Here is a 57,671-nt window from a genome sequence, read left to right as displayed (position 1 = left end):
TGTATGATGAATCACTCTCTCTGTAATAAAGTTAAACTATTAAAAATATTGTTATTAAGCGCGGCAATTTCTTCTCTTGTTGCATGTGGCAGTGATGAGCAAAACCTAACAACCGCCACTGATGAAAGTACAAGTTCAAGCAGTGACAGTACAACAGCAACAAGTGGCACCAGCTCAACCGAGCAAGTGCTATGTGAATACAGTTACAATGAATATAACGACTCAACATCAGTGCAAACCACCAGCTCTGCTGATTGGGCATGCACAGGTACAACACGCGATGTAGTTGCTAATGGCATTCCAGATCATGATGTGGGCACGTTTCCAAACCCCGACAATCCAAACACCATTTCTGAGCAAACTGTGAGTGAGAGCTTTACGTTAACGCCTGAACAAAGCGATACCGCAACCTTAATGGGCGGCCCTCGAGGCGTGTTAGGCATAGTACTAAATGGCGTTAAAATTGATGCTGGTACCGGCGGCAGTTGTGATGACTCTGGCGATAATTGCTCGCTTGGCGATAACAGTGGCAACTGGAGTATTGAAGCACTAAGCCAAGATACCTTTAGTTTTGGTACTGACGATAACAACGCACACGTACAGCCCGATGGCACATATCATTATCATGGCATGCCTGAGGGATTTATCTCCCTTAGAGGCGGCAACAGCTCAACAATGACTCTAATTGCATGGGCGGCTGATGGGTTTCCTATTTATGCGCGTTATGGCTATAGCACCGCGGATGATGCAAGTTCGTCACTTAAAGTGATGACAGGTAGCTACCAACATATTAGTACTGTAAGCGATAACCGCCCTTCTACCGATATTTATCCACTGGGAACTTTTGCACAAGATTGGGAATATGTAGCTGGCTCTGGAGATTTAGATGAGTGTAACGGGCGCTTTGGTGTTACCCCTGAATTTCCACAAGGCATATACCATTATTATGCAACCGATACTTATCCGTTTTTTCAACGCTGTGTTAAAGGCGAGCTATAAATTTACTTATAGGCAAAGTGAGCATGATGAAATTACATAAAAAAGCACTTGTTGCGCTTATTTTAGTGGCCAACATTGTTATAGCACCGGTTGTTTATGCACATTTAATGGTGGCTCAACACGGAACATTAAACGTGATTGATAACCATGCCTTTATTGTGCTCTCGCTGCCTATTTCTGCATTTAATAACCTTGATGATGATTTAAATAAAAAAGTATCTATGGATGAATTTAACGCCCATAAAAAGCAAATCAGCAAAACCATAATGCGAGGGGTTTATTTAAACGATCATCATTATAAGTTTTCTTTAGAGGGCTTATTACTAAACCCTGAAGTGTCGCATACTGATACTAATAACATTGAGTACATAACCATTACGGGCCGATATACAGTGCCCGATATAAGCGCACAGCTAAAATTAAACGTTAGGTTATTTAGTCAAAATTCTGATTTTAATAAGTACCACATTACCGCCACTAACAAGCAGCAAAAAATGACTCATCAGTTTGCTTTAACACCGCGTACGCCTTTTAGCACAGTGTTTTAAACTAACAATTAAGTAGCCAAGGGCAGACTTAATATTAAGCTGCCCTTTTTTATTTTTACTGCGCTAATAATTTTGGATTTTTAGGAAAAAAATTCTCTGGTTGTTTTTTGCAAAGCGAAAATTCGCGGGTGTTTTTATAAGGAAGCTTCATAAATCCTGCTACTCCCACATCAGTAATATTAACTGCATACTGCATTAATTTATTAAGTAACCGTTTAAACTCTACTTCTTTGCTTTCATCGAGTAAGCGATAGTAATGGTGTATTTTCATTCTATCTGGCAGGGCTTCAAATATAATACAGCCAGTATGATGAATTTGGTTTAGCTCAAACACGCATCTAATCACTTTTTTAGGAAGTTGCAGCTGCTCATCAGGATCTTTACCATCTTCAAAGTAAGAATGTGGACGTGCAATTTCGTTTGCCTTCATGCTAACAACTTCATAATCAAGCTCAGGGAGGTTATCAAACTTAAACGCTCCGGTTCCATCTCGCTCTAATTGAATGGTTTTACGCGCATCAAATAAACAACACTTAAATAAACCTTTTTGACTTATTGCTTGAGCAAGCATCACGGTATTATTAATGGCATCGGTAAAGGCTGTTTTTAAACTTTCATCATGCATAATAAGCGATGACTCAACGAACAACGACTCATCTTTCCAATGAAAACTCAATCCACCCACTACCGGGTATTTAGCTAGGCGGCTAATTGAGGCCAAAAAGGCTTTTTCGGTATCGCCGGTATCAAACAAAAACTCTTTATAGTAACGGTCTAATTGAGCATCGTTAACATCTAGCAGCTGCTGATTATGATCGGCTTGTCGTAAAAACTGTTTGCGCGAGCTATATACTACGGTGTCGGGCTTATCGCCTTTGCCAAACCAATAAGGTATAGCAGGACGAGGCTCCGCTTTTTTAAGCTCAGGTAAATACGCCTTAGCCATTTTAGTAATGTTACGCATAAAGTAATCACCAGCGCCATCACGTATGGTTTTATTTTTAGACAGCATGCCATCAATAACATTGGCAAGCTCTTTGGGTAAGCCAAGCGAGCTTGCAGGAATGGCTTGCGCACCAAAACGACACGACTGAGCGGAGGCAAGTGCATATAAGGTAGAAGCCACACCTTGTTCATCAAAGCGTGGGGATGACTGCTCACCCGACATTTGCGCATCACCTATAAAATACACATCGCCCATTCTGGCATTAGTAGTACTTAAATCTCCCGACATTAAATCCATAAAATTACTGGCTATAGGCTCACCCTTACTATCAACCTGTGCGTAAACAGAACTTCCCCAATCAACTAAAGACAGCGCATCGCTTTGCTCATCCCATACTAAGTTAGAAGGTTTAATATCGCCATGCACTATAGGTTGAGGGGTTAAACCATTTTTATGATTACGCAGGTCAATTAATACATTACGCAGCCGCACCGCTAATTGCATAATATGGGCGGCACTAAAACGCCCTTTTTTTAGCGATACTTTTTCAAGGTCTTCGCCAATGGCACGGGCCATCATTAAAATACCTTGCTTTTTTATACGCTCAAAAGCATAAAAGGTGGGCACTAGCGGGTTATTAATTTGCGAGAGCATATACGCTTCGTCTTCTAGGCGGTCGCGCACGCTTTGGGCAAGCGTTATACGCGAGAACTTAAACACCCAAGGTAAGGCGTTTTCGTCATTGCCAGCAAACACAAACCCAAACGCGCCTGAGCCAATCATCTCTACATTTTTATACCCAAGCGCACTCAGTTGTTTAATACAAATATTAAGCCATTGACGGTGTTTTTTGGCATCTCTATGTGACAGCAAATAAACAGATTGCTCTTCGTTAATATAAAAATTGCGAATTTCTTTGGCTTTCAAGACAGGCTCTTTGTTTTATAGGTTTAATAGTGAGTTAGCCACATGATTATTAGTGTTATATAGGCAGATTACAATACTCACTAAGTAGTTTTTACTCATACCTAAAAAGCTCACTAGCTTAGTGTTTAATATGCGCTATTACACCTTGCTAACAAATGTTGCATCCAATCGATTAGCTAAGCCGTATTTAAACTATCTGCTTATTTTAGATAGTAAATACATAGGGATTTAGCGATGAAGAGATTAGCTTTACTTACACTGAGCACGTTATATAGCATTACCACCTACGCTAATATAGAGACCATTACTGTTTATGGGCATAGAGATGGTTTAATTGGCGAGTCTATCAGTGCCTCAAGCGGTATCATTGGTCAAGGAGAAATACAGCAGCGCCCCATGCTCAGAAGCGCCGAAATGTTAGAGCTTATTCCAGGCATGGCGGTTACACAACACAGTGGCTCGGGTAAGGCTAATCAATACTTTATTAGAGGCTTTAATTTAGATCATGGCACCGACTTTGCCACCAGCATTGAGGGCATGCCCATAAATATGCGAAGCCATGGACACGGGCAAGGTTATACCGATCTTAATTTTATTATTCCAGAAGCTATTTCAACTATAAATTACCAAAAAGGATCATACAGCGCTACACAAGGGGACTTTTCAAGTGCTGGTAGTGCGCAATTTAATTTAGCTAATAACTTAAAGCACAAGCAAATAGAGCTAAGCATTGGTGAAGATAACTATACACGTGCAGTTTTGCTTAGTGCGGTTGATGTATCTAATGCCAAGTTAATAGCAGCAGCTGAGTGGCAAGGCTACGATGGCCCATGGGATGATATAAACGAAAACGTAAATAAAAAAAATGCCCTACTTCGTTATGTTGGCAAAGCTTTAAATGGAGATTTATCTATTACAGCAATGGCCTACGACAATACATGGCAATCAGCCGATCAAATTCCACAGCGCGCAGTGTCACAAAATATAACGTCACCCTTAGGGTCGCTTGATACCACCCTTGGGGGGAGTTCGAGTCGCTATAGCCTATCAAGTGTTTGGCAAGGCAAGCATATAAAAACCAGTATTTATGCCATAAATTATGATTTAACGCTGTTTTCTAACTTTAGCTATTTTTTAAACGACCCTATAAATGGCGATCAGTTTAACCAACAAGATAGCCGCACTATTTATGGTGGTGAGCTAAGTTATCAATTTGACTCCCTTACTGCTGGTTTAAATATGCAGCACACTGCAGGGCTTGAGGTTCGCCATGACGATATAGACAAGGTAGGACTTTATAACACTAAAGCGCGAGAGAGACTCAATACAATAAGACAAGATACCATAGAACAAACAAGCTATTCGAGTTATTGGCAAACAAAAATACTTTTCACACCTAAATTAGAGGCCACTGCAGGCGTGCGGTACGATTATTTTGATACCGATGTACGCAGTATTACACGGGTAAACTCGGGAAAAGCAAACGATGACTTAGTAAGCTTTAAAGGCAGTTTAAATTATAAATTTACCGATTTGTTAGTCGCTTATGCAAACTGGGGGCAGTCTTTTCATTCAAACGATGCCCGTGGCACTACCATTAATATTGACCCTATTAGCCAACAAAATGCCGAAAAAGTAGATTTACTGGTAAAAAGTGAAGGTGCTGAACTAGGCCTGCGTTTTGCCGATGATCAAAACGTTAATTTATCAGCCGCTTTATGGTGGCTTACACTCGACTCAGAGCTTTTATTTGTAGGTGATGCGGGTAATACAGAGCCCAGTGATGCATCAAAACGTTATGGTCTAGAGCTAAGCGCGTATTATTGGATTAATGAACGCTTTAGCCTAGACATGGAAGCCTCGTTTACTCATTCAAGATTAAATATAAACTCTGACAAAAACTATATAGAAGGCGCAGTACCTGTTGTTGCAAGTGCAGGTTTAAATTGGCATATGAGTAAAATGTGGCAATCATCATTTAGAGTACGCCACATAGGTAAACGTACGCTTTCTGACTCTGGTGATATTCGCTCTGAACCATTAACGGTAGTTAATAGTGCTATTAGCTATAAACAAACTCACTGGAAAGTCGATTTTGAACTACTGAATTTATTTGATAGTACCGATCACGATATAGATTACTACTACGCTTCGCGCTTACCTGGCGAGCCTGCACAAGGTGTAGAAGATAACCACTTTCATCCAATAGAGCCTCGCACAGCCCGCTTATCAATTAGCTTATTGTTTTAATCGAGCAAAATACTGTATATAAAAACAGTACACATATAAAAGCGCACTTTAATACATTTTTTAAGGTGCATTTCGCTGAGATGGCGCTGTTTTAAAACTTTTTAACATAGCGTGGGGATCTACGTTTTTACTATGTTGGCTGCTCGCCTGTGCCCACCACATCAGTTGGCTAAAAGTACGCGAATAATAATTAAACCACGATTTTTCTTCTTCACCCTCTTGCATTGAACCATCGCTATTTAGCACCTCTTGCGCCTTTGGTACATGAACCATTGCAGAGACTGGCAAACACCCAAGTTCTGATAAAAAGGTACGTAAACTAATTGCCGCACGTAATCCTCCCCATTGCCCTGCCGAATAGGTGACAATAGCGCTTGGCTTGTACGAGAACAACGAGCTGCCAAAATGGTTTAGCAAATCAGCTAATGCCGGGCTCATACTATGATTGTACTCTGGGCTTACCATTATATAGCCATTGGCTTGGGTAATTTTATCTGCTAAGGCTGTTAAATGTGCTGGAGCTTGGCTTTTTGCATAGGCAAAATGAGGTTTAAATACATCTTCTGAAGGAAAGTCGAGCGCGTCTATAAGTTCAAACTCGTGCTCGCTGTAGCGCTGGTTTAAACAATTGAGGCATGACTCAGCCACTCGCTCTCCTAATCGTGCTGGCTTAGGGGGTGTGCTATCTCTAACGGTGCCTAAAAAAACTAAAAATTTCATAAAAGCCTCCTTAATTGAGTGTTGTACCCACTATACCTTAAACCTAAAACATATTAAAAATGCGAGGCTTTTATTTGTTTGCACAATTTTTAGCACTCTAAACAAAAATTAATAAGTGTGGCCCCATCACTTACGCTTTAATGCTAACGCCTAATCTACCCTTAATTAAATTGATAACTAACACGAAGCCCTGCCCAAAATAAGGAGCGTAAATGCTCATCACCGCTATAGTGTGCAGCATCTTTGTTTATTGCAACGCTGTAACTGGCATAGCCAGATAGCATGACATTATTTAATAGTTGATAAGATAAATTAGCAGCAATTTTTACGTTATTAAGGCCATTGTGGCCATCACTTACATAACCACTATTAAAACCCGCCGCAGTTTGCAGTTCCAATCGCATTAAATCACTAAATGCATACTCTTTTGTAATTGCCAGCTCTATAAAAGAGCCACTGAGCGATAACGAGTGGTAAATACTCGCCATTGCATGTATATCCCAATCATATGCATAGCTTATATCTAGGCTAAGCTCATTATCATGGGAATTTACTCCTTCCTCGCGTGCTTTTATATGGTTGTAACCTGCATACAAAGTTAGGTGCTCTGCAAGCTCAGTTGAATAAATAGCATTTAAATTTAGCTCATCGTAGTCATTATCAGTGCCTGTTGCTAACCAAGGGATAAACGTAAAGTCATTGTAATTTATTTCGCCCGCAATAGAGACTAAAGCGCTACCGGGCAAGTTATCGCGCCCTTCTGTCACATAATGGCTTTCCCATAAAGGATGAATATGAATATTTAATTTTTCATTTGCGTGGTCAGAGTGTGCAACGCTTTTTATATTCCCGCCTACACCTACCTCAAGCTCGTGTAGCGATTCATTCGCAGCGCTTTTACCCGTACCTAAAGCCAGCGACATAATGCAGAGCAAGTGAGAGATATTTAAATTAGTTTTCATTAAAAGGTCCAAAACCAAAAAGTTGCGCATAGTAGTGCTATATAACGAAGCTCAGCAATAAAAAGATGCCTTTTTAAACAATTTATTTAAAAAATGGCTCACATCATTAAAAAACTAAGTAACTTGCTCATTTTATAATCTATAAGGTAGGATAAAAATGAGAAACCAATAACGCACATGGCTGATTTATAAATATAACTCGCGCATATTGTGCAATTAACAAGCAGGTAATCGTTTGGCTCTTTAAATCTATATATAAGTTGGTATCCTACGCGGCTTTTTGATAGTCATATTAAAATAATTACCCAGAGTTTAAGGTTAATTAGCCAAGGTGGGGCTCTCGCTGCATGGCACGTAAAGTGGCAGCAATCTAGGTTCAACGTAATAAAACGTTGTTCTAAATTTAAAAGCAAATATTAAGGTAACAGTATGCGATTTGGCCCAGGATTACTTGTAACAGCCGCATTTATTGGCCCCGGAACAATCACAACGGCAAGTGTTGCCGGTGCAAACTTTGGGTTTGCATTAATTTGGACATTACTTTTTTCGGTTATTGCCACTATTTTGTTGCAGTCTATGGCTGCTCGATTAGGAGTAGCAACAGGGCAAGATTTAGCACAAGCGTTACGTGCACACATTAAAACCCCTTATCTTAAAGCGCTTGCTAGTTTTTTAGTAATAAGTGCTATTGGTGTGGGTAGCGCTGCATATGAAGCCGGAAACCTCAGTGGTGCAAGTATGGGGCTAGTTGGTATTTTCCCTGGGGTAAGTGCACAAATATGGACGCCGTTAATTGCTGTATGTAGCGCTATTCTTTTATACAGTGGTAAGCACAAAGTGGTTGAAAATGCATTAATACTGCTGGTGATCCTTATGAGCCTGGTATTTATATCTACCCTAATTATGGCTGCGCCACCAATGGCTAAAGTACTCGCTGGGTTTATACCTACAATCCCAAGTGGCTCAATTACAACGGTATTGGCCCTCATTGGCACAACCATTGTTCCGTATAACTTATTTTTGCACTCTGGTGTTTTGGCAGCGCAAGATCATTCTAAAAGTGATAAAGACACTGTTATTAAACAAACTAACTTAGATACAGGTTTATCAATTACGCTAGGTGGGGTGATCACCCTTGCCATTTTATCAACCGCATCTGTTGCCTTTTATGGCACCGATGCCGGTAAAATTAGTGCAGCAAATATGGCCGTGCAACTTGAGCCATTACTTGGCGAAGCAGCGCACTACTTTTTTGCTATTGGCTTATTTGCCGCAGGATTAACCAGCGCAATAACAGCCCCATTAGCAGGCGCGTATGCGGTATGTGGCATGCTTGGTTGGTCAAGCGAAATGAGTAACACCCGTTTTAAAACAGTCGCCATTACAATTTTAGCTTTTGGTGCATTTGTGGCCTCACTGGGGCTTGACCCTGTTGCAGTAATTATATTTGCACAAGCTGCAAATGGATTACTACTACCCATCATTACCGCATATTTGGTGTGGTTAGTGAATCAAAAATCAGTCATGGGAAAATACACCAACTCAACACTTTTAAATGTGGTTATATTACCCGTGCTACTACTCATTTTTTCGTTAAGTTGTTACAAGCTATCAGGGTTAATTTTTTAAAACCAATTACGTTTAACCATGGGCATGCCCATGGTTAAACATACAACCTGCGCTGCCGTGGCTGCTTTCAACTTGAATGGTGGCGTGTTCAATGTCAAAGTGGTCATGTAAATGGCTCTGTACTTCAATTAAAAAGTCGTTATTTAATGCGTTGTTGTCAGTTACTAAGTGAACAATAAGCGCAGACTCTGTGGTACTTAGTGGCCACACATGTAGCCCATGCACACCTGTTACATGCTCAATGCTTAAAAAATACTGCTTTAGTTTTTCTATACTAATATTTTTGGGTACGGCGTCTGTAGCGTAATTGATCGAGTCTTTAAATAATCCCCATGTGCCAATAAACACAATCACGACAATACTCAAACTTACAACAGGGTCTACCCACTGCCAGTTTTTAAATAAAATAACAATGCCGGCAATTACCACACCTAAAGACACCGCTGCATCGGCCGCCATATGTAAAAAGGCACCTCTAATATTTAAATCGTGCTTTTGCCCTTGCACAAACAACAACGCAGTTAAGGTGTTAATTACCACACCAATAAGCGAAACCACTATAACCGTCATGCCTGTAACCGGCTGAGGGTTTTCAAAACGCTCTATGGCATGCCAGGCTATGCTAGCAAGGGCAGCCATAAGTAAAACAGAGCTCATTAAAGACGCTAACACCGTTGATTTTTTATAGCCAAAGGTGCGCTTGTCGGTAGCGGCTTTACTTGCCAAAACATTTGCCCCCCACGCAAGTAATAAACTAACCACGTCGCTTAGGTTATGCCCTGCATCGGCTAAAAGCGCGAGGGAGTTGGCAAAAAATCCATACCCTGCTTCTATCACGACAAATATAAGATTGAGTAAAACGCCTATAGCAAACGCGCGATTATAGTGACTAATATGATGGCTGTGATCGTGACTCATGTTGCTCCTTACATAGTAAATAACTTAATTTACCTGAGCTGTAGAAATCTATTTCTAGCGCTCACAATGTTTAATTTATACAGTTAATGAGGTATGTGTTCGGAAAAGTTTAAGCGTACCTAATAAATAAAACAGCCCATAAATACTGCATACAATTGAGCTTACAATCCAAAATACAATTGAGTTGTGATGAATTAACTGACTGGTTGTTACAAAAGGAGCGATTAATCCTGCTATTCCCCTTAGTAAATAAACACCTGTTATTAATACCAAAGCCGTTTTTAAAAAAGGCAGCTTTAAAATAACACCCGCGCCAGAGAGCGCATACATGCCCCATATAGCCAGTATGGCTGATATAATTAAAGTAACAAAGGTAGGATACGAACTTCCCTGCTCAGCCAACTGCGCCATGTGTTCACCAGCACCAAAAAAGCGATACCAATCAGGGCCGCCAAAAATACAGGCAATATGTAAAAGTGACGCTATAAAACTTAAAACCCCCGCTATAACCAATAGCTTATTAAACTTCATATACTTATAAACCTAAGTTATTGGCTTATGTAAGCAACAAAACCAATTAACGCTGCGTAAAAGCTAAAGCCAAGTAAACATATTAGGTAAACATTTTTAGCTTTATTTGCCTTAAAGCTCACATAATTTTTAATGTCAGCTTTAAACTTACCAAAGGTGAATACGTTTAAAATTGCACAGCCGGTAGAGTACAAAATAAACCCTAAAATGGTTTCTATCATTAGCCACATAACAATATCTAAAGCAATGCTCATAACACTCATCCATTAAGTAATGTAAAAACAGCGTATCAAATCTATAGTTGATTATCAGCGTATTTATAGCGTTAAGGTGTAACAATAAATTTCGTAAGGCCTATTAATTGCCCCGACTCAGTTACCACTTTTACTTGCCACTTACCTTTAGCATCATGCGGAAAATTTACTTTATGAGTCCATGCTCTGTAGCCTTGTTTTCGCCCGCCATTAATATTGAGCGTAATTCTGTCGACCTCTTTTTTATTGTGTATCCATACATGAAATATTTTTTCGTTTAGACCTCTTGGCGCTTTTACTGCGGTCCATGTGTATAACCCTTCATGATGAAGTGTATATAAATCAAGAGTATCAATGCTACCTAGTGGTTTTTTATGCTCAACATCTACTTTGTGCGCCAAGGTAATATCGGTTAAACGCAGGGCTGCTGGCGGAACATAACTGCGAAGCTGCCAAACCCCGGCGCTTATTGCGCATAAAATTAAAACTAAAATAGGAAAACGCCACCAGCGCGCATCAGGCATTAAGTTTGTTAAGCTAGGTAAAGTAATAAGCACTGAGGTTACAAGCGCAATTGCTAAGCTTTGGCTCGTAGTTAGGTTTAATAAAATAGGTAACGTAACAAGCAAAACCACAAATAATGCAAAGTTATGAAATACTGTAAACAGCGTGCGGTTTTTAGCTAACTTTTTATAGTAAAATGGATCTATTACCGATATAAAGGCACATATAATAATCAGCGATGTAAAGAGTGCTTGTGGGTGATCCCACTGGGTAACCGCTAAAAAAAACGGTAACGCAAAAAATAGGCTTTCTTGCTGCACCATTTGCAGTGCAAAGCGCATTACATTGGGAGATACGGCTACCCCAAAGCGCTCTTGTACTTTATCGCGTAGCCAATTGTCGATGATCAACCAAAACCAGCTCACCAGTAAAACAATGGCAATAACCTGCGAGAACGACTCTTTTCTATCGACCATTACATAGCTTGCAACACCTGAGCAAAACGCCAATACAGCCAATAGCCCTGGTCGCTTTTGCATTGCAACTATAAATTGAGTAATGAGATTTTTTAGTTTGTTCATTTATTTTAGTGTCCGTACATAATGTACTTTATTATTATCAAGTTAGTTAAGTCAGTGTAACCAAGCGTAGATGAACAACACATAGATGCCTGCAGGTATTATTGTTAGTTGTTGCATTAAAAAACCACTCCCTTTTAACCGCTTTTTTAATTAATAAGTGCCTATAACTCGCCGTAAAATTACAGTAATTTTTAAAACTGTAACTTTAAGCGTTAATTAAAATAAGGGCTACAGCCGTGCCTGAATTTTATTAATGCGCAACGTGAAATCACCACAATAAACACATCTAGACGTCTGAACACCTATAAATTATACGCTGCACTATTTTTTTACATGCCTAAACACAGGTTTATATCCTCTCAGTAACACATTTAATCTATATAAATGAATCAAACTCATGTTTTATGTGAAATTAAACCGTTTTTATTAAAGCACCAATCAACGTATAAATTATCCATCGGCCAGCGCTTATAAGCATTAAGCCTGTTTATTACAAAACCACCCTTTGAGCACGCTAAAAGCTCAGGTTTTAAATATTCAATATGGATAGAGTCACCATGAGTAAAAACATTACATTCAATATTAAAAGTCAGCGCCTTGATGAAAACTACCAACCCGCTGAAAACACCCGTATTACCACTAATTTTGCAAACTTAGCACGAGGCGAACACCGCCAACAAAACTTAAGAAAAGCGCTAAATATGATCAACAACCGCTTTAACACCCTTGCTAATTGGGATAACCCAACCGCTGAGCGCTACAGTGTAGAGCTTGAGATTATTTCTGTAGATATTGGTTTAGATGAAAACAGCCAAAGCTTTCCTTCTATAGAAATATTAAAAACGAATATTATTGATACCAAAACAAACAAGCGCATAGAAGGTATTGTTGGTAATAACTTTTCATCGTACGTTCGCGACTACGACTTTAGCGTGTTACTTCAGCAACATAATAAAAATAAACCACAATTTAGTATTCCCGATAATTTTGGTGAGCTGCATGGTAAGTTATTTCAATCGTTTGTAAGCTCAAACACCTATAAGCAACACTTTAAAAAACCACCGGTAATATGCCTCAGTGTGTCAGATAACAAAACCTATCACCGCACCGCTAACGAGCACCCTATATTAGGCATTGAATACCAACCAAACGAATCTTCGTTAACAGAGCAATACTTTAAAAAAATGGGCTTACAGGTGCGTTACTTTATGCCTGCTAATAGCGCAGCCCCTTTTGCATTGTTTTTTGTTGGTGATTTACTAAACGATTATACCAACCTTGAGCTAATAAGCACCATTAGCACTATGGAAACCTTTCAAAAAATTTATCGCCCAGAAATATACAACGCCAATGCCAAAGCAGGTAATGCCTTTAAGCCTAATTTAAAAAATGCCGACCATTCACTCACGCAAATTATTTACGACAGAGATGAGCGCAGTAAATTAGCCGCCGAACAAGGCAAGTTTGCTGAAGAGCATTTTATAAAACCGTATAAATCAGTGCTTGAGCAATTTACAACAGCAAACGTTTAACCTTATTTTAATAAAGGGTCACTCTTATTATGAAAACATTATTACCTACATCTACAGCAGGCAGTTTACCAAAGCCCTTATGGCTTGCAGAGCCAGAAACCCTTTGGTCGCCGTGGAAGCTTCAAAACAACGAACTCATTGAAGGCAAAAAAGACGCCCTGCGCATTGCACTTCACTCACAACAACTCGCTGGTATTGACATAGTGAGCGATGGCGAGCAAACACGCCAACATTTTGTAACTACATTTATAGAGCACCTTAACGGTGTTGATTTTGAAAAACGAAAAACCGTAAAAATACGCGACCGTTACGATGCAAGTGTACCAAGCGTAGTGGGCCCTGTTAGCCGCCAAAAACCTGTGTTTGTAGAAGACGCTAAGTTTTTGCGCTCGCAAACTAACCAACCTATAAAGTGGGCACTACCCGGCCCAATGACCATGATAGATACACTTTATGACGACCACTACAAAAGCCGTGAAAAACTAGCCTGGGAATTTGCCAAAATACTCAACCAAGAAGCCAAAGAACTAGAAGCCGCAGGCGTAGATATTATCCAATTTGATGAGCCCGCGTTTAATGTATTTTTTGATGAAGTAAACGATTGGGGCATTGCCTGTTTAGAACGCGCAATTGAAGGGTTAAAATGCGAAACTGCTGTGCATATTTGTTATGGCTACGGCATTAAAGCCAACACCGATTGGAAAAAAACACTTGGCAATGAATGGCGCCAGTACGAAGAAGCTTTTCCTAAATTACAGCAATCAAATATTGATATTATCTCACTTGAGTGTCACAACTCACACGTACCTATGGACTTACTTGAACTGATCAGAGGTAAAAAAGTAATGGTAGGCGCTATTGATGTTGCCACCAATGAAATAGAAACACCCGAAGAAGTAGCCGCTACTTTACGCAAAGCCCTACAGTTTGTAGATGCCGACAAACTCTACCCCTGCACAAACTGCGGCATGGCCCCGCTTTCGCGCGAAGTTGCAAACGCTAAGCTTAATGCATTGAGTAAAGGGGCGGAAATAGTAAGAAAAGAGTTATTAGTGCAGTAGTAAATTTAGTTATAGCGCATTATTAAATTTTATAAATAATGCGCTTAACTCATATTTATAAAAAACTGCATTAATTACTAAAAATCACTTCTAACTATTTAATAAAACAAAATATAATATAAAGAGCTACACTATCGCCCCCCCCACTACTACATCATTTCAAATTTCTACACTTGAATTACAAATAATCATACTGTAATACTTAGTATGTAACATTAAGTCTCTACTTTAAGCAGTACAAAGTAAGTATATTTTTACATAAATCATGATTAAAGGACTAGTTATGCTGAATAATGTTAAAAATCTAAAAAAAATTAAAACTAGAATACATCATAAGTACGCAAAAACTTTAAACACGTTAAATACTGAAAAAGATCTTAAAAAATTAATTGATAGTAAGGATGTCATTTCTTTTGATATTTTTGACACTGTTATTGTTAGAAAAATACTTAGCCCCAGTGATATATTTAGGATAGTTGAAAGTATATATAAAAAAAAATATGGAGAGCTTAGTTTTAACTTCTCAGAAATAAGAAGTAAAGCTGAATCAAAAGCGAAAATAAAACTAGATAAAATTTGTATAGGATTATCTGAAATATACGAATATATTAGGTCTTCTTATGACTTAGATATAGAAACGATCAACAAGCTAAAGTTATTAGAAATAGATATTGAGCTAAAGCTATGTACGAAAAATGAATATATATTCTCATTCTATCAGTACTGCATTGAATGTAATAAACAAATCATTTTCACTTCTGACATGTACCTTCCCGAGACCGTTATAGGTGAAATCCTTCATAAAAACGGCTACACAAAATACCACTCACTCTTTGTTTCATCTGTTATAGGTAAGTCAAAGTCACAAGGTGCAATATACCCTCATATCATCAACTCTCTCTCCTGTAGAGCATCTCAGATTCTACATATTGGAGATTACTTCTATGCGGATGTAATAAACTCTTCTAAATTTGGTATAACTCCATATTTTTATCAAAAAACTAGCGAATTGGGCTTTAAAAAAAATGAGTTCAACATTCTAAGGAAACTTTATGATAAAGAATTATCAATTTCCGATTCGATTTACTTTGCAACCATATTCAATAAACACTTTACACATAGAGCGACTAAAAAAGAAATTACCTCTTATGAGTTTGGTTACACATATTGCGGGATACTCTATTTAGGTTACATAAAATGGTTAACGAAGCAAGTTAATGAACAGGGTATTAAAAAGGTGTTTTTTCTCGCTCGTGATGGTTACATGATGCATAAAATATATAATATTATTAATAAATCAAGCCATGTGCCCCCTAGTGAATATATGTATGCCTCACGTAGAGCAATTAACATACCGACTATACAGGATAGTTTAGATTCATTTTCAATGAATATACTTTGTAATTTTATTCCTAATTTAAATGTAGAAGACTACCTTAATAGAGTTCATCTTAACGCTGACAGACATATAGAGAAAATACAACGTGCTGGATTTATAGATAAAAAGCATATAATTAAAACTGAAGATGACAAAGTAAAGTTAGCTACACTTTTTCAAAGCTTATCAGCTGAAGTGTGTAAAAACACCGCCATCGAAAGAGATGTTTTAGTAAAGTATTTAGACAAAATAGGTTTTACTAAAACTGAAAAAATCGCCATTGTTGATATAGGGTGGCGAGGAACAACTCAACACTCGTTAGAGAAGTTAATGTCCTTCATGGATAAGTCACCAGAAATAGTGGGGTATTACTTAGGAACATTTAGCAAAGCGAAAGAGTTTGTTGATAAAGGTCTAGCCATGTCTGGCTATAGCTGCAATTTATCTCTTCCAAAGTGGAATTATGATGTTTTGAATAACTGCGTAGAGATGTTTGAGTTTATTTTTTCTGCGCCACACGGTTCAGTTATTAACTTTGAAGAGAATAATGGAGCCATCAAACCTGTATTCGAAAGCGCAAATATATCAGCCAAAAAATCTCAGATGATAAGTGAGCTACAAAAAGGGGCTGAGGACTTTGTAAGAGATTTTACAGAGGTTGAAGCAGCCACTATTGAGGTTGATATTGATGCAAAGTCGGCTTTAAGTCCAATTTCAAGACTATTAAACTCCCCTACTTATAACGAAGCAGTGTATTTTGGTAACCTAACACATACTGAATACATAGGAACAAAAAATTATGATAGATACTTTGCTAAAGTAACTGAGCCTTGGTGGGCCATGCTTAACCCAATAAAAACAAGAAAAATATACTACTCGACAGTTTGGAAAGCCGGACTCAAAAAAAGATATTTGAGGCTTTAGCGAAATTAACGAGTTTATTGAGAGCGTACAAAATTCTGTGTAAGACTAACCTATGACGCTTTCTTGTTTCTTTCAACACCCTGACTCAAATAAGCCAACTGCAGCAGCGCCATTTATTTCATGTATTTATAGCCGTTCATCTAAAACTACAAAAATAGCATGAGTATGCTAAGAATCAGTTATTAAGTATTCTGAGTTGTCCAAAGTGAGACCATTTACTTCATAAGTTGTAGCGGCACAAATTAGACTCTAGGCACAAATTAGACTCGACACCCACTATAATTTAACGAACCGAACTGTGTCCCTAAATATGTTGCGTCAAGTAGCCGCTACTTTACGCCAAGCCCTGCAGTTTGTATATGCCGACAAACTCTACCCCTGCACAAACTGCGGCATGGCCCCGCTTTCGCGCGAAGTTGCAAACGCTAAGCTTAATGCATTGAGTAAAGGGGCGGAAATAGTAAGAAAAGAGCTATTAGTGCAGTAAAGCTTGCTTTAAAAACTAGCTATGTAATTAAAACCAGCGCACTTATTTTAAAATTAAGTGCGCTGGTTGAGTTAATTATTTTAGGATTTAAGTAACACGCAAAAGTCATCCCACGGTAATGGCCGCGATAAATAGTAGCCTTGTGCCCAATCACAACCAAGTTCTTTGAGGTAAGTCATTTGTGCTTCGGTTTCAACACCTTCAGCAATCACTCTAAGATCGTAAAGCGGACAAAAATTGTGGGTTGAAATGTGTAGCGAATCGAAGCGAAACATAACCCACTGTTTTTGTGACGTTTAAACGCCTTTTTATAGCAATTTCAGCCACAACATTTTTTATGTTTTTTACTAGAGCCACAATAGCAATAATCATTGCGCCCTGTGTTTTTAACAGCAAGTGCTTGGATTTGTGGGTATAAAGCCTGACAACTGCCATTAATATCTTGAATTTCTGAGCATGAATTATCAAAGCCCATTAACCTAAGCTCATCGTGTCTTTTATGTAGGTCTAGGTAATTATCTAAAACTTCATCGTCTACCAACGGAATGAACCTGCTAGGCAAATATTCATTTTGAATAAGTTGATCTATTGAATTGTCAGGAGAAAACTTAGCAGTATTTTTCCTATTTTCATTTAAAGTTACACATAAAAAAGAGTTGTCACTTTTTTTAACTAAAGCATGTGCGGTAAGTTGTATCGCTACATTACCTATAACAGTTATTAACCAACCAAACTGAAGTTCATCACCATGATTTTCAATGTACTTTGTAGTATTTTTTAAGCAATTTAACTCTTTCGAGTATTCTTGCCTTTCAATTGCAATAGGAGATAAATACTTTAACCCAGCTCTTTTAAGTAAGTCATCGGATATAGTTTTAGGATCAAACTTTCGCATCAAATTGCATACTCCATTATCGCTATAACGCGGAGGTTTTGGCGTCAGACTGGAAGCGCTTGTCAGGCATACTTATCGACTAGCTCTGCAACAAAAGGCCAAGAATGCTTACATAGCTCAACATCGCGATCTCTAGATGGAGACTTTTGTCCATGCATGAGATTACAACGTACTTGATAAATGAACATCAATATAGATTTAAGTTTGGCTAATGGACAGTCTGAAGAATTATAACTATCTATATCTCTTTGAGAGTTTCTTCCGTTACCGCGCATATCTATAATTGGTCTAGACATGAAATATGTGATTTCTGTTTGGTGGTTGTCGATTAATTTCTGAGCTGTACCCACATCAACATTAGCATCAATGAATTGTTTGATTGCTTGAATTTCTGAATTTGATTGATGAGCACTGTATAAATTATTGAAGCCCATCCAACAATTGCTCAAGCAATCCATTGGATCATCATGGTTCAAACCTCTTTGTAACCACTCTAAAGATTTCACTGAACCTCCTTGTATGCCTACGCCCAAATAATGCGCGCACAGCGCGCTGACTGTGTGTGCCAAACTGCGAGCTTGCGAGCCAGGCACACACTGGCTTAGCGCTGAGCGTCGTGTTAATTTGCTTGTTAGCTCTCGTTACCAAATGTACTTCCTGTAATCAAGGATCCTACCAGCCACTTCACAGGCCTCACACCTAACTATCCAGCCCAACAATGCTTTGTTGCCGACAATGTTTCCTTGACAAATAGGGCATTTTTCATCTGCAACAGCGCTCGGTAATTGCCCACTGCTTTTACGAGAAAAAGCTGAACAAAATGCAAGGAATTCGTCGCTTAGGCTCCAGTAGAGCTCGCCTGATATTTCATAGCAAAATTTAGTAAACCTAATCTGCTTATTTGTGGCTTTTTCCTCTGGGCTTGAGCTCATCTTTGCATCTATAGCAGCGTTAATGCTTCGGTAACGTTCAGGCCACTTTTCTCGGTCGATCATTTCTTGGCAATCAAGAAGCTCTTCCATTGAATATGTTGAATAATCTGGCTCACTCATGCTTCCCTCCGAGAGAGAATTATTAAATTTGACACCCACTATAAATCAGCGAACTGAACTATGCCTAGATTCTAATTGGAAGTGCACCACCTAATTCATTATAGACTTCATTTGGTGTTTTAAATCCTAAACATTTTCTAGGGCGATTATTTAGTTGCTCCTCTACCTTTTTTAATTGCTGATGGCTTACTTTGCTAAAGTTTGTTTTCTTCGGATAATACCTTCTAATTAACCCATTTATTTGCTCTACAGCACCTTTTTCCCAACTGTGATAAGGCTCACAAAAATAAGATTTATTTTTCAAAATGGCTTCTACTTTTTTAAACTCCGTATTTTCAGAGCCATTGTCATAAGTTATCGATAAACAAGAGCTTGGTGGGTAAATAGATAGTTTTTTACATATTGCATTCGATGTCGCTAGAGCTTTTTTAGATGATAATTTAGTGATGTGACACACTCTAGAAACTCGTTCAAGTAACACATTCAGCGCACATTTTCTGTCGCTAGATTCAACAGAGTCACTTTCCCAATGCCCAACGTTTTTTCTGAGATTAATGTCATCTGGTCTGTCTAAAATACTACATCTTTGACCCCAAACTGTTTTCGTTTTACGGGTTGGATATTTTTTCTTACGCTTTTTATGTTGCCTAGCTAAATATACAATAAGTGATGTTTCATTCTTGTATATATATTGATAAATGGCCTCGTGAGATACGCTGGGTAAGGTTTTATCAAATTTTATTCGTCCAGCTATGATCTCAGGACTCCACCCAAGTTTGAGTTTATCTGCCACATAGCGTTGAGCTTCAACAGACTTAAGCTTAACTCGCTTAGCTCTCTCCCTTACCCTTACTTCATAATACATTTGAGCTGGATGAGGGTAATAAGTTGGTACGTAATAATCATATTTATTACGCTTTAGCTCTCGGCTAATAGTGCTATGTGAGCGATTTAGTAATCGGCTCACCTCTCGTATTAATTTTTTCTGGTAATGATACCACTCAAATAAACGACAACGTTCAAAGTTAGATAAATGTGAATATTGGGTACCCATGGCACACCTCCTGAACTTATAGTTTAGTAAAGGTGGTGCACTTCGACCTTGAATCTGGCAGTACGCAAAGAGCAAAATTTAAGATGGGTGTCTAATTTATTTCTTTGAGTGACTTGTTATAAGCCGTATAAAGATATTCCCAAAGACACACCTGCACCTAAAATAAAAAACACAAAGTTGGCTAAAATACCTTTCCAGAAAGATTTATCAACTTCTTTTCGTAATTCACCTTGTAACAATTGAGCAACAGCTTCAACCTGCTCCTTATTCATAGACACCAAATTTTGATATTTTTCTGCATCTTTTTCTAACTCTACAACTAAATGTCGCCTAGATTGAATCTCTTGCTCTACTTCTGTAACAAGATGGCTAGATTCTTTTAACGCTGAAGTTAATTTATTAATACGATCTTCTAATGTTTCTTGTTTATTTTCTTTTCTGTATCTAAATGACTGAAAGACCGCAGCAATTGCAGACGCTATTGCGCCAATCCCGGCGGCACTTGTCATTATTAATGCTATTTCGGAAGACACTGAATTCTCCTAGGCTTATAACGCCTGCCAGCAGGGGCGCTGAATGCGTCCCTCTGGCTGGCTTTGTTACAAGTTTCTACCCTATGCATCATCAAACCTGATGCCATGAACTTTGGTTACACCATCTTTGTGAATCAAAGTTAATTTCACAGATAGCTTACGATTTTCATATTGCACAACAGTAGTATAAATTGCTTCTGTCTTGTCACTGCCATTAAATGAATTAAAGTGTGTCCAATTAACTAATTCTGGTGCCTCATGCGAAGTCATCTGGCCTAGCTTTTTCGTTTGCTCAAGCATTGCAATCCACTGTTGCTCTGGTTGCTGAGAGAAGCCTTCCTCTGTCATTAGAGATTTAAAGTCCGCAACCTTCCAGCTGTCAATTTGATCCAATGCTTTCTCAACAAATGGTACAAAGACAAGCTCTTTATCGGGACCAGTATCACCGTTTGAATAGGCTATAAGTGCACCCACAGCCAGCGTTGAAAAAACACCAGCGAGATATGATAAGAAATACTTCAAGGTTTACTCCTTTGACTTGCAACTTTCCAATAACGGGCGCAGACATGTGGGGAATAATGGCGAAGCCGCCCCGCGTGTATGCGTCCCAGCGAACGAAGTGAGTGTGTTGATTGGGTTGTTATGTGAATTTTCTGATTTAATCTTGAAAGTCCTCGGGTATCTCTTCTTTGAAAAGAGTGATTGCTTGTTCGATTAGTTCTAAATCTAGCTGATCTTGGAACAGACTAACTTCTCTTTTCTTTTTGGTGTCGTCCCGGAAGATTTCCATGACCATATTGTTACCTACATATATTTCGACGCCAATACCATCGCGAGCACCAGTGTCACTAGCTATAACGTAATGTTCTATTTTTGAAAACTTCTCACTCATGTAGAAACCCACGATTCACATAACGCCACAATTACCGAGCGGAGCATTGCGTGGTAAAGTGAGCGAAGCGAACCACGCAATGCGGAGTCCGGTTGATTGTTTTGTTATGCGCTTGCACTTTGATAATACGCCTTAAGCTTTGTATTTTGGAAAATATAGAGGCCCCAAGCTGTAACAATACACCCACCAACTACAAGCCCAGTTAAGCTACCAAAGGACATAAGGCCCACTATACCTGCCCAATATGCAAAAAATAGATACTTTGAAATAACATGCCTTTTTGAAATAGAAAGCATACAAATAGCCAAGTTTATTAGTATTGCGATGGGAGCGAATCCGGATATCCAGAACTCACTATAAGTTAGTTCATCACCATTTAAACTATAAGTAGCGCTTGGCCAAGGCCAGTACATGAAGACCAATAAGGGAAAGAATGTTACTACGTTAAGAAGATACAAAAATGCAAATAATCTAGGCATATCCTTGGCAGAGGTAAAAACCTGCATAATGTTATTCATTCACCCTTCCCTAATCGACGATATCGCATAACAATTTTGTCTACGACATTTGTCGTTTTATAAACCGACAAATGTCCATATATTACAGTGCATTTATCTTAACCATCAAATAAACACCTGTAAACAATTAGTTAACTGGAGAATATTTTTAATCAATGCACAAATACACCGAAATGGTGGAGATCAGTAATATTGGACAAAACAACAAGAACTGTCTATATATACAGTTAATTTTTACTAGAGATTCATATCATGAAATCATCTTTTTAACTATGATAGCCGAACAAATGTATCTAAAGCGTTATGCTAAAAGTACCATTAAAGCGTATTTATACTGGATAGCTTCGTTTATTCGATTTAACTCTATGAGGCACCCAACAACAATGGGAAATAATGAGGCCGAACTTATTTTGAATCACTTAGTCAACCAAAAAAAGTGGCTCCTAACACTCAAACCAAGCCTTAAATGCGTTGAGCTTATTATTTAAAGAGGTGATTCAAAAGCCACTCTTATTAGGTATTTTTTAAAACAAAAAAGCACAGCCCACAAGCGCCATGCTTTTTAAATCAATCTTAACCTAGTTCGGTTTACAAACGAATACCGCCGTCTATTTCAACCACGCGACCGGTGAAAAAGTCGTTTTCGATTATGTACTGTGCAGTATGGGCAATTTCGTCGCTTTCGCCTAAACGCCCTACGGGTGTTACTGCCAGCATGCGCTGTTTGGCTTCGGGTTTCATGGCGTCGGTCATGGCGGTACTTATTACACCTGGTGCAATAGCGCCTACGCGTATACCAAAACGGCCAAGCTCTTTAGCCCACGTGGTGGTAAGTGCCACTACGCCTGCTTTTGAAGCTGCGTAGTTTGTTTGCCCAATATTACCCGCGCGCGCTACACTCGACATATTCACTATTACGCCGCCTATGCCTGATTCAATCATGTGGCTTGCAGCTTCGCGCCCTGCTAAAAATACGCCAGTGAGATTTACATCAATCACTGATTGAAATTGCTCAAGAGACATTTTTTTAACCACTTTGCCGTCTTTAGCTTTTATAAACATGCCGTCGCGTAAAATACCGGCGTTGTTTATAAGCACACCAATGTGGCCAAAATCGCTATTAATGGTATTAAATACGTTTTCTACTTCGCTCTCAGCGGTTACGTTTGCGGCATAGCCTTTAATAGTGCCAGATATACCTTCCAGCTGTGTGAGTTTTTCGCACGCTGTGTTTAATAACTCTTGCGCCATATCTATAAGTGCGATGTTAGCGCCCATAAGGGCAAATTTTTGCGCCATTGCAAAGCCTAAACCTTGTGCGCCACCGGTTATTACTACCGTGTTATTTTTAATTTCCACGCCTTGCTCCTACTTAGAAAACAGTTTAAAAATGGCGCTAAAATCATCACTGCCAGCACCTTGGTGCTGTAGCATAGTGTATAAATTTTTAGCCATTGAACCCATTGGGGTTGAAGAATTACTTTGCTGCGCGGCTTCCATGGCAAGCCCTAAATCTTTAGCCATTAAATCGACCATAAAGCCAGGTTTGTAATCGTTACTTGCAGGGGCTGCATCCATTACACCTGGGCATGGGTTGTAAAGTTCAAGGGTCCAGTTACGGCCAGAGCTTGCAGTCATAATGTCGCTGAGTACTTTTGCATCTAGCCCATTATTAATACCCATTTGCAGGGCTTCGCTCGTACCTGCCATTAAAATACTGAGAAGCATGTTGTTGCATATTTTTGCAACTTGTCCTGCGCCAATATCGCCTGCATGAAATATGTTTTTACCCATATCATTAAGCACAGGTTGTGCGGTATTAAACGCGGCTTTACTACCACCAACAATAAACGTAAGCGTGCCTGCGGTTGCTCCAGCAACACCGCCCGATACCGGTGCATCTACAAAGCTAATACCCTGCTCGCCAAGTGCGCTGCCAACCACACGGGCCGACTCTGCATCTATTGTTGAGCAATCTATTACTAAGGTGTTGTTGCTAAGCACATTAATTAAGCCGCTATCGTCGTTATTGCCCAAATAAAGTGATTTAACATGTTTGCCCGCAGGTAACATACTAATAAGTATATCGGCATTGGTAGCACATGCATTTGCATTATCAGCTGCGTGTGCGCCTTTACTTGCAAGTTCATTTAAGACCGACTGGTTTAAATCAAATGCTGTAACATTATGGCCGGCTTTAATTAAATTAGCCGCCATAGGGCCGCCCATATTACCTAAGCCGATAAAACCAATATTGAGTTTAGTCATCGTCTTTCCTTTATATGTGTGTTGGGGTGTCTAAGCCATTGAGTGGGTGATTTTCGCCAAAACGGTTAGCAAAAAAGCTCTCTATTATGGCTTGTGGTACATCATTCAGTGTTTTGTATTGCCAATTAGGCGCGCCGTCTTTATCTATTAATAGTGCTCTTACGCCTTCTTGAAATTCACCTACTTCGCCAGCGCGTACCGACATACCCAGCTCCATTTTAAAGCACGCTAGCAAGCTTTTACCTTTACTGGCTTTTAGCTGCTCACTTACTAGCGCGCAACTTAGTGGGCAACCATGTTTAAGTGATTTTTGGGCGCGTTGCAGCCATTTATCGTCAGTAGCTAGGCCTAAAATATAATCAACTTGTTCTTGTAGCGTATTAAATTCAGCTAATTTTTGAATGGTTGCTAAGTTAGCTTTAATATTGCCTTTGGGCATACGCGCAGATTGGTTATCTAAATCGGTTAATAATTTAGTCAAACGCTCATGATTTAAGCTTGCGGTTTTGCCCCACTTAGCCGCTAAAATTTGCGCTAGCATGGCATCATATTTAGTGCTGTCGATAAAGTGATCGGCAAGCGATACAAAGCGTGCATCTTCACAATTAATAGAGGCCGATGTTAACCCTAAAAATAGCCCCACACCTTGTGGCATTTTATGTAAAAAGTAACTACCACCTACATCTGGGTATAAGCCTATGGTTTGCTCTGGCATAGCAATGCGCGATGTTTCGGTTACTACGCGGTGGCTAGCACCAGCCATTAGGCCTAAACCACCGCCCATAACAATGCCATTCCCCCACACTAAAAGTGGTTTTTCGTAGCAATGAATAAGGTAGTCAAGCTGGTACTCTAGGGTAAAAAAATCTTCAACTAAGCTTGTTGGTTTACCTTGCGCCATTGCATGATGAAGACTCACTACATCACCACCAGCGCAAAATGCTTTATCCCCTGCGCCTTTCAACAATACCATTGCAATTGCATCATCGCTTTGCCAAGCCCGCAATTGCGGCTCGAGTAATTTGATCATGTCAAAATTAAGGGCGTTTAATGCTTTAGGTACGTTGAGTGTAATAACTCCGATTAAGCTGCCGTTTGCTGCACTTGCCGTTTCAAATAGCACGGGGTCGTCGGCATTATTTAATAACGTTAAATTACTCATTAGCCATTTACCCAATTTGCGCGGCGTTTTTCTAAAAAGGCATTAACGCCCTCTTGTTGATCTTGTGTATCAAACAGCCCAACAAACAATTCACGCTCAAGTGGTAATACACTCACCATAGGTTGATGGCGGCCTTTTTGAATTAATGTTTTACACGCAGAAACCGAGCTTGGGCTTTGCTCGCTTACTTGATTGGCAAGTTTTAACGCCGCTGCAAAGCTTTCGCCTTGTGGGACTACTTCCTCTACTAAGCCAATTTGTAAGGCTTTATCGGCTTTTAAGCGCTCGCCACATAAAATCATGCGTTTTGCCCAGCCTTCACCTACAAGCCATGCTAAATTTTGCGTGCCACCCGCGCACGGTAATAAACCCACTTTTGCCTCTGGCAGTGCCATTTGTGCTTGCTCTTCTGCTATACGAATATCACACGCAAGCGCTACTTCTAACCCGCCGCCCATGGCATAACCGTTAATGGCCGCAACCGACACCCCTGTAAAATTAGTCAGTGCTTCAAAGGCTTCACCAAATACACGCGACATATCAGCGGCAACGCCTTTATCGCCACTAGCAAATACGTTTAAATCGGCCCCGGCGCTAAAAAACTTCTCGCCTTCGCCAGTAAGCACTAAGGCATAAATGTTTTTGTTGTTATTAAGCTCGTTAACTTTGTTTTTTAAATCAATTAAGGTGTCTTTTGTCCAGGTATTAGCTGGTGGGTTAGACATAGTTAAAATAGCAACATGGCCTTCGGTAGTCAGTTCAATACTCGGGTTAGATTGTGACATAACTTGCTCCTTATAAAACGTCGCTTGCAGACTCGGCTAAAATACGGCGCGCTATAATTACACGCATAATTTCGTTAGTACCTTCTAAAATTTGATGAACGCGTACATCACGTACATGGCGCTCAAGCGGGTATTCTTTTATGTAACCGTAACCACCATGTACTTGCAGTGCCTCGTTACACACGTTAAAGCCAACATCGGTGGCAAAACGTTTAGCCATGGCGCAGTAGGTAGTTTTTTCACTATCGCCGGTATCAAGTTTAAATGCCGCAAGCCTTACCATTTGGCGCGCAGCTACAAGCTCAGTGTTCATATCGGCAATTTTAAATTGCAACGCCTGAAACGCAGCCAAGGGCTTACCAAATTGAGTGCGCTCTTTTAAGTACTCTTTTGCTGTGTTTAGCGCAGCTTGTGCAGTACCAATTGAGCATGTGGCAATATTAATACGCCCGCCATCTAAGCCTTGCATGGCAAATTTAAAGCCTTCGCCCTCTTTACCTAATAAATTATGCGCCGGAATACGCACATCTTCAAAACTAATTAAGCGTGTTGGTTGTGCGTTCCAACCCATTTTTTCTTCTGCTTTACCGTATTCAACGCCTTGTGCGTCGCCAGGGACTACAAATGCCGAAATACCCGCAGCACCTTCGCCGCCTGTACGCGCCATTACCACTAGCACTTCGGTTTCGCCTGCGCCCGATATAAACATTTTTGAGCCGTTAATAACGTACTCATCACCTTCAAGTACGGCTTTTGTTTTTAGTGATGCTGCATCTGAGCCCGCCCCTGGCTCTGTTAAACAATAAGAGGCAAGTAGCTCGCCCATTACTAATTGCTCTACGTATGCATCTTTAACTGTATCTGTACCAAAACTTGCTACCATCCACGTGGCCATATTATGAATAGTTAGCATGGCCGTTGTAGCGGTACAGCCCATCGCAAGCTGCTCAAATATAATGCTTGAATCTAAACGTGATAAACCAAGGCCGCCGGCTTCCTCTGGCGTGTATAAACCGCAAAAGCCAAGCTCGCCCGCTGCTTTAATTGTATCTTTAGGAAAAATATGCTCGCGATCCCACTTTGCTGCATGTGGAGCAAGTTCTGATTCTGCAAATTGGCGTGCAGTTTCTGCAAAGGCTTGTTGATCTTCTGATAAGTTAAAGTCCATGGTAGACCTCTTTAATTGTGTTGTTAGTGTGTCCCATTAGGGTAAATGAGTGAAGAGCGGCAAAGGCTGATGTGTGTGTTCTAGTTGCTTGTCAGCGGGTTTAGCCTTTGCGCCCTTCTTTATTATTATTTTTGAGTGTGTTTATTTTAAATTAATGCTCATGTTTGGACCTGAAGCGATGTCGTCTTCAAACCAACGTGAGGTAATGGTTTTAGTTTCTGTGTAAAAACGTATACCTTGCTTACCATAGGTGTGCGTATCGCCGTAAAACGAGCCTTTCCAACCCGTAAACGAGAAAAACGGCAGCGGCACCGGAATAGGCACATTAATACCCACTTGGCCTACTTCAATTTCATGTTGAAATTTACGAGCCGCAGCACCACTTGAGGTAAATAACGAGGTACCGTTGCCGTACGGGCTTTCGTTAATAAGAGCAATTGCCTCATCAAGCGTATCTACAAACATACAGGCAAGCACAGGGCCAAAGATTTCTTCTTTGTATAAGTCCATTTCTTTTGTCACATCGGTAAATAGAGTTGGGCCAACCCAGTTACCTTGATCAAAGCCCTCTACTGTGTAGTTTGAACCATCAATTAAACAGGTGGCGCCTTGCTCTTTACCGCTTGCTATAAGCGATAAAATACGCTCTTTTGCTGCTTTTGATGTTTGTGGGCCGTAGGCTGCGTTTTTGTCATCCCACACGCCTGGGCGTACGTTTTCAAAGCCTGCTTTTATTTCATCTACCCACTCACTTGCTTGGCCTACAAACACAGCCACCGAAATACCCATACAACGCTGGCCGGCAGCACCAACCGATGCGCCAACTAGGTTATTTACCACGTGCGATTTGCTCGCATCTGGCATAATAACCATGTGATTTTTAGCACCCACACACGCTTGTACGCGCTTAAGGTTTTGTGTGCCTTTAGAATAAATGTATGCACCTACACCACACGAGCCCACAAACGAAATTGCACGTACTGCTTTGTCTTCTAGTAGGCGGTCTACTTGCGGTTTTGTACCATGAACCACTTGTAATACGCCTTTTGGTGCGCCGGCTTCAATAAATAGCTCAGCTAAACGCATTGGAGTGAGTGGGTCTTGCTCAGAGGGTTTTAAAATAAAGGTGTTACCACATACAATAGCTAGCGGAAACATCCAAAGTGGGATCATCGCCGGAAAGTTAAACGGCGTAATGCCTGCACATACGCCAAGGGGCTGCATGTAAGAGTAGGTATCTATTTTACGGGCAACGTTTTCCATTGTTTCGCCCATCATTAGTGACGGTGCGTTAGCTGCTTGTTCTACTACTTCAATACCGCGCCATACATCGCCTTTTGCATCTTCAAACGTTTTACCTAGTTCGTGGCAAATAATGGTCGCAAGCTCATCGTGGTGCTCTTTTAACAGCGCCGCGTATTTCATCATAATGCGGGCACGCTCGGTAATGGGCACATCTTTCCATGTTTTAAATGTTTCTGAGGCCGAGGCAATCGCTGCATCCATTTCTGAGTCGGTAGTGCATGGCACTTGCGCAAGTACTTCTTGGTTTGCTGGGTTAATTACATCAATAAGCTCTTCAGAAGCCGACTGAACAAATTCGCCATTTATAAGTAGTGGAACTTGGTGCATGGGTAAATCCTGTTGTTAGTGTGTTCTTTTAAAAAATGGCACCGTTTTGTTATTAGTATGAGTACGGTGCATTTTAGTTGCTGTTAGTTAATTAACTTTTTTGTTAGTAAGCCTCTACAGCCATGGCTACAGCTTCGCCGCCACCAATACATAAAGACGCAATTCCTTTTTTAAGGCCACGGTTTTTAAGTGCGTGAATAAGCGTGACTAAAATTCTCGCGCCGCTGGCACCAATTGGGTGGCCAAGTGCACACGCCCCACCGTTTACGTTTACTTTGCTTTCATCAAGTTTTAATTCGTTAATAGCAAGCATGGTAACCATGGCAAAGGCTTCGTTAATTTCCCACAGGTCTACATCAGCGGTAGTCCAGCCTGCTTTTTCAAGCACACTGTTCATAGCGCCCACAGGTGCTACTGTAAATTCACTTGGTTTTTGAGAGTGCGTGCTGTGCGCTACAATTTTACAAAGCGGTGTTAAGCCTTGCTCTTTAGCTTTTGATTCGCTCATTAATATAAGCGCTGCGCCACCATCAGAAATTGACGATGAATTAGCCGCAGTGATGGTGCCGTCTTTTTTAAAGGCAGCACGCAGGCTTGGTATTTTTTCTGGGCGGGCATTACCGGGTTGCTCATCAACCGATACGGTTACATCGCCCTTGCGGGTTTTTATGGTGTGCGGCGCAATTTCGTTTTCAAAGCTGCCGTTTTCGATTGCCGCATTGGCTTTACTTAACGAGCTAAGTGCAAACTCATCCATTTGCTCACGGCCAATGCCGTACTCATCGGCAGTATCTTGTGCAAAACAGCCCATTGCTTTGTTATCGTAAGCATCTTCTAGGCCATCGCTCATCATATGATCTTTAATTTCGCCGTGGCCCATACGCATACCGCCACGTGCTTTAGGTATAAAATACGGTGCATTACTCATGCTTTCCATGCCACCAGCAATTGCGCTGCTAATTGAGCCCGCTTTAATTAAGTCGTTTGCGAGCATAGCGGCTTTTAAACCAGAGCCACATACTTTATTAATGGTGGTAGCACTGGTGCCCAGAGCAAGGCCTGCTTTTAACATTGCTTGGCGTGCTGGCGCTTGACCAAGGCCCGCTGGCAATACACAGCCCATAATTACTTCATCTATTGCATCATTTGCTAAACCAGTTTGTGCAAGCGCACTTGCAATGGCGGTTGCGCCAAGCTCGGTAGATTGTGCATCGGTCAATGCGCCCATAAACCCGCCCATTGGCGTACGCTTTGCTGCTACAATTACCACTGATTCTAAAGTCATAATTAACTCCGTTGTATTTATATGCAAATAGTTGTTAGAATATTTGCTCTATTAATTTAGTATTCATTTATTGTTTAACACCCTTACACAATACTAACGTTTACGCTAACGTCAACTAAAAAGCGTTTAATTTTTAGTTTTAAAAGTGTAAGCATTATTTTCCAGTAACGGCGAAGTGAACAATTAATAAAAATAAACTATTGAATATTAATAATATAATTTAACATTTCACATCAACACTCCTTTATAAATAGTTTCATACCACACCAAGCTTTACCTTTACGTAAACTTCACTTATATTGGAGTTATTCGAATGAGGTAAACACAACTATGAAACCAGATAACCAAACAAACTTTGCAAGTTCTGCAAAAGCGCCAAGCAGTAACGATCAAACCTTTAGTATTAGCGATTTAGCTAAAGAGTTTGATATTACCACCCGCTCTATTCGTTTTTACGAAGACCAAGGTTTAGTAAGCCCTGAGCGCAATGGCCAAACCCGTATTTATTCAAAACGCGACAAAGTTCGCTTAAAACTAATACTGCGTGGCAAACGCTTAGGCTTTACGTTGGCTGAAACAGGCCGTTTGTTTGAACTGTACGATGCTGATAAATCAAGCGCTAAACAGCTGGTGACTATGCTCGATTTAATAGCAGAGAAAAAAGCCGACCTTTCTCAGCAAATGGACGACATAAAAGTTGTGCTTATGGAATTAGTGACAGCGGAGCGCCGCTGCAGAGACACACTCAATAAAATAGACGAGTAGACTATTTTAATAATAAAAACACACTGACAACACACACAGGAATGAATCATGAGCACTATTTCACTTTATAAAGAGATGAACTTTGGCCTTGGCGAAACCGCCGATATGATCCGCGACCACGTAAATAGCTATGCAAGCCAAGAAATTGCGCCACTGGCTGAACAAACCGATATGGATAACGCGTTTCCTAATCAGCTTTGGCCGCAAATGGGCGAAATGGGTGTACTAGGCATGACCGTTTCTGAAGACTTTGGCGGTGCAGGCTTAGGTTACTTAGAGCATGTAATAGCCATGGAAGAAATTAGCCGTGCGAGTGCATCAATTGGCTTAAGCTATGGTGCGCATTCAAACTTGTGTGTAAATCAAATTAACCGTAACGGTAACCAAGCACAAAAAGAAAAATACCTACCAAAACTTATTAGTGGTGAACACATTGGTGCCCTTGCCATGAGCGAGCCAAACGCAGGCTCTGACGTGGTATCAATGAAACTTAAAGCTGAAAAAAAAGGCGATAAATACATTTTAAATGGCAATAAAATGTGGATCACCAACGGCCCCGATGCACACACATTTGTTATTTATGCAAAAACAGATTTAGAAGCCGGCGCTAAAGGCATTACCGCATTTATTGTTGAAAAAGACTTCCCTGGTTTTTCTACCGCACAAAAGCTAGACAAGCTTGGTATGCGTGGCTCAAACACGTGTGAACTGGTGTTTGAAAACTGCGAAGTACCCGAAGAAAACATTTTAGGTAACCTAAACGAAGGCGTTAAGGTACTAATGAGCGGCCTAGATTACGAACGTGTAGTACTTGCTGCAGGCCCCCTTGGCATAATGCAAGCCTGTATGGATATTGTTGTACCATACATTCATGAACGGAAACAATTCGACACCCCTATTGGCCAATTTCAGTTAATTCAAGGCAAAGTAGCCGACATGTATACGCAAATGAACGCAGCGCGCTCATACGTTTATACCGTTGCAAAAGCGTGTGACCGCGGCGAAACCACCCGTAAAGATGCCGCCGGCGCCATTTTATATGCCGCTGAGCTTGCCACTAAAATGGCGCTTGATGCCATTCAAATTTTAGGGGGTAACGGCTACATAAACGAATACGCCACAGGGCGCTTACTGCGTGATGCCAAACTATACGAAATTGGTGCTGGCACATCAGAAATACGCCGCATGCTTATTGGCCGCGAACTCTTTACCGAAAGCCGTTAAGGATTAAATTATGACGATATTAAAATCGAGCGTTAATCCTCACGATCCTACTTTTGTGCAAAATCACAAAAACATGGCAGCTTTGGTTGATGATTTACACAGTAAAGTAGCCACCATTAGCTTAGGCGGTGGCGCTGCGTTAAAAGAGCGCCACGAAGGCCGAGGTAAGTTATTTGTACGGGACCGTATTAGCACTTTATTAGATGAAGGCTCACCGTTTTTAGAAATTTCACAATTTGCAGCCTTTGGTGTGTACGAGCAAGAAATTGCCTGTGCAGGTGTAGTTGCCGGTATTGGCCGTGTTAAAGGCATTGAATGCATGATCATTGCAAATGATGCCACGGTAAAAGGCGGTACGTACTTTCCGCTTACCGTCAAAAAGCATTTACGCGCGCAAGATATAGCCGAGCGCTGTCACTTACCGTGTATTTATTTGGTTGATTCGGGCGGTGCCAACCTGCCCGAGCAAGACGATGTATTCCCTGATAAATTACATTTTGGGCGTATTTTTTATAACCAAGCCCGTATGTCGGGTAAAGGTATTCCTCAAATTGCTGTGGTAATGGGGTTATGTACTGCCGGTGGCGCATACGTACCCGCTATGGCCGATGAAAGCATAATAGTAAAAGAACAAGGCACTATATTTTTAGCCGGCCCACCGCTTGTAAAAGCAGCGACTGGTGAAATAGTCAGCGCCGAAGAATTAGGCGGCGCCGATGTGCATTGTAAAACATCGGGGGTGGCTGACCACTTTGCTGAAAATGACGAGCATGCGCTGTCTATTGCGCGCCAATGTATTGAGCGTATTAATTACACGCGCCCTACAGCGCCGTTACTTAAACAAGAGCTAGAGGATGTAAAACCACCACGATACGATATAAACGAGCTTTACGGTATTGTAGGCACCGACCTTAAAAAGCCGTTTGATGTGCGTGAAGTTATTGCCCGTACGGTGGATGATTCATCGTTTGATGAATTTAAACGCTACTTTGGTGAAACACTGGTCACAGGCTTTGCCAGCATTTACGGGAACCCTGTAGGCATAGTGGCTAATAACGGCATTTTATTTAGTGAGTCGGCGCAAAAAGGCGCGCACTTTATTCAACTATGTGCACAGCGCAATATTCCTTTAGTGTTTTTGCAAAATATTACCGGCTTTATGGTAGGTAAAAAATACGAAGCTGAAGGTATAGCAAAGCACGGCGCTAAAATGGTAATGGCGGTTTCGTGTGCCGATGTACCTAAATTTACGGTGCTAATTGGTGGCTCTTACGGCGCTGGTAACTACGGTATGTGTGGCCGCGCATTTGAACCTACCATGATGTGGATGTGGCCCAATGCCCGTATTTCGGTAATGGGTGGCGAGCAAGCCGCCGGTGTAATGGCGCAAGTTAAGCAAGATGGCTTAGCACGTAAAGGCCATAGTATGAGCGAGCAAGAAGTTAGCGATTTTAAAAAGCCAATTATTGATCAGTACGAAGAGCAAGGCCATCCGTATTACGCAAGCGCACGCTTGTGGGACGACGGCATTATTGACCCTGCCGATACCCGTAACGTATTAGGTCTTGCCTTAAGTGCAGCTAAAAATGCACCACAGCAAGACTCTAAGTTTGGCGTATTTAGAATGTAACCGGAGCGTAAAAATGTCAGTAACACTACAAATAACAAAATCTAATGTGGCTGTACTTGTTTTAAGCCGAGTTGAAAAACGTAACGCATTTAATAGTGAAGTGATACACGAGCTAATTCAGTGCATAGAGCATGCAAATACGCTCGATATTCGCGCTTTGGTTTTAAAAACTGAAGGCAAGCACTTTTCTGCCGGTGCCGATTTAGCCTGGATGAAATCAATGGCTGATAACAACTACGCCGATAATCTGGCCGATTCTATGCAGCTCGCTAAATTAATGCAGGTACTAGCCGCCTCTCCTCACCCAACTATATGTGCTGTACAAGGCGCTGCATTTGGTGGCGCTCTGGGCTTAATTGCATGTTGCGATATTGCCCTAAGTAAAGACGATGCGCAGTTTTGTTTAAGCGAAGTAAAGCTAGGGCTTATACCTGCGGTAATTAGCCCGTATGTAATTAAAGCCATTGGTGAGCGTGCTGCGCGCCGCTACTTTTTAACTGCCGAGGTGTTTGATGCTCACACAGCAAAACAACTTGGTTTGGTTCATCAGGTGACCGGTAATTTAGACTGCGCCCTTGATAACATGCTGCAAACATTAATCGATAACGGCCCAGTCGCTGTAAAAGCCGCTAAATCATTAATTAACGATGTAGCAAATAAGCCTATTAATGATGATCTTATTGAACTCACGGCCGAACGTATTGCAAATATTCGGGTATCGGACGAAGGCCAAGAAGGACTAAGCGCCTTTTTTGATAAACGCCCTCCCGCTTGGCAACTGTAGGACTAATTATGAACACACACACATTAAAAAAGATACTCATTGCCAACCGTGGTGAAATTGCATGCCGTATAATGCGAAGTGCAAAGCTAATGGGCTTAACAACGGTGGCAGTTTACTCTGAGGCCGACAAACACGCCCAACATGTAAAAATGGCTGATGAGGCTTACCACATTGGCCCTGCACCAAGTAAAGACTCATACCTTGTAACAGATAAAATTTTACAGGTTGCAAAAACAAGCGGTGCCGACTGTATACACCCTGGGTACGGTTTTTTATCTGAAAACAGTGAGTTTGCTAAAGCCTGTGAAGCTAACAACATTGCGTTTATTGGCCCTCTTGCAAGCAGCATAGAAGCCATGGGCTCTAAAACCTGCGCCAAAGAAATTATGGCCGCGGCAAATGTACCATTAGTGCCAGGCTATTACGGTGAAAACCAAGATCCTGCTTTTTTACAATCTGAGGCTGAAAAAATTGGCTACCCCGTGCTCATTAAAGCGGCCTTTGGTGGTGGCGGTAAAGGCATGCGCGTCGTTGAGCATGCCAAAGACTTTATAAGTGCGCTTGAAGGCGCACAACGCGAAGCAATTGCGGGCTTTGGTAACGACTTAGTACTGCTTGAGCGCTATGTTAACCAGCCTCGCCATGTTGAAGTACAAGTTTTTGCTGATAACCACGGTAACTGTGTTTATTTAGGGGATCGGGATTGTTCCCTGCAGCGCCGTCATCAAAAAGTAATTGAAGAAGCCCCAGCGCCGGGTTTGTCTGACGAACTACGTAAAGAAATGGGTGAAGCCGCAGTACGCTGTGCCCTTGCAATAAACTACAGAGGTGCAGGTACGGTTGAGTTTTTACTGTGTGGCGATGAGTTTTTCTTTATGGAAATGAACACGCGACTACAAGTAGAGCACCCTGTAACCGAAATGGTAACCGGCGTAGATTTAGTTAATTGGCAAATTAATATTGCCGCTGGGCAAACACTGCCGTTAACGCAATCAGATATACAACTCCAAGGCCACAGCTTTGAAGCGCGTATTTACGCAGAAGATCCAAGTAACGACTTTATTCCCTGCTCGGGCACAATAGAAGCATTAAGCACACCACTTAACAGTGAGTTTGTACGTATTGATACCGGTATTGCACAAGGCGATGAAATAAGCCCGTTTTACGACCCTATGATTGCAAAGCTTATAGTACATGATGATACCAGAGAGCAGGCATTATCGCGTTTACGCCAAGCACTTGAGCAATTTCACTTAGCGGGTTTTAGCACTAACATTGGCTTTTTACACAACTTAGCAAGCCACCCTACATTTGCTCAAGGTGCGCCAAGCACCCACTTTATTGCCGATCAAGGCGATGCGTTGGTAAGTGTTGATAGCGCCGCGCTTGAAAAAGCACAACTAATTGCAGCCTTTGCCTACCTTGAATCGCTTGGTGCTAAAAAGGCAACTCAGCAAAGCGTAAGCCCGTGGCAACAACTCAGTGGTTTTACGCTTAACGCACCACAAAAAGTGGATGTACCATTTACAGACTTAGCTATAAGCGCCGTTAAAACTAAAACGGGTTATGTTGTAACGCATAATGATAAGTCGTTCGATATAGCAGGCTCTGTAAACCAAAACGTATGTAATGTGTTTATTAATGGGGAAAAGTTTACCGCCCATGTTAGCCACGTTGATAATAGTATTAGCGTGATGTTTGCTGCGCTGCAAATTAAGCTTGCTTTAAACACTAAACATTACATTAGCAGCCATGAAAGCGACGCCCTGCCCCTTGCGGCGCCACTTAATGGCACTGTGGTTAAGCATTTAGTTGATGTAGGCAGCACCATTACCAAAGGCGATGCCGTAGTGATTATTGAAGCCATGAAAATGGAATACACGCTCAACGCCCCGCACGATGGTATTTTACAAAGCTACTGCTTTGATGAAGGCGAGTTAGTTTCGCACGGCGCTTTATTAGCGATTGTAGAAGACACCACGGCGCAGGAGGCATCGTGATGGCAGCTTTTCCAACTGAAGTTAAAATTGTTGAAGTAGGCGCGCGTGATGGCCTACAAAACGAAAAATCAGTCACTGCAGCTGATAAAATTTCATTAATAAATGCACTCAGTGACGCAGGCTTAAAAAATATTGAAGCCGGTGCTTTTGTATCGCCTAAATGGGTGCCACAAATGGCCGATTCAGCCGAGGTGATAACAGCGCTTAATTTACCCCATGTAAATTTAAGTGCGCTTACACCCAACTTAAAAGGCGCCCAAGTAGCCCATGCCGTTGGCATAAAAGAATTTGCCATATTTACCGCGGCAAGCGAATCGTTCTGTCAAAAAAATATAAATTGCAGTATTGATGAGAGTATTGAGCGTTTTAGCGACGTTATGGCATTTGCAAAAGCCAATAACATACGTGTACGCGGTTATGTAAGTTGTGTACTCGGTTGCCCTTATGAGGGTGAAATAGACCCGCATAAAGTACTTAGCGTTTCGCAAAAGCTTTTAGATTTAGGCTGCTACGAAATAAGCCTTGGCGATACCATAGGTGTTGGCACTGCAAATAAAGTTACCCAGCTTTTAACACTTTTGCTTGAGCATATTGATAAATCAAAACTGGCGGTGCATTTTCATGATACCTACGGGCAAGCGCTCACAAATATTTACGCAGCGTTAAGCTTAGGTATAGCAACGGTTGATGCCGCTGTTGCAGGCCTTGGCGGCTGCCCTTATGCCAAAGGCGCGTCAGGAAATGTTGCCACCGAAGATGTGGTTTACTTACTCAATGGGCTTGGCATTAAACATGGAATTGATTTACAAAGGTTAAGTAGCGCTGGTTGGAAAATTACACAAGCACTTGGCAAAACGCCTGTAAGCAAAGTTTCAATTGCATTAGGCAACACACAAAAATAATAGCTTAACTTGCCAAATGGCAGTTAACACAATGAGGAGAGTCTCATGGCCGGTTTTGATAAAGTGGTTTCTAGTTACGAAGCTGCAATGGCAGGGTTGAAAGACGGCGATACCGTTATTGCTGGCGGCTTTGGCTTATGCGGTATTCCTGAGGGCTTAATTAAACAAATTAAGGCAATGAACACCAAAGAGCTAACCGTGGTTTCTAACAACTGTGGTGTAGATGACTTTGGATTAGGAATTTTACTTAAAGATAAACAAATTAAAAAAGTAATTGCCTCCTACGTGGGCGAAAACGCCCTATTTGAGCAGCAATTACTAAGCGGTGAAATAGATGTAGAGCTTACTCCGCAGGGCACGCTTGCTGAAAAAATGCGCGCAGGCGGTGCAGGTATTCCTGCATTTTATACCGCTACAGGTTACGGTACGCCCGTTGCAGAGGGTAAAGATGTAAAAGAATTTGACGGACGCCCATATATATTAGAAGAGTCGATCACCGGTGAGTTTGCCATTGTAAAAGCGTGGAAAGCCGACCGATACGGTAATTTAGTATTTAGGCACACTGCCATGAACTTTAACCCAATGGCGGCAACAGCAGGTAAGATTACCGTTGCCGAAGTAGAAGAAATAGTAGAGCCCGGTGAACTTGAGCCAAGCCAAATTCATACCCCCGGCATTTTTGTAAATCGCGTTATAAAAGGCGACTTTGAAAAACGCATTGAACGTGTAACAACACGAGATTAAGCAGGAGCATAGGTTATGGCATTATCACGTGAACAAGTTGCAATGCGCGTTGCACAGGAACTACAAGACGGCTTTTACGTTAATTTGGGCATAGGAATTCCGACACTCGTCGCAAACTATGTACCTGATGGTATTGAAGTTATGTTACAGTCAGAAAATGGGCTTTTAGGTATGGGTCCCTACCCAACAAAAGCCGAGCTAGACGCAGATATGATAAACGCGGGTAAAGAAACCGTGACAGCTGCCACAGGTGCAGCCATATTTAATAGTGCAGATAGTTTTGCCATGATACGGGGTGGTCATGTAGACTTAACCGTTCTGGGTGCATTTGAAGTAGACCAAAGCGGCAACATTGCCTCCTGGATGATCCCCAAAAAGCTGATAAAAGGCATGGGGGGCGCAATGGATTTAGTCGCTGGGGCAAAGAATATTATTGTTACTATGACCCATGCCAGTAAGCATGGTGATTCTAAATTATTAGAGTCGTGCACATTACCGCTAACGGGCGTTAATTGCGTTAAAAAAATAGTAACAGATTTGGCCGTACTTGAAGTTAAAGACGGCGCATTTCATTTACTCGAGCGCGCTCCGGGCGTATCGGTTGATGAAATCATTAGTAAAACAGCAGGTAAATTACTTGTTGACGGTGAAGTACCAGAAATGGTTTTTTAACGCTTTACCATGTACCGACCTCATTCCCAGTGCCAATGGCGCTGAGTTACCCAAAATCCCTCGCAAGAGGGATTTTTTTTGCCTGCCATAAACTTTTTTTCAGTTTTAATACAGTTGTAGTAAATATTATCTATAATACAAATAGCTTTTAATGTAAGCGCTTAGATTATTTGCACTAATTTGTGGATTGTCTGCACCTTTTTTGTGAACTAGTGCTATATTTAAAATTAAACTATTGATATTATTATATTAAATTATTGGTTCGATTATTGCCTATTAAAGGCGTCTTAAATTAATTAAACAATTCTGGAAAACATGCAAACTCCTATTCGAGGCCTCCGCTCTTTTTGCTTTGCAGCAAAAAGCTTAAGTTTTAAACATGCAGCTAAAGAGCTGTACTTAACGCCCTCTGCGGTAAGCCATCAGATAAAACAACTTGAAGAACAACTGGGCATTGAACTCTTTCAACGCCAAACCCGATCCATTAGTTTAACGGCTGCGGGTAAAAACTTTTTTGATGCCATTTCGCCTATTATCTATACGCTTGAAAACACCATCAACGAGTTCAGTCAATTGCAGCAAAATACTAATATAACCATTACGCTGCCTGAATTTTTTGCCAGTGAACTGCTTATGCCTAAATTAAGTGAGTGGACATCTGAGCACCCTAATATAAATTTACAAATGGATACGCTCAAAACCCGTAAAGAGCTAACCCGCCACAGTGATTTATCGATTGTTTTATCCTCAAGTAAACCCACTGAGGGCCTTACTACAGAGCTATTTAATCTTGAATATATACCGGCGTGTAACGAAAAACTGTTAAAACAGTGGAAAGACGATCACTGCCAAGCATTAAACCAAGTACCATTAATCCTTCACAAAGCAAGGCCGTGGGCATGGCACCAATGGGCTGAAAAAGCGGGTATAGATGACTTTTCGCCTACGCAAATTATACAAATTGATAGTATGTTTGGGGTCGCTCGTGCAGCGCAACAGGGCATTGGCATTTCACTTATACCGCTGCCTATTAGCCAAAGCTGGTTTGATGAAAAATGGCTTTATAAATTATTTCAACAGCCCCTTACCACCAAAGATAAATACTATTTAGTACAGCATGAAGCTAATTCGCCAAATCCCGCGCTAGATTTATTTGCTAAATGGGTTGTATCTACATTTAGCAACATTCAAGGTTAGTGTTGCCTTAGTGAATGCAATTTACATTTTGGTTTAATAACGCCAATTTTAATGTGTGCAGCACGTAGCAAGTGCTAAAGCTGCACACAGTAAACTGTAAAGCTCCTTCTTTTTTACTTTCTTGCAGCTTAACAACACCGTTTAGTGATTTATTATTAATTAAATATTTTTATTTAATCATTCGTTTTTGCCCTACAAGCTAATCAATAAAAATTTAACATTTAAAATCAATAAAATAACACTGCAGGTTAGACTAAAGTCTATAGCTTAATTTTTTTCACTTATTGGTTTTATTTTTATCGTTTGTCTGACTTTTACGATTATTCTAAAGTTAACTCATCGCAAGCAAACAGCTAAACGTATTTACTAATTAGACATTATTTACTGTTTTGCACCAAATAAATGCAACCTTTTTAGATGTGATAGCTCTAACAAGGTAAGAAAAGAATCTTATATTGTGTGTGTAAGATGTTGTCAGTGTGAAAAGGCAGTTCAAGTCAGGTAGTGACTTGGTTTGAACTGTTTTTTATTCCACCATCTGCACGCAGCAATAACGTAATTAGCTACTGTGTAGCAAACCAAATCTTATATTGTGTGTGTAAGATGTTGTCAGTGTGAAAAAGCAGTTCAAGTCAGGTGGTGACTTGGTTTGAACTGTTTTTTATTCCACCCGCAGCACGCAGCAATAACGTAATTAGCTACTATGTAGCAAACCAAATCTTATATTGTGTGTGTAAGATGTTGTCAGTGTGAAAAAGCAGTTCAAGTTAGGTGGTGACTTGGTTTGAACTGTTTTTTATTCCACCAGCAACACGCAGCAATAACTAAATTAGCTACTGTGTAGCAAACCAAATCTTATATTGTGTGTGTAAGATGTTGTCAGTGTGAAAAGCGGTTCATGTGAGGTGGTGACCTTATATGGGCCGTTTTTGTTTTATAAACACGATTACCTGCCCCACCGTTTTATACCAATTCGCTTAAATTTAGTATTATTCAACTATAAAGTTATGCTTTTGTTTAAGCTCTTCAATGGCATTTTCATTGTCTTTTAAAAATACATTAAACTTTTTAACGAGCTGTGGGTGTTTAATGCTCGATAACATAAATGCTTGGTGATCAACAGGCAACTGATGTTGAAAAAACACAGGGACGGGAGTATCAAAAAATTCTTCTATATTGTATTTAAGTACATCGTGTGAAATATATATACAATCAACTCGCTCTTTATGCAGCAAATAAATCATCTCAATAACGTTATCATTTTCGAGTACTTGCAAGCCTGGCATTGAGGTTAACTTTTCAAGCCCTTGCAATGTAAAGCCACGCACTTTTGCAAGTGATTTACAATCTTCAAGTTTAATATTGTCCTTTAAGCTCGCTATCCCTGTATGTGTAACTAATGAAGGCACAGAATAATTAATATCTTGTTGATGCTGATTTTTATAACTTACTTGCCAATTAGGGTTGTCGGGGTATTTAAAGTCAACATGGTGATGCTCTATAAATTCTTTATAAAGGCGCGGAATAGGCAAAGTGTAAAATTCAAATTTAATATTTTGTTGTTTTGCAAATAGTTCCAGTAACTCTTTACTAAAACCAAAATAATCACGCTTATTAGTGCCACTGCCATCGTAATAAGGTAGGTATTCTATATTCTCTACCCCTATTACATATTTTTCGGTTGGCTGTGCTAATACAGGGCCTATAGTTATAAGCCCTGATACAAGTGCTAACGTGTTAATCAATTTGATAGTAAAATGCCGTTTATATCGTTTGGATTATTAATTTATATATCATAATCACTGTTAATTAAAGTTTAGATTTATTAAATATAAAAGAGCGAATTAATCGCTCTTATAAATTAGCTTTTGTCACGAGGTATAAACTCTAACACAGTAGCATTAATACAGTATCTATCTGTGCCTCTTGGCCCCTCACCTTTAAATAAATGCCCTAAATGTATACCTGTGCTTTTTGATTTAAGCTCAATTCGAGTCATCCCCCAGCTGGTATCTTTATGCTTAGTAACACTATTTTTAACTGGGTGTTTAAACGACAGCCACCCCGTGCCCGAATTAAATCTATCGCGAGTATCAAATAATGGCTCACCACTTAATTTATCAACAAATACGCCATCGGGAGTGTTTTTAAATTCTTTATACTCTTTACAGTAAGGTCTGTCGGTGCGCTCATTAAATGCGACTTCGTAGGCATCACTATCGCCTAGCTTAAAGGCGCCAAGCGCTTTGTAAAATTCAGCGGGGCTTGCATAGCCTTGACGCGCGTACACCTCTTTTCCATTTTTTAAAAACAAAATGGTGGGGGTTGCCCAAGTTGCCGATTTTATAGTTAGGCCATTAAGCTCATCAGCATGGCGAAATGTCAGTGGGATTGAACCTTTGTAATTGTTAGCGACTGTTTTTTTAAATTTTTCACAGTAAGGGCAGTATTCGCGCGAATCAAGTACCACAATCTGCTTGCCCGTGAGTAAAACGTTATTGTCTACATCTGCTTTTTTAGTTTTATTAAATACCACACCCGTGGCGTGATCTGGGCAATAGCCATTTGGGTTCTTTTGTAAATAATTTTGATGGTACTCCTCAGCAGATACAAACCCCTCAAGGGGTTTTATAACTGTTTTAATTGCCCCATAACCGGCTTCACTTAATAACGGTTGATACTCGGCTTTAACTAGCTCTGCAAGCTGCGCTTGCTCTTTAGTGGTAGTAAGAATAATTGATCGATACTGCGTGCCAATATCATTACCTTGGCGATTCAATTGTGTAGGATCGTGGCTTTCAAAGTAATTTTGTAATAGCGCTTTAGAAGAAATGATATTGCTGTTGTACATCACTTGCACTACTTCAGCGTAGTTGTTTTCGTCAAACCGGCGAGATTGGTCGGTGATATTTTTATAGCTTGCTTTAAAGCCGTGCCCGTCTGCATACCCCGACTCTGCATCAATAACCCCTTCTAGTGCTTCGTAGCGCTTTTCGGCTCCCCAAAAACAGCCAGAACCTAACACAATGGTTTTTATATGCATTGTGGCCTCTACGTTACTGTGCTCTATTTTTTCGGTTGATATAGCAAAGCAGCCGGCGCTAAATGTAATAGCGGCGCCTAATAAATAAACTGAGCGAGAAAATGTCATAAATACCTCTTAATACCTGCGTGTTTTAATTAAGACCCAACATCCATTGTTTTAATTTCAGTAAATAAATACGTGCTAAATTTGAATACAGTTTGAGTCTGCATTTCTTTTTCGTTTATTTTTCTTATGGCTAGGTACTGAATAAATTGACAAAACTATGTTAGCTTTGCTGCACGTTGTATAAAAAGATTAAATTATGACTGCATTTTTACAGGTATTTACTTTAACAAATAACAGTTTGCTATTAGATGCCACACAGCATAAACAAAACAATGTGTTAGACACTCAAAAAAAAATTTGGGCACTCACTAAGCAGCTAAAGCAAAGTAACGAATTTATCGATTTAGTCCCAGGCATGAACTCTTTAACGCTTTATTTAAAATCGACAAGTAATTTAGAAAAATGGCAAAACGCCTTGCCTGATTTATGGGACAAAGTACAAGCAACAACATTTAAAGGCACTCACCATAAAATACACACTACTTATGAAGGAGAAGATTTAGATTTTGTTGCCAAACAAACTAATTTAACACCCCAGCAAATTATTCAAATACATAGCCAAGCCACTTACCACGTTTTATTTTTAGGGTTTCAGCCCGGGTTTGCTTACCTACATGGATTAGATTCACGCTTGTATATCCCACGCAGAGACACCCCGCGTACTAAAGTACCTAAAGGTGCCGTTGCTTTAGGCGCAGAGCAAACTGCCATTTACCCCGCAGAAACACCTGGCGGTTGGCATATCATCGGCCACACAAACACGCCCCTTTTTGATAGCACACACTCAGATCCTTGCTTATTTAAACCCGGCGACACGCTATCGTTCGTTTCAATAAACACAGTGCAAGGAGCATAAAGTGATAAAAGTTCTTAAACCCGGCGTACAACTTACAATTCAAGATGGCGGGCGCTGCGGTTATCGTCATTTAGGTGTAAGCCAAGCGGGTTGTTTAGACCCTTACGCACAAATCATTGCCAATAAATTAGTCGGTAACAACGATAATGAAGCTGTCCTTGAGGTTACGTTAGGCCTGTGCGAGTTACAGTTTGAAACCGATACTATTATTGCCCTACAAGGTGCTGATTTAAACGCTGCGCTTGATGAAACGCCCTTGTACCCTGGCTGGAGTTACCAAGTAAGAGCCAAACAAACTTTAAGCTTTGATACAGGCCGCGCTGGTTTGCGTGCCTATGTAGCCGTACAAGGTGGTATTGATGTTAAAGATATCATGGGCTCAAAATCCACCGATTTAAACGCGCTCTTTGGTGGTTTAGCAGGTAAAGCACTTAGCGAGGGCGACATGATTCCTATTAAAACATCGCCCATGCCAATAACGCGCTTTATACAGCGCGGCGCTATTACCCCACCTAAACTAAAGGTGATTAGAGTACATGCAAGTCCACATGCACAACTTTTAGGTGATTCGCTACTTAAACAGTTTTTTTCAACGGCGTTTAAAGTAAGCCATAACAGTAACAGAATGGGCCTTAGGCTAACAAACGAAAGTCCCCTAACTCATAATCACTCACTTGCCTCTCTTGGTACAGGCCCAGGCTCTATTCAATTACCGCCCAGTGGTGAGCCTATTGTATTACTTAACGATGCACAAACAACCGGTGGCTACCCATTACTTGGCACGGTAATAGAGGCTGATTTACATCAATTTGCGCAATTTAGGCCCGGTGACTCAATTGAATTTAAGCAAGTAACCCATGAGCAAGCTAGCTTAGCAAAACAAAAGCTTAAAGGTCACTTACATCAGCTAAGCTTGGCGCTTAAATATAGTTAACTCTAAGGTGAGCTATAAACCTATTACAAGGAGCTAATAAAAGTACAAGCGGCGCTCTACTTAACTTGCAATAGGTAGGCGTAGATTGGTTAATTAAGCACATAAAATAAAAACACGCTAACGTAAAAAATTATAATAAGGCAATTTAAGCTCTGCTTTAATTTTCGCACATACTTGGTGCATTTGTGCAGTGTGCTTTTTTGCAAACACTGCGCTAAATGCCCTATTAACGACACTTTAAACACCAAAGGTGTTGTAAATATAACCGCACTTGTGCGCAGCGCACTACTTTGGTGCGCGCACTTTTCAGTTGGTGCATAAATTATTCTTAATTAATTGTAAAAGCAGTGTGACTTGAGTAATTATTTCTGATAAAACAAGGTTTCGCAGCACAGCAAAGTTGCCCTGCTGCACACATAATAGGAATGAGGAGTTACTATGTGTTCAATTTTTGGTGTATTAGATATTAAATCTAACGCCACTCAGTTGCGTACTCAAGCAATTGAAATGTCAAAACTACTAAGGCACCGTGGCCCAGATTGGTCTGGTGTGTATTCATCTGAAAAAGCAATTTTAGTGCACGAGCGCTTAGCCATTGTTGGTGTATCAAGCGGCGCACAACCATTATATAACCCTGAAAAAACAAATATTTTAGCGGTTAACGGCGAAATTTATAACCACAAAGAGCTGGCAGCAGAGTTAGAGGTTGATTTTGAATTTCAGACTCAATCAGACTGTGAAGTTATTTTAGCGTTATACAAACAAAAAGGGCCTGAGTTTTTAGATGACTTAAATGGTATATTTGCATTTTGTTTATACGATGAAGAAAACGATGCGTACTTAATTGGCCGCGATCACATTGGTATTATTCCGCTTTATACTGGCCACGATGAGCATGGTAATTTTTATGTAGCCTCAGAGCTTAAAGCGCTTTCACCAATTTGTAAGCACATTGAAGAATTTCCACCAGGGCATTACCTATACAGCAAAAATGGTGAACTAACGCCTTATTATAAGCGCGATTGGGAAACCTTTGATGCAGTTAAAGATAACAGCGCACAAGCGAAAGACGTAAAAGAAGCGCTAGAAAGCGCTGTAAAACGCCAGCTAATGTGTGATGTACCGTATGGCGTATTGCTATCGGGCGGTTTAGACTCGTCGGTTATTTCGGCTATTACGCAACGTTTTGCTGCTAAACGTATTGAAGATAACGATGAAAGCGACGCATGGTGGCCTAAGCTGCATTCTTTTTCTGTTGGGCTTGAGGGTTCACCTGATTTAGCCGCTGCGCAAAAAGTAGCGGATATGATTGGCACAGTACATCACCCTATTCACTTTACCATTCAAGAAGGTATTGATGCGCTTCGTGAGGTTATTTACCACATTGAAACGTACGATGTAACCACCATCCGTGCTTCAACGCCAATGTATTTAATGGCGCGCCAAATTAAAGCTATGGGTATTAAAATGGTATTATCGGGCGAAGGCGCTGATGAACTATTTGGTGGCTATTTATACTTCCATAAAGCACCAAACGCACAAGAGTTTCATGAAGAGCTAAACCGTAAAGTGTCAAAGCTGCATATGTTTGACTGTTTACGTGCCAATAAGTCAATGGCTGCATGGGGCGTAGAAGCACGCGTACCGTTTCTTGATAAAGAGTTTGTTGATGTGGCTATGCGTATCAACCCTGAAGCAAAAATGTGTAAAGATGGCAAAATTGAAAAGCACATTTTACGCGAAGGCTTCGATGGCTACCTGCCTGAAGAAGTACTGTGGCGTCAAAAAGAGCAATTCTCAGACGGTGTTGGCTACAGCTGGATAGACACGTTAAAAGAGTTTGTGAACGAGCAAGTAAGCGACCAAGAGCTTGCTAACGCTAAGTTTAAATACCCTATTAACACGCCAGATTCTAAAGAAGCGTATTACTATCGCTCTATTTTTGAATCACACTTCCCAGGTGATGCATCAGCTAAATGTGTACCGCATGGTAAGTCGGTTGCGTGTTCAACCCCTGAAGCACTTGCATGGGATGCATCATTTCAAAATAATGCTGATCCTTCAGGCCGTGCTGCTGGCGTTCACAACGACGCGTATGCAAGCAAAGGCTAAACGCGCCCTTTTATCGCAACGTAGGCTACAACAGCCTAGGTTGCGATATATAAAGTACCTTTATTCAGTTCCTGTATTTTCTAGTTCACAGCAAAACTTAGCCGGTTCAAGTGCGTTAATTGTTATTTATACGCAAGGGTTAAGTACGCGTGTAATGCAAAAAATTGCATCAAATTCGCAGCACCCTGCTAGCGTTTTTTTAAATGAAAGTGAAATTTCTCACCGTGTATGTAACATTCGCTGGTTTAACCAAACATCAGAAATTAAGCGCTGCGGCCATGGCACCCTTGCTGCTGCAAAATGTTTATTAGCACACTTTGGTTTTTGCCCTTCACACTTTATTTCAAACGATAAAGAACGGTTTAAAATCAAGCGAGCTACAGGCCGGGTACAACTTCAGCTAGCGGCTATTAATTCTAAAAAGAGTGATGAGGTTAACAGCCTTAGTGATGTGTTTTCGCACTCTATAAAAGCAACTTACTCAACAGCTTATAAAAATGGCTATACCGTTGTACTGTTTAAAAACATGGCTGATTTAAAGCATTTACAGATTAATTTTACACATTTAGTAAATGTGCATAACAATGCGGTAATTGCACTGCAAATACATAGTGTTAATAAAAACAGCGCAAGCGCATATTTTAGGTATTTTGCGCCGCAATTTGGGGTAAATGAAGATACGGCTACAGGCTCTGCCGTGTCGGTTATTGCGCCACTTATTTTTAGACTACATGGTTTAAATAAAGTAACCCTTTTGCAGCAGTCACCAAAGGGCGCGCTGCTAAACTATACGTTTAGCAGCAATCAGGTAGTTGTAAGTTAAGCTATTACATTGGCCTTAGTAGGCAAAGTGCAAAGTAGCTTTTCTCGTCTTGCCATGTTTGTTCAAGCGATAAATTAGCTTGAGCAGCAAGGTTTTTAAACGACTCAAGCGTATATTTGTGCGAGTTTTCAGTGTGAATGCTCTCTCCCGCTACAAAGTCTATTTGCTTATCGTTAATGACCACGCTTTGATTACATTTGCTCACTAAATGCATTTCAATGCGGCTATGCACTTCGTTAAATCGCGATTCGTGTTTAAAATTATCTAAAATAAACGTGCCATTTAATTCGTTATTTATACGCTGGAGCAAGTTTTTATTAAAAGCGGCGGTAATGCCGGCTTTGTCATCGTAAGCATCAAGTAACACTTGTCGCTCTTTTACTAAATCAATACCTATTAATACATAGCCATCAACACCGCATAAACGGTGGAAATTATTCATTATTTCAATGGCTTTTACTGGCGCAAAGTTACCCAGTGTAGAGCCTGGAAAATAAACTAAATTTGTTTGGCTGTCTAAGGCGGTGTCTTTTGTTAACTGCTTAACCATTTGGCTATGGGTAAAATCACCTAGCAATGGCGTAATGGCCAACTCCGGAAATAACGGTGATAAATGCGCTAACGAGTAATTAAGCATCTCTGATGATATTTCAAAAGGAACAAAGGTTTTCACATTGCTCATATGGGCGAGTAAATACGCGACCTTTTTACCCGAGCCACAGCCTGGCTCAATAATTGATAGGTTCTCAGGCAGTCTATTAGCGATAGCTTTTGAGTAATCTTCTAATATGGCAAGTTCAGTGCGGGTAACATAGTACTCTTGCAATGAGGTTATTTGCTCGAATAAAGCCGCCCCTTTATCATCGTAAAAATACTTACACGGCAGCGACTTTTGCTGTTGAGCAAGTCCATGTAATACATCATTTAAAAAGTCTAGATCGGTGATTGATTGCTGATTAATTGCTGTTACTTGGCTCATAGTATGTCCTTTGCTAGTCTAATGCCGCTGCACATCCACGCTTGGTGCGGATAAAAAAAGTTACGGTAGGTCTGTCTTAAATGATCTTTTGGGGTAAACACACACCCGCCACGCAAAACCATTTGGTTATTCATAAATTTACCATTGTATTCACCTGCGGCTCCGCTAAAGGGTTTAAAGCCTGGGTAAGGTAAATAGGCGCTATTAGTCCACTGCCAGCATGTATCGCTTAACTGCGAGATAACATCTGGGTTTTTACATACACTTGGCGTAAGCAAATCGTTGTGCTGTTGCTTAAGTGCTTGCTGCTGCGCTACATACTCCCATTCAAACTCAGTAGGTAGGCGCGCATTTACAAAATTAGCGTAAGCTGCCGCTTCAAAATAACTTACATGGCTCACTGGCGCATCTAAATTTAAAGGCTGAAGTCCGTAGAGGGTAAATTCAAACCACTGCCCGTCAATATACTGCCAGTATAAAGGGTGACTAAGTTGCTCGGTGTTTATATTAGCCCAGCCATCACTTAACCAAAATGAAGGGTTTTTATACCCGCCCGCCTCTATAAATTGTAAGTACTCTCTATTAGTCACTAATCGGTTAGCAAAACTAAACGCATGGATAAGGGCTTGATGTTTAGGTTGTTCGTTATCGTACGAAAAGCCGTTTTTAGCATCAACCCCTATATTGGTTATGCTTTGGCTAAATTCGGTATATTTTAAAGTGCCTAACGAATCACTCACCTTTATTAAGTCATTTAGGTTTTGGCTGTAGGCAGGAAAGCTTGGATTAACCGAAAAATTATATTTAATATCCATTAGCATGAGCTCTTGATGTTGCTGCTCATGATTCAGCCCAAGTTCTATAATATTACACAGTGTTTGGTTAGTGCCCAATTGAAGCAGCTCGTTTAGTGCATTATCAATATAGGCTCTGTAGCGCAACACCACCTCTAAACTGGGGCGAGATAAACATCCTCTATTAGCGCGCTTAAATTGCTCACCTATGCCGTTATAGTAGGAGTTAAAAAGCACCTTAAATTGTTCATCAAAGAGCGTGTAGTTAGGCAGATACTTAGAAAGTAAAAATGTTTCAAAAAACCACGTGGTGTGAGCTAAGTGCCATTTCATTGGGCTTGCATCATCCATTGCTTGTAGTTGGCAATCTTCTGCGCTGAGGTTTTTTATAAGTGTGAGACTATGTTGGCGAATTGACTGAAATTGAGCGTGTATTTTTTCAGTACTGTGCGCTTCATTCGTTTTCGTGTTTAGCATATTAAAGTTAGTCCTTTTCACTCTTTGCGATTAAATAAAGCCTACCCCAGATTTTACCTTTATGCATGTTACATAATGATTAAATCAAACCCTCTACCCATTTAAAACGTAGACTAATGTATTAACGACTAAACGAGTTTGGTGGCGCTGCTTTAATTTTAGTTTAATAACAAACTAATTTTTAACACTCACTGAATTAACAATAGCTTATCTTTTTAGTGATAAATAGCTTTTAGCGCTAAGTAATCAGGCATATATAACCAAATAGTTTTACATTTACGATTTAACTCATACACTATTAAGGGTATGATCAGCGATTAATTTAGTTAGTCCTCAAATAAGTTTTATTGTAAATAATGCAACTTACTTTGTGGCTAATTAACTTAGTGTTATGCCGGAACTCTCTGGCTTGTTAGGACAACATAAGAGGTATTCATGAGCGAAAATCATGACAAGTATAGTATTGATAATACGGACTACACCGTAGGTCAAGATAACGTGCAAAAATGGGGATTTGATATACATAATCCTGTTTTTGGTATTAGTGCCGGTTTGATTGTCATCTTTTTAGTCGCCATTCTCGTTTCGGATGCGCAAACAGCCAAAGCAACGCTTGATGGTATTAAGCTCGATATAATAAATAACTTTGATGCGTTTTTTATGTGGGCAGCAAACTTCTTTGTTATATTTTGTTTGGCATTAATTGTATCGCCCTATGGTAATATTCGCTTAGGCGGAGAAGGTGCTAAACCAACGCACTCGCGTATGTCATGGCTTGCCATGTTATTTGCCGCTGGTATGGGTATTGGGTTAATGTTTTGGGGTGTTGCAGAGCCTGTAGCTTACTTTACTGGCTGGTACGAAACCCCACTTAATGTAACCGCAAATACCCCAGAGGCTGCAAAAGTGGCAATGGGTGCAACCATGTTTCACTGGGGTCTTCACCCGTGGGCTATTTATGCCGTTGTAGCGCTCTCACTTGCGTTTTTTACTTATAATAAAGGTCTTCCTTTATCAATCCGTTCAATTTTTTATCCACTATTAGGCGACAGAGCTTGGGGTTGGCCTGGTCATATTATTGATATTCTTGCCGTGCTTGCCACTTTATTTGGCCTAGCAACCTCGTTAGGTTTAGGCGCGCAGCAGGCTTCTGCAGGTATTAATCATGTATTTGGAACTGATGGCGGCGTAGGCGCACAATTATTGGTTATTATTGGCGTTACCTTACTGGCTATTATCTCAGTAGTACGCGGCATTGATGGCGGCGTAAAGGTCCTTAGTAATATAAACATGCTTATTGCATTTGCCTTACTTCTGTTTGTTGGTTTAGTTGGCTTTGCTGTGGCAATCGGTAACGTACCAAATACGGTTATGGGTTATGTTGAAAATATTATTCCACTGAGCAACCCACATGGCCGTGAAGACGAAACATGGATGCACGGTTGGACTGTATTTTACTGGGCATGGTGGATTTCGTGGTCACCGTTTGTAGGTATGTTTATTGCGCGTGTTTCTCGTGGTCGTACAATTAGAGAGTTTTTAATCGCTGTATTATTAATTCCTACTGCGGTTACTATTTTATGGATGTCTATTTACGGCGGCATTGCAATAGACCAAGTTGTTCAAGGTGTAGGTAGCTTAGGCGTAAACGGTTTAACCGATGTACCTATGGCGATGTTCCAAATGCTAGACGAACTACCTATGTCGAGCGTGCTTTCGTTCCTTGCTGTTGTTTTAGTATTAGTGTTTTTCATTACCTCTTCTGACTCGGGTTCATTAGTTATCGACTCAATTACAGCAGGCGGTAAAGTGGATGCGCCAGTACCACAACGCATCTTTTGGGCTACGGTTGAAGGCTCTATTGCTGCTGCTCTATTATGGATTGGCGGTACAGAGGCGATTCAAGCATTACAAGCGGGGGCTGTTTCAACAGGTCTTCCGTTTACTTTAGTGTTACTACTAATGTGTGTAAGCCTATTATTAGGATTACGTACTGAGCCTCGCGCTGTTAAATAATTAGTCGCTTGCCAGTAAACAAAAAAACGCCGCATAATATGCGGCGTTTTTATTAGCTAAGCTAAACTTTGGTTAATAAGTTTAAACCTGTATTGCACTCGCTAAAATTTAAAAATAGATTTAACTTAGTAATTCAGCCAATGGCGTATCATCGCGGTAATGGTATTGCAGCTGTGCCATTAACAGCTCTGCTGTGGCTAATGCATCAGTTAGCGCATTGTGATTATGATAGGCAGGTAAAGAGTATCGACTGCGGCAATCTGTGAGTCTAAGTGAGCCTACCTTTTGATTAAACAAACGCCCTATTAAGCCTTGGCGGGCGCGCAACGCTCGTTGCTCAATTTCCATGGTATCGACTAATGCAAACTGGATCCCTTCGTTAATTCTCGTAAGTAATGCATTGTTTAAAAAGTGCCGCTCTATCGCTGCATAATGCACCACCACCACTTTACCACTAAGTGCATTAAGTAGCGGCCCTAGTCGAGAGGTTAAATCGGGAGCATCATCCACTTCTGAATGCGTAATACCATGAATAACAATCGACTCCTCGCTTAAGCTTTTACGAGGCTGTACTACCCAATGCTTAGCATGTGTGCAATATACTCTTTGCATTGTAAAGGGGACTAAGCCAATACTGACTATATCGTCCACCTCACTATTTAGACCGGTTGTCTCAAAATCAAGAGCCACAAACGAAATGTCTTTAATGGGCGTGTGCGTATCACCATAAGCGTGCTGATAAAACGCTTTTAAATGCTCATTTTTAGCGTTGTTAGCCAGTGATTTATAGTGAGCCTGCCAGTCAAAATATGATTGCTTAGCCATTCGCTACTTAACACCCGCATTGGCTGAGTAACTAAACTTTAAGTAGCTTTGTGCTTTTTCGAGTATGGCAAACGCTTCTTTTAAATTGCGTTGCTCAAACGGCGAAAGCAAATGCGGGTCTATGTCGTTATCGGGCTCTTCTTCTTGCTCTATTTGCCATGCTTGATGACGAATTCGCATCATGGCAATGTATTCTAGCGCATCACGTAAATCCTGTGCTTTACCCTCAGGTAACAGGCGCGATTCAATAATATCTTCAAGGCGTTCAAACGAATTTTGCTTACGAGAGCCTATCGCCAGTGCATGCACTCTTATCACATCAGAAAGCGGCGCGGTGCCTCTGCGTTTTAAGTTCATTGAGCGCTTATGCTGGCCGTTATGTTCAAGCACAAAGCCTTTAAAAAACCCAAGTGGCGGTGTGCGGTTTCGGGCATTGGCAGCCATATTTGCTAAAAACACCCGGTTTTGTTTACTTTGCTTAGCAATAAAAATTTTAAGCTCGTCAGCCCATTTTGTTTTACCCCACACCCCATCTAAATCAAAGAATATTGAGCTATTAAGCAGTGCTTGTGGTTTAGGTAAGGCTATCCACTGTGAGAATTGATCAAACCATTGCGAGCGTGTTTTACGCCATTTTTTGAACGAGGCCATTATCTCGCCGCTACAATAGGTATAACCACATTGCGCTAAGCCATCACACACAAAATCAGAAATATTTTGAAAGTACTCGTTGTGTTTTTCATCATCGTAATTGTCATCCAAAATAAGCGCGTTATCTTGATCTGTTACAATAAGTTGTTCATCTCGCGCCATAGAGCCTAACGCTATAAAACAGTAAGGTACTGGCGGCGGGCCATATTTTTCTTCAGCCAGTACTAATAAGCGCTGTTTAAAAGTACGCCCTATTACCGCCATTGCCGTACCAATCATATGTGAATTAGCATCTTCGTTTACCATACGTACAAATACATTGGGCAGCTGGCGCGCGTAATGTGCTAAATCTTCAATGGTTTGCTGCGCTAAAATACCGCGCACCAAGAGTAAACTACTTTGCGACTCGTACCTTAAAATATCGGATAGTGAAATAACCCCAATAGGTCGGCGCTTTTGTACCACAGGTAAGTGGTGCAAGTTGTCGCGCAGCATGGCAAGGACGGCTTCAAATACATAAGCATTTGAATCAAGCAGTACAAGATTAGTCGACATAATTTTATCTGCGGTAACATCAAGCCCTAGGCCTTCGGCTACCACTTTTGTACGTATATCGCGGTCGGTAATAATGCCTACAATTTGCCCATCGTCTTCTTCTGGGTCGTCGCTTATTGGTTTGTCTAAATCGGTAACTAACACAGAAGATACCGCTTCTTCTGTCATTACTTTAGCAACATCTTGTATGGTGGTTTGCGTACTTAGCGTTACCACATCGCGGTGAATGAGCGACTTAACTTTGGCGGTTGTTAAATCGTTGCTGTCGGCTTGCTCAACTAACGCTTGGCGAAGGCGTACATTGCCATCGGCTTCAAAATAATCAGCAAAGCCGTCAAACTCGTCACAAAAACGGTTAAACAGCGTAAAGTTAATACAGTACACTAGGGTGTCTTCGAGCGCCTTTGCAGGAAAGCGCACTTTACGATTCATCAATAAGCCCATTTGGCCAAAAATACCGCCCACATCTAAGCGGTTATAAAGCTCGTTATTACGACGATAAATTTCCACAGAGCCACTGCGAATTATAAATAAATCAGCGATGTCTTGGCCTAACGTTAAAATATCAGTTTGCGAGCGGTAGTAAGCTACCTCAACTTGTTGCGCAAGCTCGTTTAAAGCGTTTTTCGGTAAGTCATCAAATGGCGGGTGCTGCGCTAAAAACTGCGCAATTTCAACTTGTTCGGCTTGCATTGGGGATTCCTTGTGGCCACACAAAAAGGCATGTATATGCTTAAGTGGCTATCTTAACAAACAAGTAGTGCCAATCAAGCCATAACCATGCCCAGTACACTTTTAATTTAAAAACGTTGCTGGGCATGGCTTTAAGGTTAGTCTATTTTTTCAAGCTCTTGTGCGAGCTGCTTAGATTCATCCCCCCTTGGCGTGGTAAAGCGTGCTAAGCCCAAGTAAATTACCGGAGTAAGATAAAGCGTAAACAACACCGCAAGTGCTAAGCCGCCAAACACCACCCAGCCAATTGCATTTCGGGCTTCAGCCCCTGCGCCTGTAGAGAGAATTAACGGCAATGCTCCAAGTAGAGTAGATATAAGGGTCATCGTAATTGGGCGTAAACGTACCAACGCAGCTTGCTCGACGGCTTTTCTGACCGTTAAACCTTGATCGCGTAATTGGTCTGCAAATTCAACAAGCAAAATTGCGTTTTTAGCGATTAAGCCTATCAGCATCACTAAACCAATTTGAGAGTAAATATTTAACGACGTGCCGGTTAAATAAAGCGCTAATATGGCCGAGGTAATACCAAAGGGAACGGTTATCATAACCACAATGGCACTATTTACATTTTCAAATTGAGCAGCCAATACTAAAAATACAATTAAAAAAGCAAGTACATAAGTTACAAGTACTTCACTGGATGTTTCTTCATACGTTAGCGCTTCGCCTTTAAACGCAAGTGCAATACCTGGCTCTAACGATTGCTCAGACACCGTTTTTATTTGCTCTACTAAAGCGGCAATGGTTAACGATTCTGGCAACTCCATGCTGAGCTCTATTGAGCGGCGCTGGGCATGACGCTCAAGCTCTGCAGCCACGCCTTCTTCAGAAATATAGGCCACACTACTTAATGGTACTAAACTGCCATTACCCGCTCTGATATATAAATTAGCCAAATCACTTGGACTGTTTATGGTTTGGTTTTGCGCTTGTAGCATAATTGGCACAGACTGATCGCCAATGTTTAAATCTTCTACGTCGTCGCCATTTATTGCTGCGCGCAAGGTAATGGCAATGTCGTCTAGCGATACACCGAGCTCTTGTGCACGGCGTCTGTCTATATTTACTCTAAGTTGTGGTTGCGATGGCTGATACGAAATACGCACAGGTGCCACCTCAGGAACGGCTTTTTCTAATGCCGCAGAAAACTGCTGAGCCGCTTTAAATATTTGCAAATAATCTTGCCCAAGCAACGCTATTTCAACGCCTCCCCCTTGACCACGTAGATTTAAACTATTAGCCCCACCTGGGTAAGCCGGTGCTCCTGGAATATCGCCAAGTGGCTGGCGTATCTTATTAATAATTTCCTGTTGGCTAAAATGGCGCTCATCCCAATGCTTTAATGGCACAGTAATAAACACAATATTAGGGTCCCATTGGCCTACCACAGTATAAATAGACTCAATTTCGCCGCTATCGACAAACGGAAGTAAAATATCTTCCATTTTTATCGCTTGCCTATCCATAAAGTTTAGCCCTACACCATCTGGGCCACGTGCAAATATACGAATTTTCCCTCGGTCTTCTGTGGGCAAAAGCTCACTGTCTAAACTGGCGTACAACGCTCCGGATCCTGCTGCAACCAATAAACAGAGCGCAAACGTAAGCCACGCATGGTTAAGCACTTTATGAATTGTTTTTGTATAAATACCACCCAACCAATGGCCTAGTTTAGCAAATGGGTGAAAACCGCCGTGCTTTAACTTTAATTTGGAGGTAAGAGCAGGCACTAATGAAAGTGCCACAAAGCTTGATATAATTACCGCACCGGCAAGTACTCCACCAAACTCTCTAAATAAGCGACCGGCAGTAGAAGGTAAAAACGCAATAGGTATAAATACAGCAGCAAGTACAGCCGTGGTTGCTACAACAGCAAAAAATACCTCGCGCGTGCCTATTACAGCAGCTGCCCGACGCCCTAAACCTAGCCCCCGCTGGCGCTGAATATTTTCACTTACTACTATGGCATCATCAACAATTAAGCCAGTGGCTAATACAAGCGCCAACAAGGTTAAAATATTTATTGAAAAACCCAGTGCCCATATAAGTGCTAAAGAACCTATTAAGGCAACAGGAATAGCAAAAGCAGGCACTAAAGTGGCGCGCCAAGAGCCAATAAATACCCACAAAGTCACAACCACTAACAATACTGTAAGTAATAAAGAGTAAATTACTTCATCTACTGAGCTTCTTATAAATTGTGCGTCATCGGAGGTAAGTGTAAATTCCATTTCTGGAAAGCGTGTTTGCATACTTGTAATAAGCTTGAGCACTTCATCTGATATTTCAATTGTATTTGATTGTGCTTGTCGAATAATTTCCATACCAATAACGGGCTTACCATTTAGCCTTACCATAGAGCGCGGATCGGCAGGGCCAAAATACACAGCCGCAATATCACTAATTCGGGTATCGCCTTGTATTATGATATCGCCAACTTGCTCTGGAGT

52 protein-coding genes and 1 pseudogene (1 of these 53 only partly in view) are annotated in these 57,671 nt (G+C 40.8%); 23 read left to right on the top strand and 30 right to left on the bottom strand.

Annotation, left to right across the window (positions count from 1 at the left end; translation table 11 throughout):
- Positions 1 to 3: 3 nt before the first annotated feature.
- Together EJ103_RS08170 and EJ103_RS08165 are read left to right on the top strand one after the other, a co-directional pair.
- Complete coding sequence (locus EJ103_RS08170; RefSeq protein ID WP_126007027.1) at positions 4 to 999, top strand: YHYH protein; 996 nt, start codon at positions 4 to 6, stop codon at positions 997 to 999.
- A gap of 23 nt (positions 1,000 to 1,022) precedes the next feature.
- Positions 1,023 to 1,547, top strand: coding sequence for a hypothetical protein (locus EJ103_RS08165; RefSeq protein ID WP_126007026.1), 525 nt, complete (start codon positions 1,023 to 1,025; stop codon positions 1,545 to 1,547).
- Positions 1,548 to 1,602: 55 nt separating this feature from the next.
- Here the strand turns inward: EJ103_RS08165 and EJ103_RS08160 are convergent, their stop codons facing one another.
- Positions 1,603 to 3,420: a serine/threonine protein kinase gene (locus tag EJ103_RS08160; protein ID WP_126007024.1), complete on the bottom strand. Its 1,818-nt coding sequence runs from the start codon at positions 3,418 to 3,420 to the stop codon at positions 1,603 to 1,605.
- Positions 3,421 to 3,654: 234 nt separating this feature from the next.
- Here EJ103_RS08160 and EJ103_RS08155 point away from each other — a divergent pair, with 234 nt between their 5' ends.
- Positions 3,655 to 5,670: a TonB-dependent receptor gene (locus EJ103_RS08155; RefSeq protein WP_126007022.1), complete on the top strand. Its 2,016-nt coding sequence runs from the start codon at positions 3,655 to 3,657 to the stop codon at positions 5,668 to 5,670.
- Between the two features lie 60 nt (positions 5,671 to 5,730).
- On the opposite strand, the gene EJ103_RS08150 is transcribed toward EJ103_RS08155, so the two are convergent.
- Positions 5,731 to 6,390 (bottom strand): NAD(P)H-dependent oxidoreductase, encoded by a 660-nt coding sequence (locus EJ103_RS08150; protein ID WP_126007020.1) that lies wholly within the window; start codon positions 6,388 to 6,390, stop codon positions 5,731 to 5,733.
- A gap of 161 nt (positions 6,391 to 6,551) precedes the next feature.
- A complete protein-coding gene (locus EJ103_RS08145) occupies positions 6,552 to 7,352 on the bottom strand; it encodes a hypothetical protein (protein ID WP_126007018.1) in 801 nt (266 codons plus the stop codon).
- A 429-nt stretch (positions 7,353 to 7,781) separates the two neighbouring features.
- Between EJ103_RS08145 and EJ103_RS08140 the strand changes: the two genes are divergently transcribed.
- Entirely contained in the window at positions 7,782 to 8,981 is a 1,200-nt protein-coding gene (locus EJ103_RS08140; RefSeq protein WP_126007016.1) for an Nramp family divalent metal transporter, read from the top strand.
- 12 nt (positions 8,982 to 8,993) lie between these two features.
- Here the strand turns inward: EJ103_RS08140 and EJ103_RS08135 are convergent, their stop codons facing one another.
- The 4 genes from EJ103_RS08135 to EJ103_RS08120 all read right to left on the bottom strand — a co-directional run bounded on the left by EJ103_RS08135 (position 8,994) and on the right by EJ103_RS08120 (position 11,769).
- Positions 8,994 to 9,899: a cation diffusion facilitator family transporter gene (locus EJ103_RS08135; RefSeq protein WP_126007014.1), complete on the bottom strand. Its 906-nt coding sequence runs from the start codon at positions 9,897 to 9,899 to the stop codon at positions 8,994 to 8,996.
- Between the two features lie 75 nt (positions 9,900 to 9,974).
- The gene (locus EJ103_RS08130) at positions 9,975 to 10,430 is read right to left on the bottom strand and encodes a hypothetical protein (RefSeq protein WP_126007012.1); all 456 of its coding nucleotides are present in this window, start codon (positions 10,428 to 10,430) and stop codon (positions 9,975 to 9,977) included.
- Between the two features lie 17 nt (positions 10,431 to 10,447).
- On the bottom strand, positions 10,448 to 10,684 hold the full coding sequence (locus tag EJ103_RS08125; RefSeq protein ID WP_126007010.1) for a hypothetical protein: 237 nt from the start codon (positions 10,682 to 10,684) through the stop codon (positions 10,448 to 10,450).
- 71 nt (positions 10,685 to 10,755) lie between these two features.
- Positions 10,756 to 11,769 carry a DUF5924 family protein gene (locus EJ103_RS08120; RefSeq protein WP_126007008.1) on the bottom strand — a complete coding sequence of 338 codons (1,014 nt, stop codon included), beginning with the start codon at positions 11,767 to 11,769 and terminating at the stop codon, positions 10,756 to 10,758.
- A gap of 557 nt (positions 11,770 to 12,326) precedes the next feature.
- Here EJ103_RS08120 and EJ103_RS08115 point away from each other — a divergent pair.
- From EJ103_RS08115 to EJ103_RS08100, 4 genes and pseudogenes are all read left to right on the top strand, one after another.
- Positions 12,327 to 13,301, top strand: coding sequence for a DUF1852 domain-containing protein (locus EJ103_RS08115; protein ID WP_126007006.1), 975 nt, complete (start codon positions 12,327 to 12,329; stop codon positions 13,299 to 13,301).
- 29 nt (positions 13,302 to 13,330) lie between these two features.
- The gene (locus EJ103_RS08110) at positions 13,331 to 14,362 is read left to right on the top strand and encodes a methionine synthase (protein ID WP_055253531.1); all 1,032 of its coding nucleotides are present in this window, start codon (positions 13,331 to 13,333) and stop codon (positions 14,360 to 14,362) included.
- 283 nt (positions 14,363 to 14,645) lie between these two features.
- On the top strand, positions 14,646 to 16,664 hold the full coding sequence (locus EJ103_RS08105) for a hypothetical protein (RefSeq protein ID WP_126007004.1): 2,019 nt from the start codon (positions 14,646 to 14,648) through the stop codon (positions 16,662 to 16,664).
- Between the two features lie 319 nt (positions 16,665 to 16,983).
- A pseudogene (locus EJ103_RS08100) lies at positions 16,984 to 17,151 on the top strand (methionine synthase); the annotation flags it as partial.
- 80 nt (positions 17,152 to 17,231) lie between these two features.
- Here the strand turns inward: EJ103_RS08100 and EJ103_RS08095 are convergent.
- From EJ103_RS08095 to EJ103_RS08050, 9 genes are all read right to left on the bottom strand, one after another.
- Positions 17,232 to 17,426, bottom strand: a complete 195-nt coding sequence (locus EJ103_RS08095; protein WP_241232302.1) for an EAL domain-containing protein — start codon at positions 17,424 to 17,426, stop codon at positions 17,232 to 17,234.
- Positions 17,427 to 17,470: 44 nt separating this feature from the next.
- Entirely contained in the window at positions 17,471 to 18,046 is a 576-nt protein-coding gene (locus tag EJ103_RS08090) for a hypothetical protein (protein ID WP_126007002.1), read from the bottom strand.
- A 62-nt stretch (positions 18,047 to 18,108) separates the two neighbouring features.
- Positions 18,109 to 18,552: a HEPN domain-containing protein gene (locus tag EJ103_RS08085; protein ID WP_126007000.1), complete on the bottom strand. Its 444-nt coding sequence runs from the start codon at positions 18,550 to 18,552 to the stop codon at positions 18,109 to 18,111.
- A gap of 135 nt (positions 18,553 to 18,687) precedes the next feature.
- A complete protein-coding gene (locus EJ103_RS08080) occupies positions 18,688 to 19,098 on the bottom strand; it encodes a hypothetical protein (RefSeq protein ID WP_085065397.1) in 411 nt (136 codons plus the stop codon).
- Between the two features lie 64 nt (positions 19,099 to 19,162).
- Positions 19,163 to 20,152: an IS30 family transposase gene (locus EJ103_RS08075; protein ID WP_126006998.1), complete on the bottom strand. Its 990-nt coding sequence runs from the start codon at positions 20,150 to 20,152 to the stop codon at positions 19,163 to 19,165.
- Between the two features lie 116 nt (positions 20,153 to 20,268).
- Complete coding sequence (locus EJ103_RS08070; RefSeq protein ID WP_126006996.1) at positions 20,269 to 20,685, bottom strand: hypothetical protein; 417 nt, start codon at positions 20,683 to 20,685, stop codon at positions 20,269 to 20,271.
- A gap of 81 nt (positions 20,686 to 20,766) precedes the next feature.
- Entirely contained in the window at positions 20,767 to 21,207 is a 441-nt protein-coding gene (locus EJ103_RS08065) for a hypothetical protein (protein ID WP_126006994.1), read from the bottom strand.
- Positions 21,208 to 21,343: 136 nt separating this feature from the next.
- On the bottom strand, positions 21,344 to 21,577 hold the full coding sequence (locus EJ103_RS08055; protein WP_126006991.1) for a hypothetical protein: 234 nt from the start codon (positions 21,575 to 21,577) through the stop codon (positions 21,344 to 21,346).
- 104 nt (positions 21,578 to 21,681) lie between these two features.
- Positions 21,682 to 22,095 carry a hypothetical protein gene (locus EJ103_RS08050; protein ID WP_126006989.1) on the bottom strand — a complete coding sequence of 138 codons (414 nt, stop codon included), beginning with the start codon at positions 22,093 to 22,095 and terminating at the stop codon, positions 21,682 to 21,684.
- Between the two features lie 155 nt (positions 22,096 to 22,250).
- Between EJ103_RS08050 and EJ103_RS20375 the strand changes: the two genes are divergently transcribed.
- The gene (locus EJ103_RS20375) at positions 22,251 to 22,583 is read left to right on the top strand and encodes a phage integrase N-terminal SAM-like domain-containing protein (RefSeq protein WP_346773402.1); all 333 of its coding nucleotides are present in this window, start codon (positions 22,251 to 22,253) and stop codon (positions 22,581 to 22,583) included.
- 100 nt (positions 22,584 to 22,683) lie between these two features.
- Here EJ103_RS20375 and EJ103_RS08040 read toward each other — a convergent pair whose 3' ends face one another.
- The 7 genes from EJ103_RS08040 to EJ103_RS08010 form a co-directional block, all read right to left on the bottom strand.
- Positions 22,684 to 23,454 carry an SDR family oxidoreductase gene (locus EJ103_RS08040; protein ID WP_126006987.1) on the bottom strand — a complete coding sequence of 257 codons (771 nt, stop codon included), beginning with the start codon at positions 23,452 to 23,454 and terminating at the stop codon, positions 22,684 to 22,686.
- Positions 23,455 to 23,463: 9 nt separating this feature from the next.
- Positions 23,464 to 24,363, bottom strand: coding sequence for a 3-hydroxyisobutyrate dehydrogenase (gene mmsB, locus EJ103_RS08035; RefSeq protein WP_126006986.1), 900 nt, complete (start codon positions 24,361 to 24,363; stop codon positions 23,464 to 23,466).
- 10 nt (positions 24,364 to 24,373) lie between these two features.
- Positions 24,374 to 25,525, bottom strand: a complete 1,152-nt coding sequence (locus tag EJ103_RS08030; protein WP_126006984.1) for an enoyl-CoA hydratase/isomerase family protein — start codon at positions 25,523 to 25,525, stop codon at positions 24,374 to 24,376.
- Complete coding sequence (locus EJ103_RS08025; protein ID WP_126006982.1) at positions 25,525 to 26,310, bottom strand: enoyl-CoA hydratase; 786 nt, start codon at positions 26,308 to 26,310, stop codon at positions 25,525 to 25,527. The genes EJ103_RS08030 and EJ103_RS08025 overlap by 1 nt, the downstream gene beginning before the upstream one ends.
- A gap of 10 nt (positions 26,311 to 26,320) precedes the next feature.
- Positions 26,321 to 27,478: an acyl-CoA dehydrogenase family protein gene (locus EJ103_RS08020; protein WP_126006980.1), complete on the bottom strand. Its 1,158-nt coding sequence runs from the start codon at positions 27,476 to 27,478 to the stop codon at positions 26,321 to 26,323.
- Positions 27,479 to 27,619: 141 nt separating this feature from the next.
- Entirely contained in the window at positions 27,620 to 29,110 is a 1,491-nt protein-coding gene (locus EJ103_RS08015; protein ID WP_126006978.1) for a CoA-acylating methylmalonate-semialdehyde dehydrogenase, read from the bottom strand.
- Positions 29,111 to 29,213: 103 nt separating this feature from the next.
- The gene (locus tag EJ103_RS08010; protein ID WP_126006976.1) at positions 29,214 to 30,395 is read right to left on the bottom strand and encodes an acetyl-CoA C-acyltransferase; all 1,182 of its coding nucleotides are present in this window, start codon (positions 30,393 to 30,395) and stop codon (positions 29,214 to 29,216) included.
- A 330-nt stretch (positions 30,396 to 30,725) separates the two neighbouring features.
- Here EJ103_RS08010 and EJ103_RS08005 point away from each other — a divergent pair, with 330 nt between their 5' ends.
- The 9 genes from EJ103_RS08005 (at position 30,726) to EJ103_RS07965 (ending at position 40,313) form a co-directional block, all read left to right on the top strand.
- Positions 30,726 to 31,160: a MerR family DNA-binding transcriptional regulator gene (locus tag EJ103_RS08005; protein ID WP_004587901.1), complete on the top strand. Its 435-nt coding sequence runs from the start codon at positions 30,726 to 30,728 to the stop codon at positions 31,158 to 31,160.
- A 48-nt stretch (positions 31,161 to 31,208) separates the two neighbouring features.
- A complete protein-coding gene (locus EJ103_RS08000; protein WP_126006974.1) occupies positions 31,209 to 32,384 on the top strand; it encodes an isovaleryl-CoA dehydrogenase in 1,176 nt (391 codons plus the stop codon).
- A 10-nt stretch (positions 32,385 to 32,394) separates the two neighbouring features.
- The gene (locus EJ103_RS07995) at positions 32,395 to 34,014 is read left to right on the top strand and encodes a carboxyl transferase domain-containing protein (RefSeq protein ID WP_126006972.1); all 1,620 of its coding nucleotides are present in this window, start codon (positions 32,395 to 32,397) and stop codon (positions 34,012 to 34,014) included.
- Between the two features lie 13 nt (positions 34,015 to 34,027).
- Complete coding sequence (locus tag EJ103_RS07990) at positions 34,028 to 34,798, top strand: enoyl-CoA hydratase/isomerase family protein (RefSeq protein WP_004587898.1); 771 nt, start codon at positions 34,028 to 34,030, stop codon at positions 34,796 to 34,798.
- A gap of 8 nt (positions 34,799 to 34,806) precedes the next feature.
- Positions 34,807 to 36,798, top strand: coding sequence for an acetyl/propionyl/methylcrotonyl-CoA carboxylase subunit alpha (locus tag EJ103_RS07985; RefSeq protein WP_126006970.1), 1,992 nt, complete (start codon positions 34,807 to 34,809; stop codon positions 36,796 to 36,798).
- The gene (locus EJ103_RS07980) at positions 36,798 to 37,700 is read left to right on the top strand and encodes a hydroxymethylglutaryl-CoA lyase (RefSeq protein ID WP_126006968.1); all 903 of its coding nucleotides are present in this window, start codon (positions 36,798 to 36,800) and stop codon (positions 37,698 to 37,700) included. Before EJ103_RS07985 ends, EJ103_RS07980 begins: the two co-directional genes overlap by 1 nt.
- A 45-nt stretch (positions 37,701 to 37,745) precedes the next feature.
- A complete protein-coding gene (locus EJ103_RS07975) occupies positions 37,746 to 38,444 on the top strand; it encodes a CoA transferase subunit A (protein ID WP_004587895.1) in 699 nt (232 codons plus the stop codon).
- Between the two features lie 15 nt (positions 38,445 to 38,459).
- Positions 38,460 to 39,116: a 3-oxoacid CoA-transferase subunit B gene (locus tag EJ103_RS07970; protein ID WP_004587894.1), complete on the top strand. Its 657-nt coding sequence runs from the start codon at positions 38,460 to 38,462 to the stop codon at positions 39,114 to 39,116.
- A gap of 315 nt (positions 39,117 to 39,431) precedes the next feature.
- Positions 39,432 to 40,313: a LysR family transcriptional regulator gene (locus EJ103_RS07965; RefSeq protein ID WP_004587893.1), complete on the top strand. Its 882-nt coding sequence runs from the start codon at positions 39,432 to 39,434 to the stop codon at positions 40,311 to 40,313.
- Positions 40,314 to 41,302: 989 nt separating this feature from the next.
- Here the strand turns inward: EJ103_RS07965 and EJ103_RS07960 are convergent.
- Positions 41,303 to 42,058, bottom strand: coding sequence for a transporter substrate-binding domain-containing protein (locus EJ103_RS07960; RefSeq protein ID WP_126006966.1), 756 nt, complete (start codon positions 42,056 to 42,058; stop codon positions 41,303 to 41,305).
- 116 nt (positions 42,059 to 42,174) lie between these two features.
- Complete coding sequence (msrA, locus tag EJ103_RS07955) at positions 42,175 to 43,464, bottom strand: peptide-methionine (S)-S-oxide reductase MsrA (RefSeq protein ID WP_126006964.1); 1,290 nt, start codon at positions 43,462 to 43,464, stop codon at positions 42,175 to 42,177.
- A gap of 196 nt (positions 43,465 to 43,660) precedes the next feature.
- Here msrA and pxpB point away from each other — a divergent pair, with 196 nt between their 5' ends.
- The 4 genes from pxpB to EJ103_RS07935 all read left to right on the top strand — a co-directional run bounded on the left by pxpB (position 43,661) and on the right by EJ103_RS07935 (position 48,189).
- Positions 43,661 to 44,320: a 5-oxoprolinase subunit PxpB gene (gene pxpB / locus EJ103_RS07950; protein WP_126006962.1), complete on the top strand. Its 660-nt coding sequence runs from the start codon at positions 43,661 to 43,663 to the stop codon at positions 44,318 to 44,320.
- A 1-nt stretch (position 44,321) separates the two neighbouring features.
- Positions 44,322 to 45,254: a biotin-dependent carboxyltransferase family protein gene (locus EJ103_RS07945; RefSeq protein WP_126006960.1), complete on the top strand. Its 933-nt coding sequence runs from the start codon at positions 44,322 to 44,324 to the stop codon at positions 45,252 to 45,254.
- Between the two features lie 438 nt (positions 45,255 to 45,692).
- Entirely contained in the window at positions 45,693 to 47,366 is a 1,674-nt protein-coding gene (gene asnB, locus EJ103_RS07940) for an asparagine synthase B (protein WP_126006958.1), read from the top strand.
- Positions 47,350 to 48,189, top strand: a complete 840-nt coding sequence (locus EJ103_RS07935) for a PhzF family phenazine biosynthesis protein (RefSeq protein ID WP_126006956.1) — start codon at positions 47,350 to 47,352, stop codon at positions 48,187 to 48,189. Before asnB ends, EJ103_RS07935 begins: the two co-directional genes overlap by 17 nt.
- Before the next feature lie 4 nt (positions 48,190 to 48,193).
- Here the strand turns inward: EJ103_RS07935 and egtD are convergent, their stop codons facing one another.
- Together egtD and egtB are read right to left on the bottom strand one after the other, a co-directional pair.
- Complete coding sequence (gene egtD, locus EJ103_RS07930; RefSeq protein ID WP_096041797.1) at positions 48,194 to 49,168, bottom strand: L-histidine N(alpha)-methyltransferase; 975 nt, start codon at positions 49,166 to 49,168, stop codon at positions 48,194 to 48,196.
- Positions 49,165 to 50,439 (bottom strand): ergothioneine biosynthesis protein EgtB, encoded by a 1,275-nt coding sequence (gene egtB / locus EJ103_RS07925; protein WP_126006954.1) that lies wholly within the window; start codon positions 50,437 to 50,439, stop codon positions 49,165 to 49,167. The genes egtD and egtB overlap by 4 nt, the downstream gene beginning before the upstream one ends.
- 435 nt (positions 50,440 to 50,874) lie before the next feature.
- On the opposite strand from egtB, the gene EJ103_RS07920 reads away from it, so the two are divergent.
- Entirely contained in the window at positions 50,875 to 52,455 is a 1,581-nt protein-coding gene (locus EJ103_RS07920; RefSeq protein WP_004587884.1) for a BCCT family transporter, read from the top strand.
- Positions 52,456 to 52,575: 120 nt separating this feature from the next.
- On the opposite strand, the gene EJ103_RS07915 is transcribed toward EJ103_RS07920, so the two are convergent.
- The 3 genes from EJ103_RS07915 to EJ103_RS07905 form a co-directional block, all read right to left on the bottom strand.
- Positions 52,576 to 53,280: a 3'-5' exonuclease gene (locus EJ103_RS07915; RefSeq protein WP_126006952.1), complete on the bottom strand. Its 705-nt coding sequence runs from the start codon at positions 53,278 to 53,280 to the stop codon at positions 52,576 to 52,578.
- A gap of 3 nt (positions 53,281 to 53,283) precedes the next feature.
- A complete protein-coding gene (locus EJ103_RS07910; RefSeq protein WP_126006950.1) occupies positions 53,284 to 55,179 on the bottom strand; it encodes a DUF294 nucleotidyltransferase-like domain-containing protein in 1,896 nt (631 codons plus the stop codon).
- Positions 55,180 to 55,316: 137 nt separating this feature from the next.
- On the bottom strand, positions 55,317 to 57,671 hold the 3' portion of the coding sequence (locus EJ103_RS07905; RefSeq protein ID WP_126006948.1) for an efflux RND transporter permease subunit. 726 nt of this gene lie beyond the right edge of the window; the window shows 2,355 of its 3,081 coding nt (coding positions 727-3,081); the start codon falls outside the window, past its right edge; its stop codon occupies positions 55,317 to 55,319.

It is taken from the genome of Pseudoalteromonas sp. Xi13 (assembly GCF_003952205.1).
GTDB classification, from domain to species: Bacteria; Pseudomonadota; Gammaproteobacteria; order Enterobacterales; family Alteromonadaceae; genus Pseudoalteromonas; species Pseudoalteromonas atlantica.
The sequence above is the reverse complement of the archived record's forward strand: the minus strand, read 5'-3'. Positions and strand labels throughout refer to the sequence as shown.

What these genes read in the sequence shown, in the direction of transcription:
- EJ103_RS08170 (WP_126007027.1), top strand. Translation starts at nt 4, where the DNA reads ATGATGAATCACTCTCTCTGTAATAAAGTTAAACTATTAAAAATATTG.
- EJ103_RS08165 (WP_126007026.1), top strand. Translation starts at nt 1,023, where the DNA reads ATGATGAAATTACATAAAAAAGCACTTGTTGCGCTTATTTTAGTGGCC.
- EJ103_RS08155 (WP_126007022.1), top strand. Translation starts at nt 3,655, where the DNA reads ATGAAGAGATTAGCTTTACTTACACTGAGCACGTTATATAGCATTACC.
- EJ103_RS08150 (WP_126007020.1), bottom strand. Translation starts at nt 6,390, where the DNA reads ATGAAATTTTTAGTTTTTTTAGGCACCGTTAGAGATAGCACACCCCCT.
- EJ103_RS08145 (WP_126007018.1), bottom strand. Translation starts at nt 7,352, where the DNA reads ATGAAAACTAATTTAAATATCTCTCACTTGCTCTGCATTATGTCGCTG.
- EJ103_RS08140 (WP_126007016.1), top strand. Translation starts at nt 7,782, where the DNA reads ATGCGATTTGGCCCAGGATTACTTGTAACAGCCGCATTTATTGGCCCC.
- EJ103_RS08135 (WP_126007014.1), bottom strand. Translation starts at nt 9,899, where the DNA reads ATGAGTCACGATCACAGCCATCATATTAGTCACTATAATCGCGCGTTT.
- EJ103_RS08130 (WP_126007012.1), bottom strand. Translation starts at nt 10,430, where the DNA reads ATGAAGTTTAATAAGCTATTGGTTATAGCGGGGGTTTTAAGTTTTATA.
- EJ103_RS08125 (WP_126007010.1), bottom strand. Translation starts at nt 10,684, where the DNA reads ATGAGCATTGCTTTAGATATTGTTATGTGGCTAATGATAGAAACCATT.
- EJ103_RS08120 (WP_126007008.1), bottom strand. Translation starts at nt 11,769, where the DNA reads ATGAACAAACTAAAAAATCTCATTACTCAATTTATAGTTGCAATGCAA.
- EJ103_RS08115 (WP_126007006.1), top strand. Translation starts at nt 12,327, where the DNA reads ATGAGTAAAAACATTACATTCAATATTAAAAGTCAGCGCCTTGATGAA.
- EJ103_RS08110 (WP_055253531.1), top strand. Translation starts at nt 13,331, where the DNA reads ATGAAAACATTATTACCTACATCTACAGCAGGCAGTTTACCAAAGCCC.
- EJ103_RS08105 (WP_126007004.1), top strand. Translation starts at nt 14,646, where the DNA reads ATGCTGAATAATGTTAAAAATCTAAAAAAAATTAAAACTAGAATACAT.
- EJ103_RS08095 (WP_241232302.1), bottom strand. Translation starts at nt 17,426, where the DNA reads ATGTTTCGCTTCGATTCGCTACACATTTCAACCCACAATTTTTGTCCG.
- EJ103_RS08090 (WP_126007002.1), bottom strand. Translation starts at nt 18,046, where the DNA reads ATGCGAAAGTTTGATCCTAAAACTATATCCGATGACTTACTTAAAAGA.
- EJ103_RS08080 (WP_085065397.1), bottom strand. Translation starts at nt 19,098, where the DNA reads ATGAGTGAGCCAGATTATTCAACATATTCAATGGAAGAGCTTCTTGAT.
- EJ103_RS08075 (WP_126006998.1), bottom strand. Translation starts at nt 20,152, where the DNA reads ATGGGTACCCAATATTCACATTTATCTAACTTTGAACGTTGTCGTTTA.
- EJ103_RS08055 (WP_126006991.1), bottom strand. Translation starts at nt 21,577, where the DNA reads ATGAGTGAGAAGTTTTCAAAAATAGAACATTACGTTATAGCTAGTGAC.
- EJ103_RS08050 (WP_126006989.1), bottom strand. Translation starts at nt 22,095, where the DNA reads ATGAATAACATTATGCAGGTTTTTACCTCTGCCAAGGATATGCCTAGA.
- EJ103_RS20375 (WP_346773402.1), top strand. Translation starts at nt 22,251, where the DNA reads ATGCACAAATACACCGAAATGGTGGAGATCAGTAATATTGGACAAAAC.
- mmsB (WP_126006986.1), bottom strand. Translation starts at nt 24,363, where the DNA reads ATGACTAAACTCAATATTGGTTTTATCGGCTTAGGTAATATGGGCGGC.
- EJ103_RS08030 (WP_126006984.1), bottom strand. Translation starts at nt 25,525, where the DNA reads ATGAGTAATTTAACGTTATTAAATAATGCCGACGACCCCGTGCTATTT.
- EJ103_RS08025 (WP_126006982.1), bottom strand. Translation starts at nt 26,310, where the DNA reads ATGTCACAATCTAACCCGAGTATTGAACTGACTACCGAAGGCCATGTT.
- EJ103_RS08020 (WP_126006980.1), bottom strand. Translation starts at nt 27,478, where the DNA reads ATGGACTTTAACTTATCAGAAGATCAACAAGCCTTTGCAGAAACTGCA.
- EJ103_RS08015 (WP_126006978.1), bottom strand. Translation starts at nt 29,110, where the DNA reads ATGCACCAAGTTCCACTACTTATAAATGGCGAATTTGTTCAGTCGGCT.
- EJ103_RS08010 (WP_126006976.1), bottom strand. Translation starts at nt 30,395, where the DNA reads ATGACTTTAGAATCAGTGGTAATTGTAGCAGCAAAGCGTACGCCAATG.
- EJ103_RS08005 (WP_004587901.1), top strand. Translation starts at nt 30,726, where the DNA reads ATGAAACCAGATAACCAAACAAACTTTGCAAGTTCTGCAAAAGCGCCA.
- EJ103_RS08000 (WP_126006974.1), top strand. Translation starts at nt 31,209, where the DNA reads ATGAGCACTATTTCACTTTATAAAGAGATGAACTTTGGCCTTGGCGAA.
- EJ103_RS07995 (WP_126006972.1), top strand. Translation starts at nt 32,395, where the DNA reads ATGACGATATTAAAATCGAGCGTTAATCCTCACGATCCTACTTTTGTG.
- EJ103_RS07990 (WP_004587898.1), top strand. Translation starts at nt 34,028, where the DNA reads ATGTCAGTAACACTACAAATAACAAAATCTAATGTGGCTGTACTTGTT.
- EJ103_RS07985 (WP_126006970.1), top strand. Translation starts at nt 34,807, where the DNA reads ATGAACACACACACATTAAAAAAGATACTCATTGCCAACCGTGGTGAA.
- EJ103_RS07980 (WP_126006968.1), top strand. Translation starts at nt 36,798, where the DNA reads ATGGCAGCTTTTCCAACTGAAGTTAAAATTGTTGAAGTAGGCGCGCGT.
- EJ103_RS07975 (WP_004587895.1), top strand. Translation starts at nt 37,746, where the DNA reads ATGGCCGGTTTTGATAAAGTGGTTTCTAGTTACGAAGCTGCAATGGCA.
- EJ103_RS07970 (WP_004587894.1), top strand. Translation starts at nt 38,460, where the DNA reads ATGGCATTATCACGTGAACAAGTTGCAATGCGCGTTGCACAGGAACTA.
- EJ103_RS07965 (WP_004587893.1), top strand. Translation starts at nt 39,432, where the DNA reads ATGCAAACTCCTATTCGAGGCCTCCGCTCTTTTTGCTTTGCAGCAAAA.
- msrA (WP_126006964.1), bottom strand. Translation starts at nt 43,464, where the DNA reads ATGACATTTTCTCGCTCAGTTTATTTATTAGGCGCCGCTATTACATTT.
- pxpB (WP_126006962.1), top strand. Translation starts at nt 43,661, where the DNA reads ATGACTGCATTTTTACAGGTATTTACTTTAACAAATAACAGTTTGCTA.
- asnB (WP_126006958.1), top strand. Translation starts at nt 45,693, where the DNA reads ATGTGTTCAATTTTTGGTGTATTAGATATTAAATCTAACGCCACTCAG.
- EJ103_RS07935 (WP_126006956.1), top strand. Translation starts at nt 47,350, where the DNA reads ATGCAAGCAAAGGCTAAACGCGCCCTTTTATCGCAACGTAGGCTACAA.
- egtD (WP_096041797.1), bottom strand. Translation starts at nt 49,168, where the DNA reads ATGAGCCAAGTAACAGCAATTAATCAGCAATCAATCACCGATCTAGAC.
- egtB (WP_126006954.1), bottom strand. Translation starts at nt 50,439, where the DNA reads ATGCTAAACACGAAAACGAATGAAGCGCACAGTACTGAAAAAATACAC.
- EJ103_RS07920 (WP_004587884.1), top strand. Translation starts at nt 50,875, where the DNA reads ATGAGCGAAAATCATGACAAGTATAGTATTGATAATACGGACTACACC.
- EJ103_RS07915 (WP_126006952.1), bottom strand. Translation starts at nt 53,280, where the DNA reads ATGGCTAAGCAATCATATTTTGACTGGCAGGCTCACTATAAATCACTG.
- EJ103_RS07910 (WP_126006950.1), bottom strand. Translation starts at nt 55,179, where the DNA reads ATGCAAGCCGAACAAGTTGAAATTGCGCAGTTTTTAGCGCAGCACCCG.